This is a genomic window from Symplocastrum torsivum (genome assembly GCF_059505465.1).
This window is the reverse complement of record NZ_JCACKQ010000053.1, coordinates 1-48,420: the sequence shown is the minus strand read 5'-3', so window position 1 is coordinate 48,420 and position 48,420 is coordinate 1. Positions and strand designations below refer to the sequence as shown.

At 45.7% G+C, this 48,420-nt stretch carries 48 protein-coding genes; 28 read left to right on the top strand and 20 right to left on the bottom strand.

Annotated features, from left to right (window positions below; all coding sequences use genetic code 11):
• Window positions 1-117: 117 nt before the first annotated feature.
• The 4 genes from AC5JL3_RS17530 to AC5JL3_RS17515 form a co-directional block, all read right to left on the bottom strand.
• Window positions 118-1,332, bottom strand: a complete 1,215-nt coding sequence (locus AC5JL3_RS17530) for a hybrid sensor histidine kinase/response regulator (protein WP_496075703.1) — start codon at window positions 1,330-1,332, stop codon at window positions 118-120.
• 110 nt (window positions 1,333-1,442) lie between these two features.
• Window positions 1,443-3,629: a PAS domain S-box protein gene (locus AC5JL3_RS17525; protein ID WP_496075702.1), complete on the bottom strand. Its 2,187-nt coding sequence runs from the start codon at window positions 3,627-3,629 to the stop codon at window positions 1,443-1,445.
• A gap of 2 nt (window positions 3,630-3,631) precedes the next feature.
• Window positions 3,632-6,472, bottom strand: a complete 2,841-nt coding sequence (locus tag AC5JL3_RS17520) for an ATP-binding protein (protein ID WP_496075701.1) — start codon at window positions 6,470-6,472, stop codon at window positions 3,632-3,634.
• A 101-nt stretch (window positions 6,473-6,573) separates the two neighbouring features.
• Entirely contained in the window at window positions 6,574-6,753 is a 180-nt protein-coding gene (locus tag AC5JL3_RS17515; RefSeq protein ID WP_496075700.1) for a hypothetical protein, read from the bottom strand.
• Between the two features lie 1,472 nt (window positions 6,754-8,225).
• Between AC5JL3_RS17515 and AC5JL3_RS17510 the strand changes: the two genes are divergently transcribed.
• Both AC5JL3_RS17510 and AC5JL3_RS17505 read left to right on the top strand, forming a co-directional pair.
• Window positions 8,226-9,680: a recombinase family protein gene (locus tag AC5JL3_RS17510; RefSeq protein ID WP_496075699.1), complete on the top strand. Its 1,455-nt coding sequence runs from the start codon at window positions 8,226-8,228 to the stop codon at window positions 9,678-9,680.
• A gap of 46 nt (window positions 9,681-9,726) precedes the next feature.
• On the top strand, window positions 9,727-11,115 hold the full coding sequence (locus tag AC5JL3_RS17505) for a hypothetical protein (protein WP_496075698.1): 1,389 nt from the start codon (window positions 9,727-9,729) through the stop codon (window positions 11,113-11,115).
• A gap of 458 nt (window positions 11,116-11,573) precedes the next feature.
• Here the strand turns inward: AC5JL3_RS17505 and AC5JL3_RS17500 are convergent, their stop codons facing one another.
• Together AC5JL3_RS17500 and AC5JL3_RS17495 are read right to left on the bottom strand one after the other, a co-directional pair.
• Window positions 11,574-13,433, bottom strand: a complete 1,860-nt coding sequence (locus AC5JL3_RS17500; protein WP_496075697.1) for a hypothetical protein — start codon at window positions 13,431-13,433, stop codon at window positions 11,574-11,576.
• Window positions 13,434-13,722: 289 nt separating this feature from the next.
• Window positions 13,723-13,941 carry a RepB family protein gene (locus AC5JL3_RS17495; protein WP_496075696.1) on the bottom strand — a complete coding sequence of 73 codons (219 nt, stop codon included), beginning with the start codon at window positions 13,939-13,941 and terminating at the stop codon, window positions 13,723-13,725.
• Between the two features lie 232 nt (window positions 13,942-14,173).
• Between AC5JL3_RS17495 and AC5JL3_RS17490 the strand changes: the two genes are divergently transcribed.
• The 9 genes from AC5JL3_RS17490 to AC5JL3_RS17450 all read left to right on the top strand — a co-directional run bounded on the left by AC5JL3_RS17490 (window position 14,174) and on the right by AC5JL3_RS17450 (window position 19,774).
• Entirely contained in the window at window positions 14,174-15,229 is a 1,056-nt protein-coding gene (locus AC5JL3_RS17490; protein ID WP_496075695.1) for a ParM/StbA family protein, read from the top strand.
• On the top strand, window positions 15,222-15,491 hold the full coding sequence (locus tag AC5JL3_RS17485; protein ID WP_496075694.1) for a hypothetical protein: 270 nt from the start codon (window positions 15,222-15,224) through the stop codon (window positions 15,489-15,491). Before AC5JL3_RS17490 ends, AC5JL3_RS17485 begins: the two co-directional genes overlap by 8 nt.
• A gap of 13 nt (window positions 15,492-15,504) precedes the next feature.
• Entirely contained in the window at window positions 15,505-15,699 is a 195-nt protein-coding gene (locus tag AC5JL3_RS17480) for a hypothetical protein (protein WP_496075693.1), read from the top strand.
• Window positions 15,700-15,724: 25 nt separating this feature from the next.
• A complete protein-coding gene (locus tag AC5JL3_RS17475; RefSeq protein WP_496075692.1) occupies window positions 15,725-15,949 on the top strand; it encodes a hypothetical protein in 225 nt (74 codons plus the stop codon).
• Window positions 15,949-16,239, top strand: coding sequence for a hypothetical protein (locus AC5JL3_RS17470; RefSeq protein ID WP_496075691.1), 291 nt, complete (start codon window positions 15,949-15,951; stop codon window positions 16,237-16,239). Before AC5JL3_RS17475 ends, AC5JL3_RS17470 begins: the two co-directional genes overlap by 1 nt.
• A gap of 14 nt (window positions 16,240-16,253) precedes the next feature.
• Entirely contained in the window at window positions 16,254-16,655 is a 402-nt protein-coding gene (locus tag AC5JL3_RS17465) for a hypothetical protein (RefSeq protein ID WP_496075690.1), read from the top strand.
• Window positions 16,656-16,700: 45 nt separating this feature from the next.
• Window positions 16,701-17,066, top strand: a complete 366-nt coding sequence (locus tag AC5JL3_RS17460) for a hypothetical protein (RefSeq protein WP_496075689.1) — start codon at window positions 16,701-16,703, stop codon at window positions 17,064-17,066.
• On the top strand, window positions 17,066-17,785 hold the full coding sequence (locus AC5JL3_RS17455; protein WP_496075688.1) for a hypothetical protein: 720 nt from the start codon (window positions 17,066-17,068) through the stop codon (window positions 17,783-17,785). The genes AC5JL3_RS17460 and AC5JL3_RS17455 overlap by 1 nt, the downstream gene beginning before the upstream one ends.
• 72 nt (window positions 17,786-17,857) lie before the next feature.
• A complete protein-coding gene (locus AC5JL3_RS17450) occupies window positions 17,858-19,774 on the top strand; it encodes a hypothetical protein (RefSeq protein WP_496075687.1) in 1,917 nt (638 codons plus the stop codon).
• A gap of 58 nt (window positions 19,775-19,832) precedes the next feature.
• On the opposite strand, the gene AC5JL3_RS17445 is transcribed toward AC5JL3_RS17450, so the two are convergent.
• The 3 genes from AC5JL3_RS17445 to AC5JL3_RS17435 form a co-directional block, all read right to left on the bottom strand.
• Window positions 19,833-20,201, bottom strand: coding sequence for a hypothetical protein (locus AC5JL3_RS17445; RefSeq protein ID WP_496075686.1), 369 nt, complete (start codon window positions 20,199-20,201; stop codon window positions 19,833-19,835).
• A gap of 216 nt (window positions 20,202-20,417) precedes the next feature.
• Window positions 20,418-21,839, bottom strand: a complete 1,422-nt coding sequence (locus tag AC5JL3_RS17440) for a sugar porter family MFS transporter (protein WP_496075685.1) — start codon at window positions 21,837-21,839, stop codon at window positions 20,418-20,420.
• Between the two features lie 147 nt (window positions 21,840-21,986).
• On the bottom strand, window positions 21,987-22,304 hold the full coding sequence (locus tag AC5JL3_RS17435; protein ID WP_496075684.1) for a hypothetical protein: 318 nt from the start codon (window positions 22,302-22,304) through the stop codon (window positions 21,987-21,989).
• A gap of 386 nt (window positions 22,305-22,690) precedes the next feature.
• On the opposite strand from AC5JL3_RS17435, the gene AC5JL3_RS17430 reads away from it, so the two are divergent.
• From AC5JL3_RS17430 to AC5JL3_RS17415, 4 genes are all read left to right on the top strand, one after another.
• Entirely contained in the window at window positions 22,691-23,494 is an 804-nt protein-coding gene (locus AC5JL3_RS17430; RefSeq protein WP_496075683.1) for an alpha/beta fold hydrolase, read from the top strand.
• Window positions 23,495-23,505: 11 nt separating this feature from the next.
• Window positions 23,506-23,745: an element excision factor XisI family protein gene (locus tag AC5JL3_RS17425; RefSeq protein ID WP_496075706.1), complete on the top strand. Its 240-nt coding sequence runs from the start codon at window positions 23,506-23,508 to the stop codon at window positions 23,743-23,745.
• Window positions 23,746-24,368: 623 nt separating this feature from the next.
• Window positions 24,369-24,695: a hypothetical protein gene (locus tag AC5JL3_RS17420; protein WP_496075682.1), complete on the top strand. Its 327-nt coding sequence runs from the start codon at window positions 24,369-24,371 to the stop codon at window positions 24,693-24,695.
• Window positions 24,696-25,297: 602 nt separating this feature from the next.
• Window positions 25,298-25,666 carry a response regulator gene (locus AC5JL3_RS17415; RefSeq protein WP_496075681.1) on the top strand — a complete coding sequence of 123 codons (369 nt, stop codon included), beginning with the start codon at window positions 25,298-25,300 and terminating at the stop codon, window positions 25,664-25,666.
• Between the two features lie 75 nt (window positions 25,667-25,741).
• Here AC5JL3_RS17415 and AC5JL3_RS17410 read toward each other — a convergent pair whose 3' ends face one another.
• Together AC5JL3_RS17410 and AC5JL3_RS17405 are read right to left on the bottom strand one after the other, a co-directional pair.
• Window positions 25,742-26,101: a hypothetical protein gene (locus AC5JL3_RS17410; protein ID WP_496075680.1), complete on the bottom strand. Its 360-nt coding sequence runs from the start codon at window positions 26,099-26,101 to the stop codon at window positions 25,742-25,744.
• A 111-nt stretch (window positions 26,102-26,212) separates the two neighbouring features.
• Window positions 26,213-26,416 carry a hypothetical protein gene (locus tag AC5JL3_RS17405; protein ID WP_496075679.1) on the bottom strand — a complete coding sequence of 68 codons (204 nt, stop codon included), beginning with the start codon at window positions 26,414-26,416 and terminating at the stop codon, window positions 26,213-26,215.
• A 288-nt stretch (window positions 26,417-26,704) separates the two neighbouring features.
• Here AC5JL3_RS17405 and AC5JL3_RS17400 point away from each other — a divergent pair, with 288 nt between their 5' ends.
• The 3 genes from AC5JL3_RS17400 (at window position 26,705) to AC5JL3_RS17390 (ending at window position 29,184) form a co-directional block, all read left to right on the top strand.
• Window positions 26,705-27,058: a hypothetical protein gene (locus AC5JL3_RS17400; protein WP_496075678.1), complete on the top strand. Its 354-nt coding sequence runs from the start codon at window positions 26,705-26,707 to the stop codon at window positions 27,056-27,058.
• A gap of 99 nt (window positions 27,059-27,157) precedes the next feature.
• Window positions 27,158-27,604 (top strand): response regulator, encoded by a 447-nt coding sequence (locus AC5JL3_RS17395; RefSeq protein ID WP_496075677.1) that lies wholly within the window; start codon window positions 27,158-27,160, stop codon window positions 27,602-27,604.
• A gap of 815 nt (window positions 27,605-28,419) precedes the next feature.
• A complete protein-coding gene (locus tag AC5JL3_RS17390; protein ID WP_496075676.1) occupies window positions 28,420-29,184 on the top strand; it encodes a hypothetical protein in 765 nt (254 codons plus the stop codon).
• A 95-nt stretch (window positions 29,185-29,279) separates the two neighbouring features.
• Here the strand turns inward: AC5JL3_RS17390 and AC5JL3_RS17385 are convergent, their stop codons facing one another.
• From AC5JL3_RS17385 to AC5JL3_RS17365, 5 genes are all read right to left on the bottom strand, one after another.
• Window positions 29,280-32,735 (bottom strand): PAS domain-containing protein, encoded by a 3,456-nt coding sequence (locus tag AC5JL3_RS17385; RefSeq protein WP_496075675.1) that lies wholly within the window; start codon window positions 32,733-32,735, stop codon window positions 29,280-29,282.
• A gap of 43 nt (window positions 32,736-32,778) precedes the next feature.
• Window positions 32,779-33,045: a DNA cytosine methyltransferase gene (locus AC5JL3_RS17380; protein ID WP_496075674.1), complete on the bottom strand. Its 267-nt coding sequence runs from the start codon at window positions 33,043-33,045 to the stop codon at window positions 32,779-32,781.
• A gap of 96 nt (window positions 33,046-33,141) precedes the next feature.
• On the bottom strand, window positions 33,142-33,690 hold the full coding sequence (locus tag AC5JL3_RS17375) for a tyrosine-type recombinase/integrase (RefSeq protein ID WP_496075705.1): 549 nt from the start codon (window positions 33,688-33,690) through the stop codon (window positions 33,142-33,144).
• 263 nt (window positions 33,691-33,953) lie between these two features.
• A complete protein-coding gene (locus AC5JL3_RS17370; protein WP_496075673.1) occupies window positions 33,954-34,187 on the bottom strand; it encodes a hypothetical protein in 234 nt (77 codons plus the stop codon).
• A 1-nt stretch (window position 34,188) separates the two neighbouring features.
• On the bottom strand, window positions 34,189-34,830 hold the full coding sequence (locus AC5JL3_RS17365) for a nucleotide-binding protein (protein ID WP_496075672.1): 642 nt from the start codon (window positions 34,828-34,830) through the stop codon (window positions 34,189-34,191).
• 116 nt (window positions 34,831-34,946) lie between these two features.
• On the opposite strand from AC5JL3_RS17365, the gene AC5JL3_RS17360 reads away from it, so the two are divergent.
• On the top strand, window positions 34,947-35,075 hold the full coding sequence (locus AC5JL3_RS17360; protein ID WP_496075671.1) for a hypothetical protein: 129 nt from the start codon (window positions 34,947-34,949) through the stop codon (window positions 35,073-35,075).
• Window positions 35,076-35,333: 258 nt separating this feature from the next.
• Window positions 35,334-35,717 carry a hypothetical protein gene (locus AC5JL3_RS17355; protein ID WP_496075670.1) on the top strand — a complete coding sequence of 128 codons (384 nt, stop codon included), beginning with the start codon at window positions 35,334-35,336 and terminating at the stop codon, window positions 35,715-35,717.
• Window positions 35,718-36,023: 306 nt separating this feature from the next.
• Here the strand turns inward: AC5JL3_RS17355 and AC5JL3_RS17350 are convergent, their stop codons facing one another.
• On the bottom strand, window positions 36,024-36,269 hold the full coding sequence (locus AC5JL3_RS17350; RefSeq protein ID WP_496075669.1) for a hypothetical protein: 246 nt from the start codon (window positions 36,267-36,269) through the stop codon (window positions 36,024-36,026).
• 343 nt (window positions 36,270-36,612) lie between these two features.
• Between AC5JL3_RS17350 and AC5JL3_RS17345 the strand changes: the two genes are divergently transcribed.
• The 5 genes from AC5JL3_RS17345 (at window position 36,613) to AC5JL3_RS17325 (ending at window position 39,805) form a co-directional block, all read left to right on the top strand.
• Entirely contained in the window at window positions 36,613-37,032 is a 420-nt protein-coding gene (locus AC5JL3_RS17345) for a hypothetical protein (RefSeq protein ID WP_496075668.1), read from the top strand.
• A gap of 232 nt (window positions 37,033-37,264) precedes the next feature.
• Window positions 37,265-37,327 (top strand): excalibur calcium-binding domain-containing protein, encoded by a 63-nt coding sequence (locus AC5JL3_RS17340; protein ID WP_496075704.1) that lies wholly within the window; start codon window positions 37,265-37,267, stop codon window positions 37,325-37,327.
• Between the two features lie 450 nt (window positions 37,328-37,777).
• Complete coding sequence (locus tag AC5JL3_RS17335; protein WP_496075667.1) at window positions 37,778-38,404, top strand: hypothetical protein; 627 nt, start codon at window positions 37,778-37,780, stop codon at window positions 38,402-38,404.
• Window positions 38,405-38,631: 227 nt separating this feature from the next.
• A complete protein-coding gene (locus tag AC5JL3_RS17330; protein ID WP_496075666.1) occupies window positions 38,632-39,225 on the top strand; it encodes a hypothetical protein in 594 nt (197 codons plus the stop codon).
• A 172-nt stretch (window positions 39,226-39,397) separates the two neighbouring features.
• Window positions 39,398-39,805 (top strand): hypothetical protein, encoded by a 408-nt coding sequence (locus AC5JL3_RS17325; protein ID WP_496075665.1) that lies wholly within the window; start codon window positions 39,398-39,400, stop codon window positions 39,803-39,805.
• A gap of 31 nt (window positions 39,806-39,836) precedes the next feature.
• Here AC5JL3_RS17325 and AC5JL3_RS17320 read toward each other — a convergent pair whose 3' ends face one another.
• The gene (locus tag AC5JL3_RS17320) at window positions 39,837-40,079 is read right to left on the bottom strand and encodes a hypothetical protein (RefSeq protein WP_496075664.1); all 243 of its coding nucleotides are present in this window, start codon (window positions 40,077-40,079) and stop codon (window positions 39,837-39,839) included.
• Window positions 40,061-40,894 carry an endonuclease/exonuclease/phosphatase family protein gene (locus AC5JL3_RS17315; RefSeq protein WP_496075663.1) on the bottom strand — a complete coding sequence of 278 codons (834 nt, stop codon included), beginning with the start codon at window positions 40,892-40,894 and terminating at the stop codon, window positions 40,061-40,063. Before AC5JL3_RS17315 ends, AC5JL3_RS17320 begins: the two co-directional genes overlap by 19 nt.
• A 531-nt stretch (window positions 40,895-41,425) precedes the next feature.
• On the opposite strand from AC5JL3_RS17315, the gene AC5JL3_RS17310 reads away from it, so the two are divergent.
• The 3 genes from AC5JL3_RS17310 (at window position 41,426) to AC5JL3_RS17300 (ending at window position 46,250) form a co-directional block, all read left to right on the top strand.
• Window positions 41,426-42,919 carry a tetratricopeptide repeat protein gene (locus AC5JL3_RS17310; protein WP_496075662.1) on the top strand — a complete coding sequence of 498 codons (1,494 nt, stop codon included), beginning with the start codon at window positions 41,426-41,428 and terminating at the stop codon, window positions 42,917-42,919.
• Window positions 42,920-43,244: 325 nt separating this feature from the next.
• Window positions 43,245-44,072 carry a sulfotransferase family protein gene (locus AC5JL3_RS17305; protein ID WP_496075661.1) on the top strand — a complete coding sequence of 276 codons (828 nt, stop codon included), beginning with the start codon at window positions 43,245-43,247 and terminating at the stop codon, window positions 44,070-44,072.
• 420 nt (window positions 44,073-44,492) lie between these two features.
• A complete protein-coding gene (locus AC5JL3_RS17300) occupies window positions 44,493-46,250 on the top strand; it encodes a calcium-binding protein (RefSeq protein ID WP_496075660.1) in 1,758 nt (585 codons plus the stop codon).
• Window positions 46,251-46,481: 231 nt separating this feature from the next.
• On the opposite strand, the gene AC5JL3_RS17295 is transcribed toward AC5JL3_RS17300, so the two are convergent.
• Complete coding sequence (locus AC5JL3_RS17295) at window positions 46,482-48,140, bottom strand: tetratricopeptide repeat protein (RefSeq protein WP_496075659.1); 1,659 nt, start codon at window positions 48,138-48,140, stop codon at window positions 46,482-46,484.
• Between the last annotated feature and the right edge of the window lie 280 nt (window positions 48,141-48,420).

Below are 48,420 nucleotides of genomic sequence, written 5' to 3'. Positions count from 1 at the left end.
AGGTTTATGGCACAGCCTAACAATTTGACAATGACTAATTAAATGACTAGGTGACTAGTTAGTGTTACTGAAGTCACTAATCTCATACGTCAAAAAACCCGGTTTTTCTTATGGCAGTTAATCTGACTCTTTTTCATCAGATTGGCTTGGGTGATTTAAGGGAATTGCAACGCTAAAGGTTGTTCCCACCCCAATCTCACTGTTCACGGCAATCTGACCCCCGTGTAAATCCACAGCTTTTTTGACAATGGTTAACCCTAATCCCGTCCCAGAGATTTTGCCAACATTTTTCCCTCGATGGAATGATTCAAACAGTCGTTGTTGGTCTTCTGGAGAAATCCCAATTCCCTCATCTTTAATGTGGAAGATTGCCAATTCATCCTGACAAACTAAGTTAAACTTGACGGTGCTACCTTCTGGTGAATACTTAATTGCATTTGAGAGCAAATTCGTCAGAATTTGCCGCAGCAAGTTTTTATCCAGGCAAGCCAAAGTCAATTGAGTTTGGCTGGAAAATATAATTGTAGGCTGGGCACTATTAACCCGTTTTATTTCTTCCACTAAATCCTCACAGAATTCTTCAACATCTAACGATTCAGGGTTGAATTCTAGTTTCCCCGCTTCTGCCTGCCCAAGACTCAGCACATCATTTAACAGTGCAGTCATCCGTCGAGCCGATTCTTGAATTTGGCAAAGGTACTCCTGTTTTTTCTCTTCAGATAATTGTTGACTGAAATCTCTCATGAATTCAGCAAAACCTAAGATTGCCGTTAGGGGATTGCGAAACTCGTGAGACACCATAGAGACAAAGTAGGATTTGAGTTGGTTGAGTTCTTGTTCCTTAGAGAGTGATTGACGAACTTCGGCTTCTGCCATCTCGCGCCGATGAACTTCCTGTTGCAGGAGAGCATTTTGCTCGCTTAATTGCTGAGTCAACCTACGGATATGCAATTGATGCTCGACACGAGCCAAAACCTCTGGCGCTTGAAAAGGTTTGGTGATGTAGTCCACCCCACCTACTTCAAACGCTTTTACTTTATCAAACACTTCATTCAAGGCACTAATGAAGATAATCGGAATGTTCTTAGTTAAAGACGAAGCTTTCAATTTACAACAGACTTCATAGCCGTTAACTTCTGGCATCATGATGTCCAACAAAATCAGGTCAGGTGGAGATGACTGGATAGACATGAGAGCCATTGTTCCATCCTGTGCCATCCGGACTTTATAGCCTTGCTCCGATAACAATTGGGCTAAAAGTTGCAAATTAGCTGGAGTATCATCAACAATTAAAATACTCTCTTTTGATGGGGTATATGGCTCTTGAATCATATTTAATTGGGTTGTGGTTGGATTAGCCTAATAGTTGCTTAAAGTGTTTTTGAAGAAGGTATAACGTTTACTGTGAAGTTGCCCTTGAATCAAGAGAGTACTCTATCCAGTTAAGACTGAGTTCTTTGCCTGATGGGAATCTCAATAAGAAACTTTGCCCCTTGCCCAGGCGCAGAGGTGCATTGCAGCTTTCCACCGTGCTTTTCGACGATGATTTGATAGCTAATGGATAATCCCAACCCTGTCCCCTTCCCCACTTCTTTAGTTGTAAAAAAGGGGTCAAACAGTCGTGCCAACACAGATTCAGTCATCCCCCTTCCATTATCTTGAATACTGATTTTTACCCAATTACTGTCCTTAACTTCTGTGTGGATTGTAATAGTAGGAATGGGGTTTTCAATCCCTTCTGTTGAATCATTTTGGTCGGGATGACGCAGGGCATCAATCGCATTACTCAAGATGTTCATAAACACCTGATTTAGCTGCCCAGCATAACATTCGGCTAAAGGCAGGGAACCGTATTCCTTAATAATAGAAATAGCTGGATGCTCGGGTCTTTCTTTCAAGCGATCGCGCAAAATCAATAAAGTGCTATCGATGCCCTCATGAATATTGACGGGTTTCATTTGCGCGTCATCAAGTCGGGAGAAATTCCGCAATGTCAGCACAATCTCATAAATGCGCTCAGTTCCCATCTTCATCGAGGACAAAATTTTGGGCAAATCCTCTATTAAAAAATCCAGGTCAATCTCTTCTATCTTGTCTTGGATTTCAGAAGAACTGTGGACATAGCCCTGCTGATAAAGGCTGATTAAAGCGAGTAAATCCTGTGTGTAGTTATCTACATGGCTGAGGTTGGCTCCGATGAAGTTAACAGGGTTGTTGATTTCGTGAGCGACGCTGGCAATCAGTTGTCCGAGGCTGGACATTTTTTCGGTATGAAACAGCTTGAGTTGGGTGAGTTTGCGCTCAGTGATGTCGCGTGCAAAACCGAAATTGTATTCCTTACCCTCAAACTCTAAAAAGTTTACATTGACTTCAGTGGGTGTTATCGTTCCATCCTTGCTCTTGTGGCGAGACTCAAAGGTCAGGCTGCCGTGTTCTTTAAGTTCCTGCCAGTGAGCTTGCCAAATATCAGCTTGATAGTCTGGATCGATATCGTGTACGCTCAGAGACAGCAATTCTTCTTCCGAATAGCCTAACAAGTGGCAAGCTGCCTTATTAACACCTAAGATTTTGGCATCTGAGTCAATCCAAAAAATCGAATCGGATGCCTGTTGTACAGAAAATTGTGTTAGTTGAAGCATTGACTCCACCTGTTTGCGGGCGGTGATGTCGAATCGGATGGCTAAATATTGGAACAGTTTGCCTTGGTCATCCAGAAACGGAACAATAACAGTATTAACCCAGTAATACGTTCCATCCTTGGCTCGGTTTTTGACTTCTCCTTCCCAAACTTTACCAGCCATAATTGTTACCCAAAGGTCTTTAAAGAATTCTTGGGAATGATATCCAGAATTAATAAGGCGATGAGTTTGCCCAATTAGTTCTTCTCTTGAATATTGAGAAAGTTGGCAAAAATTATCGTTCACATAAGTAATGATTCCCGACGCATCAGTAATGGCTACAATCGCTGCTGCATCTAAAGCAAATTTGAGGTCTGATAAGTCTTTGAGGGATTTTCTAAGTTCTGATTCTGCTTGTTCTCGCTCAGCGATTTCAGTGTGTAGGGATTGGTTAATTTTAGTTAATTCGGCTGTCCGTTCCTGAACTTTAATTTCTAGAGACTCAAGCGTAGAGCGCAGCAACTCTTCGACCTGCTGGCGCTCCTGGATTTCGTCTTTCAGTGCCAGGTTTGCCGTCTCCAGTTGTGCATTTCGCTCGCTTAGTTGCTGAGAAAGCCTACGGATGTGTAACTGATGTTTGACACGAGCCAAAACCTCTTGCACTTGAAAAGGTTTAGTGATGTAGTCCACCCCGCCTACTTCAAACGCTTTTACCTTATCAAACACTTCATTCAAAGCACTAATGAAGATAATCGGAATATCCTTAGTTGAAGACGAAGCTTTCAATTGAGAGCAGACTTCATAGCCGTTAACTTCCGGCATCATGATGTCCAACAAAATCAGGTCAGGTGGAGATGACTGGATAGACATGAGAGCCATTGTTCCATCCTGTGCCATCCGGACTTTATAGCCTTGCTCCGATAACAATTGGGCTAAAAGTTGCAAATTAGCTGGAGTATCATCAACAATTAAAATACTCTCTTTTGATGGGGTATATGGCTCTTGGCTCATCTCTAATTCATTTTGGGTTGGATTAGGGTTAGTAGTTGCTTAAACTCAAACTTTTTAGCTAAAGAAGCTAGAGCGTTGGCTAAAGCGTCATTTTGAGAGCGGATTTGTTCAATTTCGGCAAGTATTAAATCTAAATCGCCCTCAATTGCGGCTTTTTGTAAGGATGCCAACAAATCGGCAGGTAATGCCGCTATCGCCTCTGGAGTCAGAGCTTGGGTTGGGGCTGACTTGGGTTCTATTGGGGGTTCATCGTAAACGTAGCGCACTCCGATATGTTTGTGCAGGGCATCAAAAATGTCTGCCTCTCGAAAAGGCTTGTGGATAAAGTCGTCACAACCGACAGAAAAGACAACAGTTCGTGCTTCCTCGAAGTTACTGGCGCTCAGGGCAACAATTGCTGTAGCTTGACCTTGGGTTGTGGCTTTAATTCGTTGGGTTGCCTCGTAGCCATCCATCACTGGCATCCGCATATCCATAAAGATTAAGTGCGGTTCCCAACTCGACCAAAGTTCAATCGCTTCAATGCCGTTGGTTGCTTCTTTGATTTCAAAGCCAAGGGGATTGAGCAGTTTGAGCAGCAGTTTGCGGTTATCCCATCTATCGTCCACAATCAGGAGGCGATAGCTGGGTTGATTGGGTTGTAGAGCAATGACTCGGCGCGTCGGTGGCTTGGATTTTATGGCGGTAGCATCCGCTACGCCGAGCTGAATATCAAACTTGAAGATGGTACCACGCCCCAGTGTGCTGCTGACCGTTATTTCGCCGCCCATCAGTTTGACGAACTGCCGACTAATAATTAGCCCTAAGCCAGTGCCTTGCTGTGATTCAGAACCCGTTTGGGTTTGCACAAAGGCTTGAAAAAGTTTATCTAACTCATCAGGGGCAATGCCGGGACCCGTGTCTTCAATTTCAAAGTAAAGTGTCAGTTGTCCTCGCTCGCTTGTCGGTTGTTGTGCTTGTGACGACACAGTACTGACTCCATTGAGCTTATGACTAGCCACCCGCAACGAGACACCGCCTTCAATCGTAAACTTAATCGCGTTAGAAAGCAGGTTGATCAAGACTTGACGCAATTTGACTTCATCGGCACGCACGTATTGGGGAACGTCATCACAGCGATCGCAAATCAAGTGCAATCCCTTCTCCTGCGCCTTAAGTTGGAACATATCTTCCAAGTCGTCAAGTAGGCGAATTAAGTCGAATGCCGTTTCGTTGAGGGTAGTGCGTCCTGCCTCAATTTTGGCTAAATCTAAGACTTGGTTGATTAAGGTAAGCAGGTGTTCCCCACTGCGTGTGATCAGGCTGAGATTCTCTTGTTGTTCGGGACTCAGGTTAGTATCACGATTCATCAATTGGGAAAAGCCCAGAATCGCGTTGAGGGGGGTACGCAGTTCGTGGCTCATATTCGCCAAGAAGATGCTTTTGGCTTGGTTGGCTGCTTCGGCGGCAACTTTCGCCTGTTGTAGGGCAACCTCTGCAAGTTTGCGATCGCTAATGTCCTGCACGGTGCCAAACAGCTTAACCACTTGCCCCTGTTCATTGAACACAGCCCGTCCCCTGCCCAAGGTATACCGCAGGGAGCGATCCGGTCGAAAAATCCGAATTTCCTGCTCGTAGGCTCTGCCTTGAGTGATGGCTAGTTCAGCGTTACGCTGGAACACTTCTAAGTCGTCTGGATGGATTATCTCTAAATGCTGCTCGTAGGTTAGTGCGGGTTGGGTGGGGTCAAGTCCGAAAATTCGGAAGGTTTCATCAGACCAATTCACCTCCTGAGTAAGGACATCAAACGACCAATTTCCCAAATTGGCGAGGTGTTGGGCTTCGACAAGGGCGTGTTCGCTCTCCTTCAAGGCTTCTGTGCGTTGAGCTACCCGGTTTTCTAGTTCCTGATTGGCTTGCCGCAACGCCTCTTCAGCCTGTTTGCGGTCAGTGACATCAATACCAATCCCCCAAGATGCCCAGCCGGGAATCGGAAACTCCTCTGAGAGATTCGACCAAGCGATTGTTTTGATACTGCCATCTTTACAGGTAAGGTCCCATTCCCAATTGCGGTAGCGATTGCCCTGCTCTGCCCATTGGGCTATCATCTGCTGACGATAGGTAGCATTGGGATACACTAATTCCATCGCTTTCGGGTTGCCAATAATCTCCACTGCCGAATATCCTGTTACCCGCGAGCATTCTTGATTCCAGATAATTACGTTTCCTTCAATATCGAGGGCATCCAGCATCACGGGCATATTCTGCAACACGAGACGCAGACGCTCTTCACTCCTGCGTAGGGCCGACTCGGCCCGGAAGCGCTCGCTAATTTCCGCTTGCAGGGAGGAGTTGGTTAAAGCTAAGGAGGCAGTTCGTTGTGCGACTCTCGATTCTAGCTGTTCATTCACTCGTTGTAGCGATTCCTCGGCTTTCTTTCGCTCACTGATTTCGTTTTTTAGTGAAAGGGCTGTCGCCTCCAGTTGTGCCGGGCTTGGGAGAGCTAGTGCTAAAGGAATCAATGGTGCTAGTAGCACCGCTGTCGCAACAGAGGCAAAGGCAGTAATCGCTTTAATGAACCCAGATAGCCAGTAGGTAGGGTGCCAGAGTGTCCATACTTCCATCAGATGAGTCGTGCCACAGGCAACTATGAACGTGCCAAACAACAGAAAAATCCAGTCAAAGGGCACGTCTCGCCTAGAGCGGACGAAATAGACCAGCATCAATGGAATTGAATAATAGGCTAGTGCAATCAGAGAATCACTTACGACATGGAGCCAAACTAACCCTGGCTTCCACAGATAGCAGTGTCCGTGAGGAATGAACCCGACTGCACTTAAAAGGGTTTGAAAAATTTCTGGCATGAGGTCAAAGCAAGACAAGCATCTTTTATCTTGTCTAACTCATTCAGGCGATGCTCTCGTGGAGTTGTGGCACAGATACTTGCATTAATTCTCAAACAATCCTAAAAAAGCTGTGCAGCCTTCCGTGTCTCTTCTAGCCACTCCAATCGAATTGATTCTGAGGAGCAAGCTTGATACCACAAGCTTTTTGACTTGGTGACATCCGCTTCAGTGACACTGCGCTGGAACAGCAGTTTGATGCGGTGAAGCCATTCTTCATTAAGTGTTTTGGTGTCAGGCATCGGCGGTTGACCAAATTCATTACTCACACTTAAGTATATTAACGCATCTAACTTTAGATAGGTATCCTCACAAGTTTTGAAACTTTAAAGTGATTCAGCCAAAAAAACTAGCCATAAGGCAGAGGGCAAGTGCCTGTTCACACTTCATCAAGTCTTCATGAATAGGGGGTGACACCCCTCGTGCCTAAAGGTAATAATTAGGTTAGTAGATGCACCCTGATGATTTAGAGAGCCGCACAACGTGACTCTCTTATTTTTTTGGCGTTCGCGGTTCTGATTTATCAAACGCGAGCGGTGAGAGAGTACAATCTTCTCCTTCAAGATTCCATCCAAGCCTGAACTTAATTTGGTGTGACAGTTTCGAGGTGATCGCCAAATACTGTCACAGTTCAGCCAAGCTTATCAATCGCACACCAATTTACGGTGTGTAATACCGATAAGCCTCAGTCACGGAAGTAGAAACTAAGCTGTAATGACGCTATATCGTCCTTTGAGCTAATTCCTAAAATTTATGAAAGAGAGAACGTAAAAAATTGGCTTTTATTGAGAACGACCCCTAGTTGTTGCGAGTGATTGATAAGTCGATAAGCTGACTATCACCGATTAGAACACAATCTTCTTTACGTTACTTTGATACAAAACAAAACCGGCAGGTTCTTCTGGTGTTCTCTTGGCTTCTACCTGAAAAGTTAAGTAAGTTGGTGCAGCTAATGTTTAGGCTGAGATAAGCATCCTTTGTTGAACCACCATTTCGTTCAGCGCGTTGGGCGTGTGTCCCGATGGAAGAACTGGTCAATGAGTACAAGACGTGACATCTGTTTGAACAGCAGATACCCTAGCACTGCCAAGATGTGAGATTAATCAAAGGTTAGGAATAGTCGGTTCTCCAACCTTGAGTAACTGCTCTTTATCAAATACTTGTCTAACCACAATTTTTTAATAATAAGTCTTACTATTTAGAGAAAATAGAGTTAATATTCTAAGAAACTAATTCAAAAATTAAGTATTAGTTGACACAAAAATGTAGCCCTAACTATAGCAAGTAGTTAGGGCTATATTTTTGCTTTGTTACAGAAGACTTTCCTAAAACATTGCTATAAATATGACTGAATGAATTTTTCATTCTCTCAATAAGCGCATCTTAGTTAGAGAATTTTTCAAATATTTTGAAACCGATTATCAATCTGTATTTATTTGGGAAGAATTTTACCTAGCCTTCAGGCTCTCTGGCAATTTGCTTACCACCCAGCTCATAGGAAGCGGCAGATGAGGCTGTGTTAAGTCGTTGATTAGCTGATTTGCACTAACTTTTCGTAAGACTTATCAACCTGTAGCCTTTGTAAATCAATAGTTTTAAGTTGTAGAGCTATTTTTCCTACTTCTTATACTTTACTAATGTTTGTGGGAACCTGAGTTCAGTCAAGGTTCCACAAAAATATTTACAATAATATCAGTATTGAGGAAATAGAATTATGAAACCTATCATTGGATATGTTCGTGTCTCAACGGAAGAACAGGCAGAAACTCAGGCTTTAGACCAGCAAAAACACCGCCTCTTAAAGGCTGGAGCTGAAAGGCTCTATTGTGACATTGAATCAGGTCGTAACTTAGACAGAGAGCAACTGGAAAAAGTTCTAGACTTAGTTATTCGACGGGAAGTATCAGCCGTTTATGCTACCCGTTGGGATCGAATATCTCGGAATGCTCAACTTTACGAAGAAATCAAAAAAATCTTTCGAGATTCTGGAGTCAAACTCCAGTTACTCGACCAAGGAGAAGTTGACCTAACAACAGCGTCTGGAGAATTGAACTCAGACCTACAAGTTCTTTTTGCCGTTCATGAAAGTCGAATGTTGCGAGAGCGGATTAACAAAGGCTTTGAATACCGCAGGAGTCGAGAAGTCGCTTGGATAAGACCTCCTTGGGGCTGCATTATTGTTGATGAGAAATATGAGCTTGACCATTTACCTCTTCTCTACTGTTTACTCATTCATCGACCCAATAACTATCTCGCTCTTGCTGATGAACCTGATGATTCCGAGCAACTCATTTGGCTAAGTCGAGCGAAAATAGCCCGTGAATTTTTCGATTATTTTCTGCAAGTGAGAAAGCCGACTAAGCTTCTAAGGTATCTTCAGGACAACTATGACTTGCAAAAAAATCAGGACTTAACCTTCCCGGCATTAAAGAACTTCCCAACTTCCCGGAGAGGAATCCAACAGTGGCTACAAAACCCAGTCTTTCAGGGTCATACTGCCTATCAAAAGTTCAAAAAAAATGGAGGTGTTAAAACTCCTGATGAATGGGATATTCGCAGGAATACTCATCCAGATCATTGCCTCATAAGTGAAGAAGAGGCTAAGGAAATCCAAGCGATTCTTGCTGCTAATAGGAAACAGTTTGGACAACTCGATGCCACTTTTTTCTTAACTGGACATATTTTCTGTCAGACGTGTAAATCCAAGTGTGGATTAAAACGGGCGGGAGGGGGCCACGCCTATTATGGCTGTCAGCATTCCGCAACAGTTTGCCGTAACAGAAAATGCGTCAGGATTATCAAGATTGAGGAAGCCATTATTAACAAATTAGTCCAACGAGTTCGGGAAATTCATCAACTTCCCCAAGAGGCGATGAAATCCTCAAAATTAGTTGAACTCGAAAGGCAATACGAAGCTCTTGACCAAATTCCTGGCTCTGATTTTAATCCGGTACTGAAAGATGCCAAGACAAAACTTTTTAAAGAAATTGAAATAGAGCGGAGTCAGACTGATAATATCGCCACTCAAATGCTCTGTCATCCTTCCGCTAAAAAAATCAATTTTTGGTACAGCTTAACCCAAGAGGAGAGAGAAATATTCTACAACCAGCTTTTGGAGAGAGTCGTCCTTTTAGATGGAGAGGTAACTGAGGTTCTGTTGAAGGTTTAAGAAAGATGCTCAGGCATAAATCTATTAGTAATTGAGGTGAAAGCTCATGTCCAAATTAACTCTCTTGCGTTTTAATAAAGCGGCTCTTCGATTTGAGGAGGCTGAAGCCCAAGTTCGACAAGCCTGGAATCCCGCTTGTAATTGTCCCTCCCCTGGTGAGCGAATTGAGTGTGCCAATTGTCCCTACTATAAGCATTTAGGAAAACTCACTCAGCAAAAGCTTCATTCCTCACCCGAAAAGGTCTTTGCTGAGATTCCACCACCCTCTCCCTCTGACCCCTATTCTCTAGAGGTCAAGGAACAATGTTGGGAGATGTATCGGCAGGGTTACTCAGTTGAACAAATTCAAAGGCTGGTTGGAGTTCCCAGCCGCCGCACCCTCAGAGGCTGGTTGCGAGAAGTCGGACTGTCTTCTCGTTCGGCTGAATATCCTGAGCACATCAAACAACGGTGTCTGGAAATGTATGCTCAGCGATGCAGCCCTCGCGAAATTGAGAATGAAACGGGAGTGCCAGGGGACACCGTCACAGATTGGGCTATGCAAGCTGGGATATCGAGAAAGCGTAAATACTCTGATGAAACTCAACAGAATTGTTTCAATCTTTATTTAGAAGGTCATACTTCCGATGAAATTCATAAACTGACTGGGATTCCCACGATCACGATCAGAACCTGGCTTTGGAAAGCCGGTATCAGCCGAGGTCAAAAACGTTTTTCAAAAGCCGAAAAAAAGACTTGTCAAGCACTATATGAACAAGGTCAGTCACCCAGAGAAATTGAAACCCTTACTTCTATCCCTAGAGCCACCATCGGGTCGTGGGTGAGAAAAGAAGCTTGGACTAGAGGGAATCCGTCTCAGGTTCCTCCTGCTTACGAGTCGCCTTCTTTGTCGAACGAAGTTGCTCAAAAGTCCTCTCCAAGAAAGCCAGACGGGTATTGGAAAAACTTTGAGAATCTGGAGCAGGAAATTTTAGAACTCAACGTTTTGAGGGGTCAAATCGGTGTCATGCCAAAAGCTGTTGAACTCAAGCAGTTGGGGCGGGGTGACTTGATGAAAGCCATCTCAATGCATCACGGTGGCTACCAGTCGGTTGCTGAACGGATGGGGTTGGATTACGTTAAAAAACGGCATCGTTATTGGTACGACTTGGCTAATGTTGAAGCCGAACTTAAAGCTTTCATTGAGCAACAGGGTACTCCTGGTGTCATGCCCACTAAAAGGGAACTGGAAGAAGCCGGGAAAGGGTCTCTTGCTAACGCCCTTGGACTACATGGTGGAGTGCTAGAAGTTGCTAATCGATTGAATTTAGAGCTGTCCTATGATCGGAAACCACAAGGTCACTGGGACAATCCTGACAATCTTCGGCGTGAAATCGAGCCGGTGGCTCTTCAACTGGAGATTCCAGGACTCCTACCCACTGATGAACAACTCTAGCCAGCTCAATGCAGCGATTTGAGCTGTGCCATTGCCAGGAATGGTGGATGGTCATCCAGTGTAACGCTCCTGATGCGATCGCTTCTCTCATTGGTCAAAACTAGTTTGTGCCAAACTAATCCCCACAACGAGGCTCAAACCAATTTATGCACTTGGTGCATAAATTGGTCAAAATCGATTTCCGCCAAACTAATCCCTGCAAGGAGGCTGAAACGAAAAGTGCATTTAGTGCATTGATGCACACAAGCTTAGTTAGCGTTTCAACACCTTTTCCCCCATCCAACTTATGCGATCGCTTTTTGATGAGGCAGGTCGTCTTTGAGTGATTAGGCGACTTAGGCTAAAAGTCCGATAGCTAACCATCCTCACTTCAGTGTCTAGCCGTTAGACACCAAATCAAGAAATTAAGAGGGTGGTAGGGTAGCCTTAGTCAGGAAATTTGGGTATGTTGACTGAGGCTAAAATCCCCACAGCTCTCCGAATTCATCAAAGTAAAATCCCCATTGCGGATTCCCCTCAATTAGTCGCTGGATTTTCTTAGCGGTCACGGCACGAGTTTCGGCATTAGTTAGAAGCGAGCGCAGATGTTCCAGGGAGGGTATCTCTTCTCCCGCTGGCAGAACCAGGTTTAATTCCTCGTCCATGACGTACCATTCTGGATTCGCTTCAATCACACGTCGAGCCAACGATGCCGCCAACTTGCCACCGTCAAGTTGCTGCTGTAGGTCAGACAATGGCAGCGGCGGTGCGGTTGGTTCGTCCGTTGATTCTGGCTGTGGTTCTGTAACGGCAGGTTCACTGGCTAATTCCTTAGCAGGCTCCAGGTCATCAACATCGGCATCGGCCGTGGTAACTGGTTCGGATTCTGTGACCGCAGATTCAGTGACCAATTCCTTCGCTGGCTCTAGCTCGGCTGTAGCAGAGTTCAGCTTGGCAGATTCCGCTAGACCTGGCACTTGCAATTGGATACAGCCAGCTTGCAAAGATGCCATCGCACTTGCTGCCTCCTCCAAACTTACCTTGCGGTCGGGCAGGAGTTCTGGCGGTACATAAGCGCTGGAGACACCGAGCTGCTTCTGCTTTTCCCAATCCTCAGCACATCGGTTGATGGTGCGCTTGAAGGATTCCCACTGCGCTCGCGCCAAATTAACATTCTTGAGTTGCTGGTATGAGGAAGCGATCGCTTCCTCATCGGTCATCCCCGTCTTTTTGCTTCTGGTCTTCAGATAGGTCACAAACTGCTCAAACGGTTGTCCTGGTGCAACCTCCCACTCCTGCTGTTCACAGCGACCTAACAACTCACTGCGACGATATTCATTGAGGTACTCACATGGTTCGCCAGCATTGATGCCCTTCACAATGGCACTAGCCCAACCGACTGGTGAAAGTACCTCTCCCTTCGTCTTCCCTAGTATCAAGAGTGCTTGGTAAAAGTCCTCACGCTCTGCCTGGGACTGAAAGCCAGAAGTGCGCTCTGCACGGCTGTGTAGCGCTTCGCTATCGCCTTTCAGCTTAGGTAGTGGCTTTACATCGGTTTGAACCACTTCAACACACGTTGCTGTATTTACAGCAGTTTGTGATACTTCGTCACATTTCAACACAGGCACAGCGGAAAATTGTTCTTCACTCTTAACTTCTTGTTCTTGCAATATCTCTGGTGTGTCATCGAACGAAGTGGTTGAACCCTGTTCTACTTCATCTTCAGCTTCCCAAGGGTCTTCCAGCTCTGGCACAGAGTTTATTTCTTCTCGCTCTTGTTTGAGAGAGCAGGAATCTGTGCAGGAATCAGAGGAAGGAATCTGTGTATGTGTTTCAACAGTGAAACGTGAGGTTTTAGAATTGATACTTGGTGTCCCACTATTGATCCCCGACGTTTCAGGCTTATCAACTGGGGAGTTTTTGCGAGTTTTAGCCTTTTTGGGAGAATAGAGTTTCTCCAGGGCTTCTTCAACGCGATCGACATGGAGCAGATATTGATGAGTCTTGTCCTGCCCATTGCGTCGGTTCTCTTGGCGAGCGTTTTTCCGAATAGAGAGGAAGCCCAGCTTCTCCAATAAGTCAAGTGCAGCTCTTATGACGTGGAGGGTGTAAGCTCCCATCAGGTCTTCCCGGATATCTCTGAGCGGCTGGTAAACCCAGCGGGTCGGGTACCTTAATTCTTTCCATTCGTGCCAGTGCTTGAGATAGCTAATCATCGCTACGGCACAGCACCTAACTTGTGTGCGTGAATTTAATGCCAGTTTGTCTAATAAATCTTTGTGTTCCCTTCTTAGTAAGGAAATTGGGCTACGTGGTTTTTCGGCTAGGGATGCGGTCATGACTTCCTCATTGGCGATCCAGAGGAAGAGTGATAGACTTGAAGCAACAGTACTTCTGTCTGTGACTCCCCTCTGGGGTGGTTATGTAGCCAGCGCTCAACACTCCGCAAAAAGTAATAGAGCGCTGGCTAAATTTTTGTGTCTACGTGTCTAACGGTTAGACACGTTCTTCTTCTACAGGGGCGATCGCTACTTAAACTATTGTTCGCACCTGAATTGGCTCGTAACTGTGAAGAGTTACAAAGCGTTTGGCTCTTTTAGGATGCCCAAACTCGTAACCTCAACAGTATCACGGAGAATTCCCTTCTTTACCTCCTTTCTTCCCCCTGCTTTTGCCCCCGGTATTACCAGAGGCGGGGGAGCGTTCTTTTACATAGCTCTCAATAAATTCGGTCAATACATCGCTCATGTTTTTCCCTTCTTTGGCGCAGACGGACTTGAAATCATTTCGGAGCGATTCAGGTACAAACGCTCTTAGCGCCACTATTTTTTCTTTTTCTTCAGTCATTAACGTTATGACAGTTTGAGTCATAACGCCAATTGTCTCACTTAAGTCTTTTTATGCCGACTGACAGTGTTGACAGTACTGACAGTATAGCCTAAGCTGACAGACATAGACGCAAAAGGAACAGGGGTAAGCGCAAAACGCAATCAAGCGGATACCAGTATTAAAGGGTTGCAAGCCCTGCCTAAAGCGCCTTCAATGCCAGCAAACACAAGGCATCTAGCCATTTTGAACCATGAAAACTGAAGAACACTTGGAGACGCTTAACGGATACATCTATCCATCTCCCAACGTACAGAGCTATCCGCAGATGTCCCAGTTACGTCCATGTGTAGCCTTTGATGGTGGGAATCGTTTCATCAAGTGGGTTGACCCTGAGAATGAAGTCCGAATGATTCCTAGCTGCGTTAAGGAAGTTACTGAGACACAGTGGAAGCGCATCAAACCAGACCCTCAAACAGTTCTGATTGAGGTTGATGACAAGCGTTACGTCATTGGGCGACAGGCACAGGAACTTGACGGTGAACCCGTCTTTCAGCACAACAAGTGCGAATTAGCTGAAATCATTGCCCTAGTTGGTATTGAGCCTAATCCAGGATTCGATTACGTCCACATTGCCAAATTTGCGATCGCACTTCCGAGCGACACAAACGACTCTGATGTTGAAGCACTTCGTAGGCTGGAAAACTACCCAAACGCACGGGAATTCAAGCGCAATGGGAAGCACATCTGCTACACGATTGCTATTGTTGAACCCCTCAATGAGACTGAACCAGCATTTCTCTATGCCCAACAGCAGGGAATGTTTGCATTTCCTGACAATCCTAATGCCGTCTGGGACATTGGTGGAGGAACCTCAATTGCCAGAATCTACTTACCCTCTGAAACGATGGTTCAGGATGCAGAAATCATCCTGCCAGGAACTAAGGAACTAGCACAGCAGGTGGCGACCGAAGTGCAAGCGACATTGGGACTGAACTATTCACCAGCGCTGGCAGACATCATGGATGCGATCGCTCGTGGTGATTGTCTCTATGGCACAGCCAAACTCGATTTTTCTGCAATCTACCAAGACGTGTGTGAAAAGTGGGTTGAATCCGCCCGTGCCGAAATCCGCTCAAAGTGGGCTAAGTATCTCCCCAATCTGGGTGAAGTCTTGATAGTTGGTGGTTCCGCGAACCTAGCCGCACCGATCTGTGAGGCATCTGGTGATTGTTTTTGGATTGCGCCTGAACCTCAACTTTTCAACATCATTGCAATGGCTCACATATCAGGAGGATTCAATGGCTAATCAAACTCGAATTGTGCTGGATGCTGACGATAGACCTAAGGCAGAAAGAATCCTTGAGGCGACGGGAATCAAAACATTCAGCCAATTATTTTCTATCTTCCTCATCAACTATGGCGACCACTTGGTTAGCGCTCTGAAGGCAACCCCGGTTGCTCCACCACCACCTGTAGCCATGCCTGCATTAGTGCAAACAAAACAGATTCATTCTATTGAAGCACCTCGCCGAGCCGTACAGCGGCAACCAGGTATTAGCAGTTTCTAAAGGAGACTTAACAATGCTTAACTTCTTGAGAAAGCTCAGGGAACGATGGTCGGTCGAACAAGCCTGCCGCCAAACCCTTGAGATTTACAAGACCGGGACTGCTGAAGAACGCCAGCAGATTGAGGATTTGCTCTGGGAAGTCGGGAGGCAGAAGGGCAATATGGGCGAGGCAGAGGCAGTCGTCAAATCGCTCAGACAAACACTTTAAGTAGCTCAAATCAAAGGAAGTAAAAGTGACTGAAGAAACCTCATTGACCTTACAAATCCTGCTCGGTGTTGACGAATCCACAATCCAAGAGTGGTTTGAAATTGTCAAGCAAGCTTATCCCCAGATGGAAGGTGAATTTTACCCCCGTTTTCTTGGCATGGCTATGGGAGCAATAAAGAGTGCTTTTGAAGCTAGCTACCCAATAGAGAAGTGGATTGCAGAAACTCGTCAAATGAACGGAGTGGATTGATGATTGCACCAGAAGATTGGACACAAAGACTCAAAGAGAATCCACCTGACCCACTAGAAGCCATCCGGCAGGAATATGAAGGGTTTCTCTCGCAATTGGAGGGATTAGCAGTAGAAGCAATCGCTACTAACGACTGGACTAACTTCTATGCCCATCTTGTGAACTTCCAGAATGAGCATGACCTTCATGGTGAAGCGCTAATTGCTATTGGAGCAGAAGCCAGCGGTGACGAATTGGACACTCCCACCACTGGCTCTCTCCCAAACGACCGAACAGTAAACCAATCGTAAGGATTAATTAAATCATGACTCACCCAATTGGCTATCACACAGGCTACGACCCAAAAACTCAATCTCCTGAAGTCCTGCACAACCTTCAAGAACGCTTTGGTTCTCAGTTACAGCAAATGACCTACGAACAAAAGATTGTCTTCCGGGCAGCATTAGCCGACTACATTGCGAACAAGCCAGTCCACCAACCTAGTCCTCATCCCGAAGAAATCACCCTTATTGATTGCTGTATTGAATCGGCTGGTGTGGATTGGAACATTTGGGACGAAGACCCCGAATTAGTTGAGTACATCCAAGCTTGTAGCCAACTTTCTGAGGGCAACATTGAGGGCTTGATTGAAGCTCTGACTGCACAGATTGGAGGCAAAGTCTACGCCTCAAGAACCCACACAGATCATTGGGAAGTTAGTCTCTAGCCCTAGAGAAATGCCCCTAGCCGTAACTAGGGGCATAGAAGAACTATGCAAACCAACACATTTCGACTGGTGACTACTGGCAGCATTATCGGCTTAATCGGCACAGCTCTAATTACCACTTCCAAGGCGACATTTGACCACGCTAGTTGGTGGCATACAGAACAGGAAAAGACTGAAGCCGAGAATGCAAAGGCGATCGCTGATGCCTACCAAGAAAACCAGATTGCCCACTTTAACCAGCTAATTGTTTCTAACTACACCCTCAACAACACTCCACCTCATCTTGATTGGCAACATACCGTCAACAAGAGTGAAAAAACTGTTGTTTACGACCGCTACAGGAAGTGTATCGGGTACGCCTACCAAGGGGAATTCTACTTCACGCTTTACTACAAAGGAGTTTGCGACTAATGGCACTTGGCTCTAAATCTTCAACAAACGGACATCGCAGCACTACTACTCAATCACCTGGAAGTGATGCGGCATCAGGTATCAGTCGGGTACTGGTCTTGATTCTGACCGTTCCAGCTCGTCTGATTAACTGGCTAACGACTCCACCAGGAAACGCGATCATGATTGGCTTAGGAGTCCTGTACTTTGGGTCAGTCAGTGCTGAGGGTTACTGGCAAGCAATGAACGCAAATAACCCCGCCTTTGTCCCTAAGCCTTTTGTAAGTGACGGAGCCGACCTAAGGTACATTTTTACGGCTATAATCGCCCCTTCATTCTGGATGGCTGCGGTAGTGAGTCTGATTGTGCAGGGCATTCAGGCTTTTGTACTGCGTGAAATCGACATTGCTAAGGCGAAAGCTGAGTATGAGGCGATTAAGGACTACCGAGTACCTGACCCAGAAGAAGGGCAGCTTGATTTAGCAGAGTATCGGAGGAAGCGCCTAAAGGCAGTGGGGATGCGTACTGTTAGAACTCGTGGCGCATTGATTGCCCTGACCTATGCGATTGATGCTGGTATCGCCTTTTGGAACTACCCCGTGATTGGGCAGAGTACAGGCGAGATGGTGATTAATCTGGTCTGGATTCTCGCCAGCATCTTTGGAACGGAAGCAATGATTAACCTGTTCTTCAATGCGATCGCACCGATTAAGCCACAAGTTGAAGTCCTCCCGAACTAATTGGCACTGACCACAAAGATTAACCCCTGGCGTGTACGCTCAGGGGTTTTCTCATCAAAAGGAGTTTTTCTTATGCACAACATTAATTCATTCTCTGAACTCCTGGCACAAGGGCAGATTACGGAAGCCTTGCAACTGCGACTCGAAGCGATCGAGGCATCAGCACGGCACTACAGACAGGATTTAGAAGCAGCAAAAGTTTCATCAGCCGCCTTGGGTGTTGTCGGGCTTCTGCTGTCAGCTAATCCCTTGGTAGCTGTTATCGCTGGCTGTGGTCTGGCTGGCTATGGGTGGACGGTCTTAAGAGACTACCAGAACACTAAGCGCCTGTGCTTACTCCCACTGGTCAGGAAGGGGGCAGGGGAATTACTCACGGGCATTGGGCTGGCAGCAACCAACGACCATCCGGAAGCCGATGACCCACTGCTTGGTGTGATTGGCTATGTAGAGCCGGAACTAGCACACGAATATGAGCTTGTGATGGTCGCAGAAGCCCAGTTGACAGGTTACTTAGCGCAGTTACCAGGTGAGTCAAGACTGAATGCTTTCAGGCACATTCTCAGGCATACACGGCTAAGGAATAGCCTCAAGCTTCCACCACTGCAAGATGTCGCGTTAGCGATCGCGTCTGGGACTGTCCCCAGTTCATCTCAATCTTTACCACCACAGCCGGGACCACTAGCGGAGGAAGTACCAACCATTGAAGTGAAAGCAACACCAGTAGAGGAAAAGCCGAGCGCACCTCAGACTGTTGAAGCCGCCGTGGTGGAAGTGGAACCGCAACAACCCAGCCAAAAAACGCCTATCACCGTTGTACTGTTTGATTTCTCACGCTTTCGCACTGAGCCTGATAAATTTGCTCATCTGCGGGTCATTGGTGGCACAGGTATTGGGAAAACTACCTTCGTTGATTGGCTGTTGGATATTTTAGGAGGTTCCCGCTTTGTTATTACCCCTAAGAAAAAGTCTTGGCACTGGGTCGGTCTGCAAGTTTATGGACTGTGGTTTGACTATGAAACTATTCGAGCTAAGTTGCAATGGATTCATGCAGAGATGTATCGCCGTTACCCTTTGATGGAACAGGGAGAAACCTTTGAAATAACCAATTTTGTAGTAGATGAATGGCGGCTCATCAATACCAATCTCAAGGCAATCAAAGAACGTGACCCAGAAACTAAACAGACTATCGAAGTGGCCCCTTCCGCTAAAACAATGATGAAAGATATCATCACCGTTGCCCGCGAGTCGATGTTACGTCTAATTGCCTTAGCACAAGGAGAAAATGTTGCTTCTTGGGGATTCGAGGGGGAGTCAGATTTAGAGGAATGTTTTACTGATGTTCGTTTAGGAGAATTCGCCATTGATTACGCTAAGTCTCTTCGCAATCAATGCCGAAAAGATGGGGAAGATTACGAATACTGGACAGCCGTTTTGAACGAACTAGAGTGGCAACAGTCACGCCGTACTAGTAAAGGTAAATCAATTCCGTGTTGCATGGTAGGAAAGTCTCCCGCACGAATCCCAGACTTAACAGATTGGCAGCGTAATTTAAGGGATATTAATTCAGAAGAGAAACTGCAAGACAATCTATCAATAACTGAGGCTTCCACTGAGCCTTCCCCTCAAGATACCCTTCCCGACCGGAAGCTTCCGGTCGAAAAAGCGGAAGGAAGCCGGAAGCCTGATGGAATCTCACTGGAAACCCTTTCTACTCGGTTAGCGTCAGCTCTAGACCCGGAAGCTTCCGATACCCTTCCACCCCTATTTGAGGGCTTAGACCGAGACGGGAAGCTTCTGATGCTCCGGCTGTTGCTTACAAAAAGATTGGGTAAAGAAAAGACGATTTTACTAGCATGGGGTGAAAAATCAGGTGGAAGAAATCATACTCGTTATCGCTATGCTTCTGACCTATTAGATGCAATGACTCAGGATTTAGAAGGACGGGGATTTAGTGAAGAAAACAATTGGAGAATAGGAGAAGAACAATGATTTTTATTGAGTGGTGTTGTTCAACGTGAGCGCTCGCAGCCGTTAGGGACTTGCAATACTATAGACCTGAAGAGTTCTTCATCGTAGAAAGAGCGGCATTAATGCGGTCAGTGTAAACACGGTATTGATAGGTGCGAATTTGCCCATTGCGCCCGTTGTCCGCCCTCAGGTTTTGGCGGCGCTCCAAGAACCCCAAGCGGATTAGCAGATCGATTGCCTGCCGGATAGCGTGGAGGCTGTATTCTCTATTTAAATCCTCGCGAATTTGGGTGTAGGTTCGACAAACCCACTCGTTTTTGTTGAAGGGAGTTTGGCAATTTTGCCAGTAGTGGACAATGTTAATGATTTTGGCACCACAACAGCAGACTCGTGGTTTTGTGCCTTTGGCTAGGTACTCTATTAGCTCTTTGTGTTCGTGGATGAACATACTAGTGCAGCGTGGCAGAAATAACTATAGCAATCCTAAATGATTCGTGAGTAATCACTATGGCTGGATATAGCCAGCATAAGGCGGAAGTAGTTCGTTTCTCACAAATGAAATAGGATTGCTATATCCAGTTGAATAGGGTTAAAAAGCTTAGTGTACAAGCTTTATTGCCTGGGAGCCTCCTGCATAACAGCCTCCTTGTACTGAGCCAATTGCTTACATTTCTTCGAGTTCCTTGCCTTTGGTTTCTCTCACCAAAAATGCAACGAAAAAGATTGAAATTGCTGCCGCGATGGTATAAATACCGTAGGCAGCACCTAGCCCGAAGGTTTTGAGTAGGGGAGGAAATGTAGTGGAGACCAGAAAATTGGCAATCCACTGTATTCCAGCAGCGACTGAAAGTGCAGCGGCTCGAATTTTGTTATTAAACATTTCTCCCAACAGCACCCAAACGATCGGTCCCCAAGAGAAACCGAAGAAAACTACATAAAGGTTAGCTGCCACAAGAGCAATGATTCCCGATAAACCAGGCAGACTGGGGGTGCCTGTAGCGGGGTCGATCGCCGCATTTCCAAAAACAACCGCTAACGTTCCTAGAGTTACGGTCATCCCGATTGAGCCTAACAGCAGCAGAGGTTTGCGACCAAACTTGTCTACAGTAGCGATCGCAATAAACGTTGTCACGATATTGACCACGCTGGTGATTACCGTAATCAACAGGGAATTGCGTTCTGAAAATCCGACGGCTCTCCACAAAACACTGCTGTAGTAGAAGATAACGTTGATGCCAACGAATTGCTGAAGGATGGATAGAGCCATTCCGATCCAAACAATCGGCAGCAGCCCACCCCGTCGGCTCAGCAGGTCAGAAAATTGAGGTTTGCGCTCGGTGAGAACGGTCTGCCGAATGTCCTCGACTTTGGACTCTACGTCACCGCCCCCAACCTTGGCAAGAACATTAGCGGCTTCGCGATGTCGTCCCTGAGCAACCAAATAGCGGGGCGATTCCGGAATCATCAAAGCGGCTACCCCATAGAGTACAGCTGCTGGGATTTCCGACCAAAACATCCAGCGCCAAGCCGTGGCTCCAAACCAAAACGGTCCCTCAGCTGTCCCCCCTGCACCTAGAGCAATGAAGTAGTTGCATAGCAGTGCCACGAAAATACCCACGACGATCGCTAATTGCTGGAGAGAGCCGAGTCTTCCCCGCAAGTGAGCGGGAGCCACCTCCGCAATATAAGCTGGTGCAATCACGCTAGCCATCCCAACTGCAATTCCACCCAAGGCACGCCAGAACATGAAGTCCCAAATCCCAAACGGAAGACCGGAACCAATAGCACTCAGCGTGAACATGACTGAAGCAACGATCATGGTCTTGGTGCGTCCGAGCCGATCGGCGATCGGTCCCGCAATGAAGGCACCCAGCGCCGAACCGAGCAACGCAGAGGACACGGCAAAGCCTGTCATTGCACTACTAATGTTGAATGTGTTTTGCAGTGCTGCAACAGCGCCGTTGATCACAGCCGTATCAAAACCAAACAAAAAGCCACCAAGCGCAGCAGCACCAGCAATTAAAATTACATAAGATGTATTCGGTTTAGCAAAAACATCTGGATTCTTCGGTAAAGATGATTTCATAATGCAGCCCTTACAGTCCTGATTTGTGCGGGCGGTTTAATATTAATTGACGTGCAATGGCGAGATGCAGAGCAGGCAACACAAGTACCTAAGAGCAGACTGTTCGAGCTGCCCTGTAAGATTAGGTTATGATTGCACCGATGCACATCAATAACTTACCTGCATCAGCCATAATGACCATCGCAAGGCAAGCTTATCTAAGCCTTGACATAACTTCGCAATGTTATGCCGTCTGAAAACCGCTGTAGTAGTAGTATGAGAACCTAGGTAATCGAGGGACATCAGGCATAGGGAATAGAACACCGGATAGTAGCACCATGCCCCATCCAGTACTAAAATTAATCTGACTCGTGCATTAATTTTTTTGACCCCATACAGCGCGATCGAATCTGAGGCAATGCGCTTGTAAATTTGGGAATCGTTTATTAGGCTTTTTCCCTTAATTGAATAAACCAAATCAATCATTTTTTGCTCACCCGCTCAACTGAGTGGGTTTTTTCGTGCCTATTAGCCAGAGTTATCAATCACAGGTTAATTCACGGTGTCAAATACCGATAATCTACGAAGTTGGAAGTAGCAGAATGACTGTAATCACGCTATCACGCTATATCGTTGATTGGGCTAATTCCTAAAAATTATGTAATAGAGAAGGGGAAAAGTTACCTCTTATTGAGAATGCTCCCTAGGTTGTTGCGAGTGATTGATAAGTTGAGAGGCTGACTTATCACCGATTAGAACACAATACTTTTTACGCTATATTTCTGCAAAATACGACGAGGGTTGGCATCATGAGTTACTCGTTCCTTGAACAAAGATAGTAATGTTCAGCAAGGATTTTAGGAGAGCTAGCTGTGTCAGTAATTCAGGTCAACGGAATTGATTTGTACTACAACATTCAAGGTTCCAGTGAAAACGAGTTATTACTGTTAATAGCAGGGTTTGACAGTGACAGTTCAACCTGGGCTGCAATGATGAGATCGCTAGTGAAGCAGTATCAGGTGCTTCGCTTCGACAACCGAGGAATTGGGCAAACTGAAGCGCCAAACAGTCCTTATAGCATCAAACAAATGGCGGCTGATGCAGCCGCGCTGTTGGATTACTTGAGTATTCCTCAAGTCCATGTGGCAGGTCATTCGATGGGTGGACAGATTGCTCAAGAACTGGCTTTGGCACATCCCGAAAAAATCCATTGTTTGATACTTCTCTCATCTTGGGCAAGGGGAGATGAAAGGTTTAATTCACTCATCAAATTGTTTGGCGACTTGACACAGAATTTAGAGGGAATACTTTATCAGAGAGTTCTCTTGCCCTGGCTGTTTACCGAGGCGTTTTACTCGACTCCAGGGGCAATGGAACAACTGATCAACTTGATTGAGAATCAACCATTTGAGCCAACACCTCATGGACTATATCACCAAAGCCGAGCTATTCTTGGCAGTGATACCAGTGATCGCCTTGCAAATATTCATTGCCCTACACTCGTTATGGTTGGGAAAGAAGACCTTCTTACTCCGGTCAGACTTTCCGAGCAACTAGCTCAAGGTATTCCCAAGGCTGAACTAGCTATCCTCGATCAGGGTGGTCACGCCTTGGTGGTAGAGTCGGCGGATACTGTAGCGAAGGTTATGCTTGATTTTCTGGCGAAGCACAGGTAACGCACTCTACCATCCACACAAGAATAACGCGGTCTAACGGAAGATACGCCCAGTTCAAACCTTCTCACGGCGATATTCGACTCGATACGGTATTTGACGATACGCAAAACCGCTATGCACTAATGCAAGTGGGTTGGGATAGAGGACGACGGGTTAGAGGAAATTTGATTTATGTAACTCTGAGTGAGAGCAAGGTTTGGGTGGAATATGACGGGATGGAACAGGGAATCCGGGACTTAGACAAAAACTGAGGCAAAAATGGATTCAAACCTAGACATAGAAGGGTTTTTAGCTCAAATGAGCATAAATCTAGCATTTACAAGGGTTTCAGACATTTTTAAGGCATCGACCTCTTTCTCTTGCTGCGAGACATTTTCAGCCCCTAAAGGGGCTAGAAAATGTCTAAGTCCCACTAAGTATTTCTGCCTGTCCATTGCGATTATTCTTCATTTAGTTGCTGAATTGTTAAAAGAGCAACATTAAAATAACGATATTCCGTTGTTCTGGCAATAGCCTCTCTCTAGAAGTCCTTTTAAGGAGTCTTGTTGAGAATTAGAATCAATAACCAGGTAGTAAATCATACTTTTTACGTCACTTCAGTATGAAATAAAAAGTACACCACAGATTGGTGTGAGGTGAGAGAGGTTATGCAGAACTGAACTGAAAATGTTTAACCTTGCCTTGATTGATAGCGGCTCTTGTTGGGCAAGTGCGATCGCCTTGAGCCTGGAAGGTCTGCTACGATAACTTTTTAAGATACCTATCTACGGATTGCTATTTGAGCATGTTCTCTAACTGCTAACTATAGGAACACTGACTTTAGCAACAAGCTTTTAGCTCCAAATCAAGCTTGACTACACCAGAGACATTCGTTATGAAGTGCTATCAGTTCTTTCTTTATGCCTGGAATGTACCTATCTGTCAAGGGAAATTTTGCTCTGAGGCTCAGGTCAAAAAAGCCGCCCAACAGTTAACCTCTTCAGTGAAATATCAAGTTGAATATAAAGAGGTTTTCCAGCTTTCCCCTCATCTACCTATATTTTCCTCTAATATCCTTAAGCCTCTTGATTTTCCACTACTAGTTTTGGTAGCTGGTCTTTTAGGACTTCTACTCGGAACCATGCTTCTCCCGGTTTTCTTGCCTAATCAAGCGAATCAAGTTATGGAGCGCTTATTTCCTTCTCAAGTTCTGTCCAAGTAAAGAGTATCTGCATAAATGAGTTTTGATGAGCGAAGTAGTGATTGAGATCACACCTAAGATGTAATTAGTGACAACTATTCTTGAAACATCTTCATTCAAACGATATACGCGAAAATTAGGCGCATTTAGTAGATTTGCAGAGGGATAAATAACTACTGCAACCATGACAGAGAAGCGGATAGACAAAAATCCGTATGATCTGGAGAAAATTCGAGATTTAATGAACAGAGTTCACCAATTAACTGTTGATGTTGAAACAAAAACAAAAAGTCGAAGAGTTGAGTTTAAGTTAAGTTTTACAACAAGAAAATCCAGATAATAAAATATTTTGATTTTCAATGTTTAAACCGGCGGGAAATAGAAGCAACTCTTTACCCTTAAGCGAGGCTTTACGGGAAAGCCTTAGTGCTTCACTGTAGCTAAAACATGTAAGAGGAATCCAGTGAGCGCTGTGATAGCAGACAACAATATTCACAGGTTCATCTCCCTCTAGGGGGAGTGGAAGCTGCCAGATCGAATTCATAAGTAGTAACTCTCACACCCTATCTCCATATAATTTTTACCTTTATCTATATACTGCTAACTACCTTTAGAAGTAAATTTTGAAAGGAATTCCCTTTTCGCTCTCTCTTGGAAATTTAAACCGCTTAGAGGAAGTGCTGCCCTACTTAAATCGTCAAGGGCAGTATGCTAAAGCCGTCGCACCTAACCTAATCTTGCTTGACCTTCATCTTCCTGGTCTTGACGGTCTGGAGATTCTTTCTCTGATTAAAAATGATCAGTGGCTCAAAATTATCCCGGTTATTGTTCTGACTGGTAGTGAGGCTGATGCTAAAACCGCCGAAGTTTATCACTTAGGTGCAAGTTGTTATGTTCAAAAGCCTACAGGGATAAAGGAGTTTGCTCACTTGGTGAACCTCATCGAAGAGTTTTGGTTAAAGGCTGTGAAACTTCCTCGATTAGATAATTGAGTGCTGACAAGTCGGCATTAACTAAAAACACACTCACAATTCTCGAAAGATATGAGGCGAGCGCTCTGTCTTTTGCTAAATGTTTTGAACCGCAACAGATTGAGGGTAATTAACCTGTGTTTTGTCTAGTTGTGTCAGATGTGATTGTTGTAATTTATCTCTAAACGACTTGACCTCAGTGACTTTTATCATTTGTCCTGGCTTGTCAATAGGTTCTATAGCAAAACTCTCCCACCAATCCGCTTGAATGCATTTCAGCACTACTTCTAGCTCGGAGAGGTCGCAGGTATTGATGTATTCGTACCTGCTAGGGCTAATCCCGTAAACGTTAATCGACTGATGCCACTGAAACTCGTTCAGGATGCACCTAATATCTTCTTCTGGCACTTCTGTTACTTCTACTAATCGCAGTAATCCTGTAGTTTGACTGACCAAAGTTTTGAGCTAGCTCCCCCATAAGTTAGGGGTTTATCGTTTGCCTTATCCCCCCTTCGGCAGCTGAGATGTCAGTTGTCGGGAATGGAGCAAGTAAGTGTAACGACTCGCTCAGGCGCTTGCAATCAGATAATCATCAGCCAGACCCAATAAGTCATTGACTTTAACTGGTACTGACTCCTGCTGGAAAAGAGGAAGCACATCTAGATTACTGAAATCATTAGGGTTGATGCCAGGAGGAAAGATATAGAACTGTTGCCCTAATTGCTGTCCCTTCCGGTGAAGCGCGAGCGCCTCAGCTAAAACATAAGACATGATCGGAACCCATCTGCCGCTATAAAAGTAGACCACGACTCGCTGCGAAGCGTACTCTTCTAGTGGGAGTGGGAGACTCCAAGGTGATATCACGCCAGACTGACCTTTTTACTTAAAGTATGTCAGTTTTTATTTTTGAACGATTTTGTGATTTAAGTCACTGCTCAAAAGTGGTATTTCTTACTAAAGGTTCCTTTTAGATGTTCTTAAGCTGCTTGCTTTGGGGAATCCTGAGCTTGGCAACAAGGTTTATCGCCTTTCTTACAGTTCTCTACTACAGGAATCGCTGTGAAATTTTATCGGTTTGTTGTTCGTACCTGGAATGTAACTGTTGGTCAAGGAAAATTTCGCTCGGAAGCTCAGGTCAGAAGAGTTGCCCAACAGCTAACCTCTTCTCTGGGAGATCAGGTTGAGTTTGAGGAGATTTCCGAGCTTGCCCCTAATTTGCCCGTATTTCCCTCTAATTCTTTAAAAAGTTTTAACATCTTTATATTTATTCTCGGAGCAAGCCTTTTAGGACTTTTACTCGGAATTATACTTTTCCAAGTTTTCATGCCTAATCAAGCGAATCAAGCTATGGAGCGGTTATTTCCTTCTCAAGTTCTGCCCAAGTCAAGTGGTATCGGCATAAATGAGTTTTGATGTGAAAATCTCCTTAAAATCAGTCGATTTTCTTGCCTTTTCTCGTTCTTTATACTTAGGGTGTAGATTTAACTGATTTCTCGCTCAGGCTATTTAAAAGTGAACATTCAACCGCCATCCCTGGAAGTTTTGTTAGTCGAAGATGACCCAGGTGATGTCGAGCTAACTCTGGCAGCACTAGAACGCTCAAGATTGAAGATCAATCTTTATGTCATCAATGAGGGAGAGGAAGTGCTGCCCTACTTAAATCGTCAAGGACAGTATGCTAAAGCCGTTGCTCCTAACCTAATCTTGCTTGACCTGAACCTTCCTGGTCTTTCGGGGCTAGAGATTCTTTCTCTCATCAAAAATAATCAGCGGCTCAAAATTATCCCGGTTATTGTTCTTGCTAACAGTGAGGCTGATGCTGAAGTAACCGAAAGTTACAACTTAGGTGCAAGTTGTTATGTTCAAAAGCCGACTGGGATTGAAGAGTTCAATACATTGGTGAAGCTCATTGACAGCTTTTGGTTAAATGCCGTGAAACTTCCTCGATTAGATAATTGAGTGCTGACAAGTCGGCATTAACTAGAAACGCATTCACAATCCTCGAAAGATAGGAGGCGAGCACTCTGTCTTTTGCTAAAGTTGTGAACCGCAACAACTTGACGGTAATTAACCCGTGTTTTGTCTAGTTGTGTCAAATGTGATTAAGGCATCAACAGGGTATTAAAAGAGCAGGGAATTTACGAAGGTCTCATGCCTACAACGTCCCAAAAAGATAGAAAGCCGGGGTTTTAGTGACATAGATTTAGTGACGAGTTGTTGGTACAGAGTTAGAGGCTGTAGTGCCGTTTTTTAATAAGGTGCGAAATCATACCAGAAACGGGTCGTTTTTTGGGAGTGTACGAGCTGTCGATTAACCGTAATTTCCCCAGTGGGGAGAGACGCAAAACCGAGTCGGTTACAGGATTTTGCTGTTTTCAAGGATGGTCAAAACTGATGTTACTCAGATGACCACCCGGCAAGCGTGCCTATAAAGGCTTATCCGCCTAGGCGCTCGCCTAAAACAAGATGTAAGAACCGACTGTGTTAGGGCATACAGCGACTGGGTACCAACGAATGATATCTAAGAGAGGTTTGATTGGTGCGCTCGCGTTTGGGAGTAGGTATATACTCGTTAATTACTCGTTATTGTTAGAAGGATGAAACGTAAACAATAAATTGTTAGACCGCAATCGAAACCGTTAGAAAACTTGGTCGGGAACAGGGTTGTTATGAAGCCTTTGTGTTCACGAACGAAAGCAATCTTGCGGTATAGCCGTTCTACCAATCCACGGGCGGGGAAAGCTCAAGCCCAGATGATGTTGTGATGTTTGAGTATGATGAGTTGTAGAAAGACACTAAATTTCAGAATAACAAATCACTCTTTTCAAGGTTTAGATGAACTCCTTAAGCAGCAGAATATTAAGCCTCTATCACTGAATCCACACCGAACTTTATCTACTAGTTTTTCTGCCTTGGGGAATTTGATTGTTCAAACCACTGATGACCTTCAATTCATCAAGGTATTTAGAGAGACATTGGCAGGCATACTCCAATCTATATTACGCAACTTTCCAGAGAATATTTTTTGGGATTTTGATTGTCTCGTAATCAGTATACTGAGACAGGCTTTGGTTGCTGAAAAGGGAGCTGATTACTTCTTAAAATTCTTCGCTGAGAAAATCGAGTTATTGATGGATTTATTTGGAAATAAATCAGAAATTCGTTTTCGTTATCTTCATGACTTTATCTATGGATTTGACTGGGCAAAGTGGGTGCAAAAGGAACCCAAAGCCCGTAATTTAATTGAACCTTTTAACCCAGCTTTTCTAGATTATTTGCTTAGCCGAGGGCAAGAAATTCTACAACTCATTTGTCTTGGTGATTGCCAATATCATCACCTTTCTGAAAACTTATATCGCAATCCCTTTGATTTTTCTCGCGAACCAAAAGATGAGATACGCCTGTTTACTTATCTGGCTAGAAAAAAAATTATCCCCGTAGCTGCGTGGGACTGGAATGTTTCTCCTGTTTGGAATAAACCCTTCCACCAAATGCGCGAATCTCTATCATTAGAACTGCATCTTGTCAAAACAAATTAGGCGATTAGTGAGGCGGTAGAGCGATCGCATCCCCAAGACAAAGCCCCAGGCGTAACGACCAGCGGCTTCTAATTTGAGTATGTAATCAATTGTGTCTAGTTACTTACCAAAGGAGATGACTTCAACGGTAGCCTGACAGTAAAGGTTGTGCCGACGCCCACCTCGCTTTCCACAGCAATTGTACCCCTGTGTAAGTCCACCGCCTTTTTGACGATTGCCAGTCCTAGTCCCGTCCCTTGAATCGTCCCCACATTGCTAGCACGTTGGAATGACTCGAACAGCTGAGGGAGATATTCCGCTGGAATGCCGATGCCACTATCGGTTATGCAGAAAATTGCTTCCCTTGCCGTGCAAACTAAGTCAAACTGGACAGTACCGCCTTCCAAGGAATACTTAATCGCATTGGAGAGTAAGTTGGTGAGGATGTGAGCCAAGAGTTTTTCGTCGATTTGGGCATCCGTACACTCACCAGAGCTAGTAAAGGTTAGAGCGTATTGCTCAGTGGTACTTTGCTGCTGGTTGTTGTAAACAGCTTGCATCGCTTCAACCAAGTCGCGGCACCAAGGTACTAAATCCATTGGTTGCGGTTCAAACTTGAGTTTTCCTGCCTCGGCTTGACCGATGAGCAGCACCTCATCCAACAAATGAGTCATCCGGTCTACAGCACTTTCAATGCGTCGATAATGAGTTTGTTTTTTCTCGTCAGACAATTTGTTGTTGTAGCGTTCGAGGAGTTCAGTCGATGAGCGAATCGTGGTCAAGGGTGTGCGAAACTCGTGGGAAACTAAAGAAAGAAAGCTATTTCGCAATTCACTAAGTTCTCTTTCCCGATGCAGCGCCGCGAGGATGTCGGCTTCTGCCTGCCGCCGAGACGTGATGTCTTCGACAGTTCCCACATGACCGATGAGTTCGCCTTGTGCGGAAAACATTGGTGAAGAACGAACGTGAATCCAACGCACTATTCCTTCTTGGGTTTGAATGCGGAACTCCTTCGAGTATTCTCGACCGTCACGGGCGTAGAGTGACCACTCGGCAAAGACGCGAGCGCGCTCCTCTGGGTGAAGGCATTGTAACCATCCTTCTCCCAGAGTCTCCTCTAGAGTGCAGCTGCAAATCTCTTGATAGCGTGGGTTAGTGTACAGACAGCGACCCGCAAGATCGGTTTCAAAGATGCCGACAGGCGAACAGGCACTCAAAGAGCGGAAGCGTTCTTCGCTCGTTCGCAGTACCTCCTGTGCCATCTGGCGTTGAGTAATGTCTCTGTCAATGCCACGATACCCTCGAAAATTGCCAGCCTTGTCAAAGACAGGAACACCACTGGTTTCGAGGACAACGAGGCGTAAATCTTTGTGTATGTTGGTGTTTTCCAGATCGGTGAAGGGCTGCCGTGAGGCGATTAGGTGGCTATAGATATTGGCAACCCGCTGCGCTTCTTCCGGTGGCATGAAGTCGAAGGGGGTTTTGCCTAGAACGGCTTCGATTTCATAACCTAAAATGTCTCGAACTTGTGGACTGACATAGGTATAAACGGCATTCTCATCGACTTGCCAGATCCAATCGCTAGTGGTTTCAACGAGCTGGCGAAATCGCTCCTCACTCTCCCGCAGCGCTTCCTCTGCCATCTTGCGCCGAGTAATATCTTTGGAGGTGATGGCGATTCCGTCAGCCAGAGGAACGACTTGATGGTGCAGCCAAGAGGCGGTGATTTCTGGCGATGAAAAGGGAAACTCTTCCTCTAACACTTCTTGAGTTTCAACGACATGGACGTACTTCTCAAAAAACCCCTCGGCGCGATTGATCGGGAGAAGTTCGCACAGTCTCTTGCCTATAACCTCCTCCTTGCGCCTCGAAATCATCTTTTCGGCATTCGAGTTGAGTTCGACAAAGGCAAAGTCCACGATTTGTCCCCCTTCGTCTCGGACACTCTGGAAGATGAAGAAGGCATCGAGACTGCCCTCAATAGCGGCTCGGAATCGCGCTTCACTTTGCCGCTGTGCTTCCTCGGCTTGCTTGCGATCGGTAACGTCCTTCGCCATGCTAATGACTAAACGCTTGCCATTGCCTAGCTTACCCAAGGGCGCGGAACTGAAATCCCAAATTTTTGTCTCACCGTACCGCGTCTTGATGGTAAACTCTCCCTCCCACACCCTAGTATCTAGGTCGTAGAGTCGGTCGATTCCCGCCTTCACCAATTCCCTTCTTTCCTCATAGCCTCTCGCGATCCAATCCGCAGTAGTGGGAATGTCGCTGTGGATGTATCCCGTCTCCTCAGTCCAAGCTTGGTTGATTTGGATAACTTCGCCATCTTCGGCATGAATCATAATTGGGAATGGTGCGTGGACGAGCGCACGGCGGAAGCGTTCTTCACTTCGCTGCAGTTCCTCCTCAGCCAACTTGCGCTCGGTAATTTCCGCCTCAAGCAAGCGATTCGTCTGGCTTAAGGCAGCTGTACGTTCTTGAACCCGAAGTTCTAACTCCTGATTTGCCTGTCTTAGAGCCGCTTCTGCAAGCTTGAGTTGAGTAATATCTGATGTAACGCCGACAATGCCAATCAATACCCCGTCGTGGTCAAAAATCGGTGCATCACTTACCATCGCCGGGAAGGTAGTACCGTCTCGACGCTGTGCGAGAAATTCACCCGACCAGCTTTCACCCCTCTGCAAGCAGGACAAAATTTCAGCCGCTAGCGATTTTGACACCTCACCCGGAGTGACTTCTAGAATATTTCGCCCGATAACTTCTGCACTCTGCCAACCATAGAGGGTTTCAGCAAAGCGGTTCCAATAAGTAATGCTTCCATTCAAATCTGTAGTGATAATCGCCTGTTCAACCACATCGAGGAGTCGTGCCTGAAAGCGGATTTGTTCCTCTGCTCGTTTGCGCTCTGTGATATCTGTGGAAATACCACAGATAGCGTTGGGAATGCCTTTGGCATCGAACAGAGGAAACTTGACGCTAATGTAGGTGCTGAGTCCATGCTTCCAAGGCACCACTTCCTCCCGTACCAGGGGAGTAAGGGTATCGAGTACTTTTTGGTCGTTAGCTCGTAATTCCTCAGCAACTACCAAGGGTAATATCTCGTAATCCGTCTTGCCGATTAGCTGCTCTTGGCTGAAGCCCGAAAGCTTTTCGGCTTCTGGATTAATCAGCAGGTATTGACCTTGCAGGTCTTTGAGGTAGATAGAGACTGGGGAGTGAGCGAGAATCGCCTGGAGCCGCGCTTCGCTTTCTCTGAGTGCCGCTTCTGCAAGCTTAATCTCTGTGATGTCCCGTCCTTCAGGAATCAGCCGCACCACCTGTGCCGTCTCGGCAAGTTTTTGTTCGGTAAGGCACTGCGTGCTATTGAGAGTACTGGTTGCTAGCTGCCAATGATCGCTTACTCCCCGCAGCTCGGATTGTAATTCGCTCAAAGCCATGCTAACTTCAGCAAGGGTTGTCGCCGTCCATTCCGGCAGGTAGGCTTGAGGAAGCGCTTCACTACAATCAGCCTGCATTTCGCTAACGCGCTCTCTAAGCGCTTGGAGCCTCAAAAGCAAGTTGTCCAAATTCATACCGATTCTCCTGGTTAAGGCTTGGCAGCGCTAGGCTTGAATCTCAATTTGAGCGGGTAGTCTGGCTTATAAATGTAAGACTTGCTCCATCAACGCCGTCGCTAAAAGGCGTGTCGTCATCCCATTCTTTAAATTGCCCTACGTTTTCAATGTCTGACAAATCAGTTTGAAAGATAGGGTGAGCAAAGTTAGCTGCATAGACATCACAAGATTCTTTCCAGTTGTCAAAAGCTCCTACAACTTCAACGCCAGCATTTTGAAATCCTAATGAAAGACCACCACATCCAGCAAATAAGTCGATCGCTTTCATAGTTAATCAAAAATGTCTGGTGAATCTCTCCTCTGGGTCGTCAAGCCCTGCAAGTTGTGGATCGTTAATGAGTTCAAAAAGACCACTAACCATTGTTTAAAACCCAATAACTGAAACAGCTTTTCGTCTTTGGTCTGGCGACACTTCCAAGTAGCGCTGTAAGGTTCCCAGGTCATTGTGACCCGATATTTCCTGAATGTGGCGCAGTGGTATCCCAGCGCTGGACATCTGGGTGAGAGCTGTACGGCGAAACGAGTGGGTGCTAACGCCAACTAGACCAATGCGTTCGCAAGCCTTTTTCAGAATCTTGTCTGCCATAAAGCGAGTCATCGGCTGACCTGGACGACCACCTGGAAACAGAAAACCTGGCTTAACTGGGTAGGCTTGCAACAGTCGGGCTAACCCTGGTTGGATATCCACCACACGGGTTTTAAGCTTCCCTTTTGTGGTACTCTTCCTGAGAGTTAAGGTTTCACCTTTGATGTCCGTGGTTTGGAGGGCTAACACCTCACTGACCCGACAACCTGCAAACAAACAGATGCCAAATATCGCTCTATCCCGTGGGGTTACTAATCCCTCGGTAAACAGTTGTCTCAACTCCTCCTGGGTCAGGACTTTTCCTTGTCCGTTGCCGTTGACCTTCATCACCCTTGACAATACTCGCTTCTAACAGATTACACGTTATCTGTGTTTCGTGGAATATCGGCTAGAATACTTGATTTGACGTGGCTTGCTAAGCACCAAAATTTGGGGTTAAGAGCGGCTTATCAACTGTCACACACCCCGAAAACGCTTCAAACCCTGATGATTCCGTTCAATTCATCAGTTCAGCTTATAACTATTGATTAGACAGAATAAGCCTGCCTCTGATAACGAAAGAACGAATTAACGAAAGAACGAAAGCTAGATTAGCCATGATGTTCTGTCCAGAATTTAAACACCCGCTGCAATAGTTCGACTTGCGTGCAGCCATAAGTCGCGGCGGCGATTTTGAAGTCCTTCTTAAACTCGGCAGGCACCTTGAAATTTAGATTGACGATTTCCCCTGGGTCAGGTTTATCGAGGTTTTCCTTTGTTTGATTGAGGCTAGGAGGTTCGCCTTTGCTGGGCTTACGTGGTGGTGGCGGGGGTTGGGTTGCCATACTAAATCTCTTGTTTACTCAACTTGTTGATGATGCCCTGTGCGACTTCTTCGGCTCGTTGTCTCAAGGTTGGGAAGGTGACTTCAGAAACGGCGCGACCGCTATCGCTTGCTTGTCGATAGGCGGTTTTTTCTGGGATTGAGCCAGCGACGGTGCTATAGCCTGCTTTATGAATGTAGGAACGGGCTTCTTCGATTTCGTTGTCCCTGTCTCCAACCCGGCAAAGGGCAAAGGTGATTTTGGACTCTGGAATATGAGCCTTGACTAGCTCGTGTGCCAACAAGACGGATGGCTTTAAGTCATCAAGGGATAAACCTGTGGGAAGGACAAGCAGCTCGCTGTTGCGTGCAATTTCTAATGTTCCTTGCATCGAATGCGGTACGCCGTCTAAAACCATCAGGTCATATACATCAGCGTGTTTGAGTGCTTGGGTAATAGTACGGAATGGTTCGACAGCAATTTCCGGCTGGAGGAGATTTTGTTCTCGGCGTTGCTTCCAGTCGGTGCTTGTTCCTTGGGAAATGTCAAGGTCTGCAATCTTAACATCCCAGCCAGCCGCCGCGTATTCACGGGCGATCAGACGGGCGAGGGTGCTTTTGCCAACCCCTCCTTTCTGGGAAATGACACCCACTAATACGGTCATCTTGCTTTCGCCAAATCGTTCTATAGCGAATTAGTTCTATCGTCTTTTCGTTATTGGGTCAAGGACGATTTCGTTAAAGCAAGAAATCTTGATTTAACGATTTCGTTAAATCGTCCTTGAGTTCAAATCACGGACAGGTTCCAATTCCGAAAAGAAGGAGTGTCCCGGCATTTGAAACGATGATTCGTCGCACAGCGGGATTTCCCAAGGCATCGCTGGCGGGTGTCCCGATACGGAATTTATAGGTATCCCGGTTTCAGCGACCCCCAAGACTCCGCACAGCCTGATGGGGTTACTCTTGAACCTGGAGCTGAGGCGTAAAAGCGGCGATCGCATCCTGGGGAACGTGGTTAGGCTTAAAAGTTTTAAGTAACGTTTTGTTGCTGCTCATTGGGATGCACTCAGGAACAATCCATCAATCTCTTAAATCTTCAGAACCAAGGCTTTAGACAATAAAGTCGCCCTCAGATATTTGTTTATCCTTGTAACTCCAAGAGAAATCAATGCTCCAACTTAGGAAAATCCTGGCTGGCTTGCTAATTGCTTACGGCACAGGGGTCATCCTCTGGACGGCTCATAACTTTACTCAAGCCTTGATTACTGAACACATTCGAGTTGATTTGTCGATTTACAGTTTTGCTTTAGTAATCTTGTTGTTTTTCTTTGGCGCATCATCCGTGGCGATTGGTGTGTGGTATCAACGCCATTACAATTGGGCGGGGCGAATTGTGATGGCAGTAGCCGCCGCGATAACTATCGCCGTGGTCTATGCTTCTACTGTGGTCTATCCAAGCACAAGCAGTTTCATCGCCAGTCTCACTTTCTTAGCTCTGTGGGGTGTGCCACCTCTTGCTATAGGAACGTACTTGCTCAAACCTGTCAGATGAGAAAGATGTCAGGTTGCTCATTGCCTCGCCATCTGTTGCGGTTAGTTTGGCTCCTTGTTATCTAGCACTTCAAAAGCGCTCGCACCTAATCTGTCGCCTGAGCGTGTAAGAGTTCATTTGTCGTGTCTAACTTTTGCTGAATTTAGGCACTACAGGAAGTGGCAAGGCAGTTATTGATTGTAGGGATGTCCATGTGGAAGAGGATTGACTTGGAACTTTTCAAGGGTGCGATCGCCTACTTGAGGAAACGAGTACAGGTGTTTCTCTATGTACATGAGTTGGCTTCAACACCTATTATGGCAACCACTAGCAACCGCCAATTCTTCCACGGAACTTTGCCTGTGATTGAGGCAAGGTAGCTGGATCTACTCCTCCCATCTCAATACCTAACCAACTGTCACGGTTACTACGGGGTATGTCTTGATTATTGGTAGGGACAGGAACAGAATAATCAACTTGAGCTGGAGAAAGCTTCTGCCGAGTGAGTATGTCATTAACCGTAATACTCTTGAGAGATTCTGGGTCAACCGTATGAAACTGTTCCGAGTCCATATATTTATTAAGACAACTCTAGTTCTATTGTACTTCTCCACCCACTAACAGCTTTTCATGAAGTCTGCTTCCTAAGAGGGTAGGTGCTTGAGCTTTAAAGAAATTCTCAGACTTAAGCTTTGAAGTTATGCAGATAGTTATAAAAATTCATTTAGGAGATGGGCAAGCGATTGCGTGAAGTCTGCAACCCTTGGCTAAAAATCAACTGAGGTTCAGAGCCAGCCTCAGTAAAGCAACAACACAAAGGCGATTGAAAGAGTTTGCCGTAACTTCATATTTGGTGTTACTTTTATTCCTTTAAAAGAATTACCTTAAGTAAATAAATGAGTAAAAGTAACGTGCCATGCTTTTTCGATTGGCTCGACGTTTCTCGATTACGAGTACGAAATTCTTCCTGTTTCTAACAGGAGCCAGTGCAATCTTCATATATCTCGTTTCACCTTTGAGAGATCCAGCCTACCAGCCTATGGGAGCTAATGGCGGTTCGCGGCTCTGGTGGCTAGAGGGTGTGCCGGAGGATCTTTGGACGCTAGCAGCTTTCATTCTTGCAGGACTGCTTGCTATCAATTTCACGTTAAAACTCTGGCAGTGGTACAAATCACTTCCTTGGATAGCTCATCGGCGGCGGAGTATACCGAGGAAGACAGGACAGTTGAGGGATTTTCTGTTTGGCATAATGCATTTTGTAATTGGCATTTGGATGTGGTTGCTACTGTTTTATGGGTTCTTTAGTTTCCTACTAGACCAGTGGTTAATTGATTAGTGCAAGCAAGAAACGTTGTCTGGCTATTTTGAGTTGATGGTGTGCTAATCACATTTAGTCTTTGGGTCTAAGTCGAGATACCTCCTTGTCACGATGTACCCACTCATCCGATTGGAGCGAGGAGCGGTTTAGATTTCATAAAACAGCTTGTTGCTGAGTTCAGTATTCCAAAAGTTGATAGACCTCCCCCACATGACTTAGATTGTGGTGATATATCCCAGCGAAACTTAGAGTGGTAGCCCCTGACCCACATAAGTTTGACGGGGATAAAGACGGTATTGGGTGTGAAGAATGAAAAAACTCATGGATAATATGTACCTCAATGTCGCGATCGCAACTATCGAGGGCTGGCAGTCAGCAGAGACCTCGGAGGGTACCAAAACCTAACTGGAAGAGATCGTTTTCAAGTGTTCCATAGTATGTGTCATTGAGCGTCATTGTTACTTTCCCTGATTGTTGAGTAGAGCTTCTTAGCTGCTTGGATTAAAGATGTCAGCTCCAACTACAAGAGTCATGTAGATAGTTACGGAATATTTCAAGCGAGCGGGTAACGCTAGCAGATTTGTTGAGTTACTACAAGCCCACAAAGAAAAACGATTGCTTAACCCATCTGAGCTACTTTGATTTTTAATTAGGACGTAATAGGTCTAATTTCTGGACTACTCTTTTCAGGATTTTTATTTATAACACTTGTAGCTGATTGCAGGATAAATCTCTTAGGCTCTCCAATCAAAAGTAATTACCTATGAACGTGAATAACGATGAGACTAATGAAAATGCTAGTCAATCCCGTATTTCTGGTTGTGGCACCCGTCTAGCTTTAGTATTGATAGTTTTGTATTGTTTTGTTACAATTTATTCTACTATTTTTGCAATTTGGAGTTTTTTTCTAGGAATTAATGCTGGATTTCAAGGGAGGGATACTCTATTTTGTAATCGAATTGAGCTTTCTAAAGTTGATTGTAAAGTAGTAAGAAATAGCTTCCTGAGAGAACAAAATGAAATAATTCAGGATGTACAAAAAGCTGAGGTTAGGATAACTAAAGTAAGGGGACAAGGGAAACTTAAAACGTATCGCTATAATTATCAAATCTTCCTTGTTACTAAGAGTGGTCTTTATACTTTATTCTATCCTGAAGATTATTTTGAACCTCAAAATACGGCAATATTCAAATCTGAAGTATCCTACATCAATAACTTCATTAACAATCCTGATGAAAATTCTATAAAAATTGAAGAAAGAGAATATGCTTTGTCTTCTATTAAGAGGGGCATCTTTTTATTATTTATAGGGTGGCTTCCGTGGATGATATTTTTTGTTTATTTCTATATTGTGCTAATTACATTAAAACCAACAGGTAGAAAGAGTTGAGATTCATAAGCCTCCAGTTGAGGCATAAAGTTGTACCTCACAAGGTTGTAGTACCTAAGCTTTACTCAAATTAGGCACTATGTGGCTGTGGATTGTTTGGGTCGTTCATGTGGGAGCGAAAGTGGTAGCGGATTGAGCTACTAGGACAGTGAGCAAACTGAGCTAAACCGGACAAAATTGATTTCTAGACAACGCAACATGTGTATGAATCTAGCTACAGAACGCTAATGTCTCAAAATCAACCACTTAAACGGGTCAACCTGACTATTTGTAGTCTTGTCTTACTCTCAGCCTGTCAGACATCCTCCAACGCGGGTAGTACTATTGAAAGCTATCTAAAAGCCGTAGACCGTGGTAACACTCAAGAACAACAAGACCTCAGATGTGTTACGGAAACTTCTTTTCCAGGTAAAGCGATGCTAGGTGAGATGAGGAAATGGAAAATCCTAAGTCAAAAACAAAAAGTTCATAAGGATGACCCTAATGCTCAATACGTTGAAGTTTCAGCACGGATAGAGTCAATGCCTAGTAAAGGTTTTCCAGTTACCCATACATGGATATTTGAAGTGTGGAAACCTGATGAGCTTCATGAGCATCAAAAGCGATATATAGCAAAAACCAATCAATTGATGGTGGATACGAGAAAAACTACAAACGAAATAAAATCCGCCAAGGGAGAGGCAATTGATCCCTCTCCCTCTTCTTTGCGTCCGCCAAAGCGAAGCGAAATGAGTTCTAGACCTTATTGTCTTGGCGGATTTGAAATACCAAAGGGTTATACTAGTCCGTTCCCCGATTCAGTGCCACTGGAAGAGAAATAAAGCAACGCATCGAATCAGGCTCTAGAGAATAGGGTGATTCAATTAGCTGAAAATCCGCCGTTTTTAGCCGCATCAGATTGTGGATAAGATTTGGGGAATTAGGCTTTTTCAAGTCTTTCGAGTACAGATTACATAAACCACTTGTAAAGATGATGCTCAAAGGAGTCGATCAATGTCGAGACAGCAGTCGCTGAATTCTTGGAGAGGATATCTAGCCGCCAGTCTAGGAGGTGCGACAGGTGCCGTCGTACTAACGGCAATATGTTTATTGTTAGCTTATGTCTATGTACGAACCCAAAACAACGGGGGACTTGAGGGACTTGTGGTACTCCTATTGTCTTCGTATGCTGGGTTTGGGATTGGAGAAGTGCTTGGTTGTTGGCTAGCTTTACGTTGGGGAGGTTATGCCAGTGCTTCACGAACAACAAACCTTCTAGCCGGACTGACCTTTTTTGCTGTCCTCGTCTTTTTTTCCAACATCCCTATGGCTTTTACCAAGGGAATAAACGCGGCGTTCTGGCTGCTAGTTGGCTTGACGGCTATAACTTTACCCTTGTTGGCACGATTTTTGGCTCGGTAAGTCTGAAACTTGTGATCGCAATCACTACCACCTACTCGGGACGTTTAATTGCCCAGTTAACCTCCCGTCCTGAACGTTCAGTACACTTGGTAAAAATAAATCCCCAGCGGTTCAATTCATCGTGCTTTACAACGCTTGCGGGTTCTAAACCAATCAGCATTGCTAAATCAGAAGTACTCAACAGCCATCCTCGATCAGATGCCTGATCATCGCACTTAATCTGTTCCTTTACCCTCTGTTCTAGGAACACTTTGACTACTGTGTCCAACTGCATTCCACAGGGTAATGATCAGAGATGTTATCCAAATCGCTCTGGGTTAACACCTGAGCCCTGGGATTAAGAAGGGATAACTGATAATTGGCAAAGATAAAGTCTATTCTCACAGGTGGAAGGGGTGCTTTTCCCTTATCAGGTATATTTGTCGGAGCAGAAACAGTATATCTATCCCGGCTTTCTTTACACAGGTCAATTAGACCAATGTCAAGTAGACGCTGCATTGGGCGATAATCTATTGACCATTTACCAAGGACTTCGAGCGTGCCGTCTTTAATTGACTCAATGGTCTCATGACCGCTCATGAAATGTAGACGTAAATCGAGCTTCTGGAACAATGCTCGTCTGAGTTCATCTGTATGAAATTCAGCATCTAACGGAGATACTATGTTCATATCCCCCATCACGATAAGTGGTTCGGAAATCTTCTGAATTATTTCAATAAGTTCAGAAATCTCATCATTCCGAGCCGCCGCACTCTTATGAGTTAAATGAACGATGAGATAGTGAATACTGCATATCTTGACATGTAAAATCCCATGAAAAAACTTTTCCTTAGGGGTGGGGTATGCCTCAATCGGGTATTTTGAAAGCACTCCAACAAAGTTAGCTCTAGGCATCTGGCAGAATTCTGCATGAGTGTAATCACCCCATAGCTTGCCATTCTCTTGGAAATGCTTCAAGTTAAACTCTTCGACTTCCATAAGTCCAACTACATCATATGAATGCTGCTTAAGCCATGTATCGAGTTGCTCAGCTCTTGGAGGCGGACACCCATTGAAAATGTTGTAGGTAAGAATATTGAATTGTGTCATAGGTGCTTCTTCCGCCTTGACTAGAGTTAGCTATCGATTTTCCCTGGTATTCCAAAAAACTTTCACCTACTCAATCAATACAGTTCACTATGTAACTATATGACGCATAAAATAGTAATTTACTACTCGTTTATTGCTAGCTATTATCAAGAAGACTCCTTAAAAGGGCTTCTAGAGAGAGGCTATTGCCAGAACAACGGAATATCGTTAATTTGAGGTTGCTAATTTAACATTTCATCAAGCGCTGTACTTCTCAAAATTTTAGAAAAGAATCAAGATTTGATGAAGTGATGCAGGAATTGGTGACTCTCTTAGAAAGCAATGCCATTAATAAAAGTAGATTCTTTTGCTACAGAAGCAAAAAAATTATAGCCAGAAGTTCTGAAGCGCTCTTTTGCACCCAAGGTTCTTTTCACTTCTTTGCCTTTGTTATATGCATTTCTAGACTTGTATGACTTTCACAATTCGTCAGTTGGCAAGGAACGTTAATCCTGTCGAGAAATATTAAGCATTCTTCTTAAAGTGAATACTATGCGACCCCGAAACGTCCTCCTGGCAGTTTTCAGCCTCTGTACTCTCGTTGGTATCGCCTCAATTCATCCAAAATCCCCATCCTCAGCACAGGTAGATGTTAAGCAAGCCGAGACGCAACCCGCCTGTCAATCCTTTCGAGGGGATATTTCCTCTGAGAGCGAGCGCAACATCCTGATGAAAGAGCGACCGTTGATTAGCATAGCTTGGTATTTGGCGGCGGTAGGACAGTATGACCAAGCCCTAGAGTTGGTGGATAGGATAACGTACTGCGGTTTCAAAGATCTGGTGTTGTCTGGCATAGGCAGCAGTATGGCTAAGGAAGGACAAATTGAGCGAGCCTTGCAGCTAACTAATACAATTCGAGATCACGATGAGAAAGTCATTGTGTTGGGTAGTGTAGCGGAGAAGTTGGTGAGGACAGGAAAACATGACCAAGCCATGAAGCTGTTTAACAATACCGTCACTGATGACCTTAATAAATTACGGGTTTTAACCAAAATAGTTCCCAGTCTGGTTGAAGCCGGACAAATAGATCGTGCCTTACAAGCGGCAAATACCATCAAGCTTGATGCTAATAAAGCGATTGTATTAAGTCACATTGCTAGTACCTTGGCTAAGGCGAGTAAGTACGAGCAAGCCTTGGAAATAGCCAATACCATAGCCAATACCGATGAGACGCAAGGTTACAAACACGAGGCATTTGCTAACATCGCTGTTGAGTTGGCTTCATCCGGACAAATCGACCGTGCCTTGCAACTGGTAAATCCGCTTGATAGCCACCATAACGCTAGTGCATTAGGTAAGATCGCTGTTCAATTCGCTTCATCAGGACAGTTTGACCAAGCCTTGCAGCTAGTCAATACTATTCAGAGTGACCTAACTCAAGCCATGGTCTTGACTATTTTGGCAGAAAGTTTGACTGAGGTGAGCCAATTAGAGCAAGTCTTGCAGATAGCAAAGACGATTGAAGTTGGCTCTATGGAACAACAGTCTATGTTGTCACGGATTGCCATCCTTTTTGCTTTATCCAGACAACCTGAACAGGCTTTGCAGTTAGCTTCTACTATCAAGCGTGATGACGAGAAAGCTCTCGTATTGCATAGCATCGTCAGGAGCTTGGCTAAAGCTGGGCAATATGAACAAGCCAAAGAGGTGGCTTCTACCATCAAGGATGACTATCTCAAAGCTACGGCATTCGTTTATCTAGCTGTTGGGTTGGCTGAGACGGGAAAAGTTGCAGATGCCGTGCAAGTCGTTTCTGCCATTGAGCAGCGCGATGCCACACCCGCTATCTGGTTTTCTCAAACAGTGATGGTGTTGACTGAAGCTAAACAATATAACCCAGCCTTACAGATGGCGAACGCTGTCACGGGTGAGAATGAAAAAGCTTGGGTATTGGCTCAGCTAGCCAATAATTTGGTAGAAGCGGGACAAACGGAATTAGCTTCTCAAGCGATCGCTCCAGCTATGGAGATTGTCGAAGCTTACTAGATCACGTTAATCACCCGGTGGGCGTAAGTCGTAACGTCAGGTTTGGGCATCGGCTGCATCTTGTAGCGATATGACTTATAAGGCGATACTTTCCTAGGAAGCGATAGTTTCGACCAGCTTATTGATGACTTGCAACAAGATCGGGGTCGTTCTCAATAAGAGCCAATTTTTGACCTTCTATGTCTCGTATTTTTCGGGAAGTAGCCGAAAAAACGCTATACCGTCATTACAGCCATTCTTCTACTTCCAATACCGCACTCTTATCGGTATTAGGTAGGGTGAAATCCGTCACAATTGATAAGTTTACCTTGATCACAACAGTTCAATGCTCAATAAACAGGTTATCTACGTCACGGGGCTACCTCGTGCCGGGTCAACCCTGTTATGTCAACTTCTAGACCACCATCCAGAGATTGACCATTCCGGTCATAGTTCCCCCTTGTGCCAAACGCTCAACGGTTTGCGCTACCATCTGAGCGACCAACAGTTTTTACTGGCACAACTCGACGTAGACTTTGACCACACCTATCAGCGTTTGGTAAATGCCTTTCGGGGTTTTATCAATGGTTGGTTTGCACAAACCGCTCAAACCTGGGTGGTGGATAAAAATCGGGGTTGGTTGCATCATCTCGAAACCGTGAATTTACTCGACCCCAACTTTCGGATGCTCGTTTGCGTGCGGGAACTCGGACAGATTTATGGTTCGATTGAAACCCAACACCAAAAAACGCTCCTGCTGGATTTTCCCGACCATTTAGCAGAACTCTCGCGCTGGGAACGAGCCGAAAAACTCTTCGATAAGACAGGGGTAATCGGAGGTCCGCTGAGTTCGATTGAAGCGTTGCAAGATATTGATACCCGCTTACAGCAACACCTGTACTACGTGGTGTTTGAACATCTAGTCAGTGAACCTGTTGCTGTTATGCAGAGCATTTATCAGTGGTTAGGGTTACCGAAAGCTAAGTTTGACCCGCAAAACTTACAAACCAAACCCCACGAAAGCGATAGTTACTATCGTTTCAAATATCCCCACAAAACTAAACAACAGATTCGCTCCCCCAGCCATCACTTGATTCCTGCCCGCATTCAAGGGAGCCTAGAGCAAAGATTTGCTTGGTTCTACAACACCTTTTACCCGAACCAACCCAGCTAAACTTATGTTGCCTCTAGTAACAACGACGTTACATTCAAGTCGCTCTCTGTCAGGAGTTACGCAACTGGCACAACGTGAAGGCACAAGTCGTACAAATGCACTCTTAAACAGCCACAAGTGAGCGCCGAGCCAATAGTTAGATTAATAACAGTAATTAACTTTTTATCAAATAAAATACGCACTTGTGTCAGACTATTTAATTCAACAATTGAAACGACCGAATAATTTCAGGCGTTTTGTCTAGTTTTTTGCTAAAAGGTGCGGCGTAGCAGCGCCCGTGCTTGTGATAGTTGCGTAAGTCCTGTGCGGTTTTGCTATTCCAATTTATTCAAAAGCTCACTGCTTTCTACTAGCAACTTGAACTCAATCAAGGCAATTGTTTTTCAACAAATAATCGTCAACTTAACGGGAGATGGGTGAATGGCAGCTTTTAACGATATCGATACTTTTGCCGAACTGCAAGAGGCGCTAACTATCTCGAAAAACAATGGTCAAGAAGATACGCTCAATCTCACAGGCAATATCACCCTAGAAAGTAACCTGCCTTTAATTGAAGAAGATATTGGCTTAACGATTAATGGGGGTGGCTATCAAGTCAGTGGGAATGATGTCAATCGCCTTTTCTTTGTCAGAAGGGGCAGCGTTGTCTTCGATAACCTCACGTTCGCTAACGGTCGGGCAAGAGGAGGAGATGGAAGTGGTGGCGGTGCTGGCATGGGCGGTGCTTTGTTTATTTACGACGGCAGCGTTACGGTTAGCAATGCCACTTTCAGCAATAACCAAGCGATTGGTGGCAATGGCGGCTACGACAGCCGAGGTGGGGGTATGGGGTTGGGCTTTAGCAATCCAAACCCCGAAACTCCCGGAGGACTTGGAACTAACGGCGGTAACGGTGGTAACGGCAGCGACGGCGGCTTCGGCGGCTTCGGCGGTAACGGCGGCAACGGCGGCCAAGGCGGTAACGGCGGTAACGGCGGTAACGGCGGTAACGGCGGTAACGGCGGCTACGGCGGTCGAGGCGGCTTCGGCGGCAACGGCGGCTTCGGCGGCTACGGCGGTAACGGCGGCCGAGGCGGTAACGGCTTCAGCGACGGCGGCAACGGCGGCAACGGCGGCCGAGGCGGCTTCGGCGGCGGCGGCGGCCGAGGCGGCGACGGCGGCGACTTCGGCGGCGGCAGCACCTATGGCGGCGACGGTCGTGACGGCGGCGACGGCGGCTTCGGCGGCGGCGGCGGTCGAGGCGGCTTCGGCGGCCGAGCCAGCAACTACGGCGGCTACAGCGGCAACGGCGGCCGAGGCGGCTTCGGCGGCGGCGATGGCGGCGAAGGTGGCTTCGGCTTCGGCGGCGGCGGCGAAGGCTTCGGCGGCGAAGGCGGTGCAGGCATGGGCGGTGCCATCTTTGTTCGCAGTGGTTCTCTGACCTTAAACACCGTGACGTTTAACAACAACCAAGCAACTGGTGGAACGGGACAAAGCTCAAACTCAACCACTGATGACGCTCAAGGGTTAGGAGGAGCAATTTTTGTTCTGAACACTACTACGAACTCCGGCAATAATCAAGGGATGCCGACTGACTTACCCATCGTTACCGCGTCTAGTACCACCTTTGACGGTAACAATGCAGCGAATGCTACTGGCAATACTGGCTCTAATGGAGTTGGCGAAGGTCAAAACAATGATGATGTCTTCGGGACAATTGCTTTAGGTGCGCCTCTCATCGGAACTCCAGGTGACGATATCCTCACAGGTGGTGCAGATAACGACAAGTTATCTGGCAAGCAAGGGAATGACACTCTTGTTGGTAATGCTGGCGATGATATTCTGATTGGCGGCATCGGTAACGACATCCTCACGGGTGGCGCTGGAGCTGACCGTTTCTTCCGCTGGCGCAGCACAACAGGAATGGACACTATTACCGATTTCCAGGTGGGCGAGGATACCCTCCGTGTCTCGGCTAGTGGTTTCGGCGGCGGACTGCTTCAAGGAGCGGTGCTTGCCGCCGCTCAGTTTACAGTCGGTTTGGCTGCCAGCGATAGCAGTACTCGCTTCATCTACGCTCAGAGTACGGGTGCTTTATTCTTTGATGCTGATGGCACGGGTTCGTTATCGCAAATCCAAATTGCTCAGCTATCCACTGGATTAGCGATAACGAATACGGATATCTTCGTCTTTGCCTAAATCTACTCCTTGTCGCCTTCCCGCAACTTCCCCACAGATGACCGCTTTCCAACCTCGATACGAGCTAGAGCTAAAACTGGTGGCATAACTGTATTTATGTGTTGAGTGTTGGAAACGGGGCAATCTGTGAACGCACCGGGCTTCATCGGTCAAGCCTGATAATCGCCAAATTGCCCCCGTTTAAGTCTTCCACTTCCTGTGGAAGCCTGAGCTATTGCTTGATGTTGCTCATTAGCGTTTTGGTGCCATTGAATTAGCAACTTGAAGCGCTTCCTCTAGAATGTACGAGGCTTTATCTTTATTTGAGTCGTTTGAGTCGCCGAATAGGGAATTGAAGCGACTAGTAAGCACCCGAAGGATTTGTTGAATCGGCTCAATCTTGTCGGGTTCTTTTGCCACATATTGTTCAACGCTCGCCGTCAGGGCTTGAGCTTTGTAACTTTTGTCTGTTATAGATTGAGCTACCTGAAGCGCTTGCTCCAAATTTCCCTGTTTGGCAAACCCAGGGGCGATTGCCGATAATCTCCAGTCCTTTTGGTATATAGCATCAGGTTGGGTTTCGATGGACTGAGCAATCGCCAACGCACGCTCAGGCTGCCCTGCCTCAAGGTAAGCGACTGCCACATCCGATAGCAAGTCAGAAAGATTGTTTTGTTGGACAATCTCAAGCGCTAGGTCGTACTGTCCGCTCTGTAGATAATGTCTGACAATCCCTCCAAAGGTGACGTTCGGGCTTCCCATCGATTTTGCCAGTTTTAGCGCTTGCTCAGAGTATCCGGCTTTGGCATAAGCAAGCGAAATTCCACGGAATGCCTGCTCCCGATAATTAACATTTTTGAGGGAGCGGGCAATTTGCTGCGCCATCTCAAAGTTTCCGATTTCTGCGTAACCTTCAGCTACCCTAGCTATTGCAAGACTTTTGGTTTGAGGTTCCTCAATTGCCTGCGCCGAGGAGCGAGCTTCGACTAACATCTCGACAGCCAAGTTGTTCTGTTCTAATGCGGCATACTGGAGTGCTGTTTCAACTAGGTTGAGCGTTTTTTGAAGGGGAAAGAGCTTGGACTCAAGTGTCCGTATCTTTGGTAAGGATTGAGCGAGAAGCTCTTTGGCTCGATCTTGTTGTCCAACTTCGGCAAATTGAGAAGCAATGCCTAACATCCCAGATAGTTTCATGGCGGCGGCATTGTCTCTCGATTGTGCCTCATTGATGGCTAATGTACTCTTAAGTGCAAGCTCTAATACTTGAGGCACAAGTTGGGTTTGCCCAGCTTGAATAAGATGAGAGGCAATTCCCCTCAAAGTCAGGGTTCTATATTCGGCATTGTCAAGGCGTTGTGCTATTTCGAGCGCTTGGTTCAAGACATTACTTGCCTGCTCATCCAATCCGGCTTTGGCATAATGCCCCGCCACCTCGGCCATTTTTATAGGAGTGAACACAGGATTGTTTACTCCTGTCATGATTTCAACAGCTAAGTCGTAGTACCCAGCTTCTGCGTATTCAGACGCTCGGTTTAGTAGAGACTCTTCCGGAGAAGTTGCACTCATGTGACAACCTGTTGCTGTTTGGGTACGGGCAATCTGGATGGCTTGTGCCAGAAGTTTCTTCCCTAAAGCTTCCTGTCCAGCCAGAATATAGCCTCCAGCTACTTTCACTGTTGGGGTGCCTTTGAAGCACTCATTGGTACTCGCTTGGGCTAAGGGCAGGGCTTGGTCTAAAATCTTCACAGCCTGCTCAGATTGTCCTAGCGCCCTATACTGAACGGCAATGTCAGCCAAGAGGCTAGCTTTTTCGGAGTAGGTTTCTTCTGCCAGAACTTGACCACCTGGAAAGAACGTAGCAATTAGTGTAGTGATCGCTAAAATCTTGAACGGGATTATTCTTCGAGCCATGTTTTTTCCACCTCAACTTTTTGTGTCTGACTCCCCCCATCAAGGGGGAGGGGTAGCCTTGAACCTCTAAAGTCAAAGACACAAATGTTTAGCAATTTGTGTCTGGCAACGGCAATCACGAGTTTTTCTTGACTTAATAGCAAATAATTCAAGAAAAGGAACAATAAGGGCGAGAGACGGCATTTCTTTTAGCAATATTCCTTAAACGGAGCTACTTTCTCATTGAATGGAAACCCTAGACTTGCTTCGCTCTGGAGAGTTAGCCGGGAGCAAACGACTC

What these genes read in the sequence shown, in the direction of transcription:
- AC5JL3_RS17520 (WP_496075701.1), bottom strand. Translation starts at nt 6,472, where the DNA reads ATGCCAGAAATTTTTCAAACCCTTTTAAGTGCAGTCGGGTTCATTCCT.
- AC5JL3_RS17460 (WP_496075689.1), top strand. Translation starts at nt 16,701, where the DNA reads ATGCAAACCAACACATTTCGACTGGTGACTACTGGCAGCATTATCGGC.
- AC5JL3_RS17390 (WP_496075676.1), top strand. Translation starts at nt 28,420, where the DNA reads ATGATGAGTTGTAGAAAGACACTAAATTTCAGAATAACAAATCACTCT.
- AC5JL3_RS17375 (WP_496075705.1), bottom strand. Translation starts at nt 33,690, where the DNA reads ATGAAGGTCAACGGCAACGGACAAGGAAAAGTCCTGACCCAGGAGGAG.
- AC5JL3_RS17405 (WP_496075679.1), bottom strand. Translation starts at nt 26,416, where the DNA reads ATGTCTTATGTTTTAGCTGAGGCGCTCGCGCTTCACCGGAAGGGACAG.
- AC5JL3_RS17515 (WP_496075700.1), bottom strand. Translation starts at nt 6,753, where the DNA reads ATGCCTGACACCAAAACACTTAATGAAGAATGGCTTCACCGCATCAAA.
- AC5JL3_RS17495 (WP_496075696.1), bottom strand. Translation starts at nt 13,941, where the DNA reads ATGACTGAAGAAAAAGAAAAAATAGTGGCGCTAAGAGCGTTTGTACCT.
- AC5JL3_RS17480 (WP_496075693.1), top strand. Translation starts at nt 15,505, where the DNA reads ATGCTTAACTTCTTGAGAAAGCTCAGGGAACGATGGTCGGTCGAACAA.
- AC5JL3_RS17435 (WP_496075684.1), bottom strand. Translation starts at nt 22,304, where the DNA reads ATGATTGATTTGGTTTATTCAATTAAGGGAAAAAGCCTAATAAACGAT.
- AC5JL3_RS17510 (WP_496075699.1), top strand. Translation starts at nt 8,226, where the DNA reads ATGAAACCTATCATTGGATATGTTCGTGTCTCAACGGAAGAACAGGCA.
- AC5JL3_RS17380 (WP_496075674.1), bottom strand. Translation starts at nt 33,045, where the DNA reads ATGAAAGCGATCGACTTATTTGCTGGATGTGGTGGTCTTTCATTAGGA.
- AC5JL3_RS17345 (WP_496075668.1), top strand. Translation starts at nt 36,613, where the DNA reads ATGCTTTTTCGATTGGCTCGACGTTTCTCGATTACGAGTACGAAATTC.
- AC5JL3_RS17505 (WP_496075698.1), top strand. Translation starts at nt 9,727, where the DNA reads ATGTCCAAATTAACTCTCTTGCGTTTTAATAAAGCGGCTCTTCGATTT.
- AC5JL3_RS17355 (WP_496075670.1), top strand. Translation starts at nt 35,334, where the DNA reads ATGCTCCAACTTAGGAAAATCCTGGCTGGCTTGCTAATTGCTTACGGC.
- AC5JL3_RS17320 (WP_496075664.1), bottom strand. Translation starts at nt 40,079, where the DNA reads ATGCAGTTGGACACAGTAGTCAAAGTGTTCCTAGAACAGAGGGTAAAG.
- AC5JL3_RS17370 (WP_496075673.1), bottom strand. Translation starts at nt 34,187, where the DNA reads ATGGCAACCCAACCCCCGCCACCACCACGTAAGCCCAGCAAAGGCGAA.
- AC5JL3_RS17440 (WP_496075685.1), bottom strand. Translation starts at nt 21,839, where the DNA reads ATGAAATCATCTTTACCGAAGAATCCAGATGTTTTTGCTAAACCGAAT.
- AC5JL3_RS17335 (WP_496075667.1), top strand. Translation starts at nt 37,778, where the DNA reads ATGAACGTGAATAACGATGAGACTAATGAAAATGCTAGTCAATCCCGT.
- AC5JL3_RS17530 (WP_496075703.1), bottom strand. Translation starts at nt 1,332, where the DNA reads ATGATTCAAGAGCCATATACCCCATCAAAAGAGAGTATTTTAATTGTT.
- AC5JL3_RS17350 (WP_496075669.1), bottom strand. Translation starts at nt 36,269, where the DNA reads ATGGACTCGGAACAGTTTCATACGGTTGACCCAGAATCTCTCAAGAGT.
- AC5JL3_RS17305 (WP_496075661.1), top strand. Translation starts at nt 43,245, where the DNA reads ATGCTCAATAAACAGGTTATCTACGTCACGGGGCTACCTCGTGCCGGG.
- AC5JL3_RS17300 (WP_496075660.1), top strand. Translation starts at nt 44,493, where the DNA reads ATGGCAGCTTTTAACGATATCGATACTTTTGCCGAACTGCAAGAGGCG.
- AC5JL3_RS17310 (WP_496075662.1), top strand. Translation starts at nt 41,426, where the DNA reads ATGCGACCCCGAAACGTCCTCCTGGCAGTTTTCAGCCTCTGTACTCTC.
- AC5JL3_RS17455 (WP_496075688.1), top strand. Translation starts at nt 17,066, where the DNA reads ATGGCACTTGGCTCTAAATCTTCAACAAACGGACATCGCAGCACTACT.
- AC5JL3_RS17500 (WP_496075697.1), bottom strand. Translation starts at nt 13,433, where the DNA reads ATGACCGCATCCCTAGCCGAAAAACCACGTAGCCCAATTTCCTTACTA.
- AC5JL3_RS17315 (WP_496075663.1), bottom strand. Translation starts at nt 40,894, where the DNA reads ATGACACAATTCAATATTCTTACCTACAACATTTTCAATGGGTGTCCG.
- AC5JL3_RS17365 (WP_496075672.1), bottom strand. Translation starts at nt 34,830, where the DNA reads ATGACCGTATTAGTGGGTGTCATTTCCCAGAAAGGAGGGGTTGGCAAA.
- AC5JL3_RS17525 (WP_496075702.1), bottom strand. Translation starts at nt 3,629, where the DNA reads ATGAGCCAAGAGCCATATACCCCATCAAAAGAGAGTATTTTAATTGTT.
- AC5JL3_RS17490 (WP_496075695.1), top strand. Translation starts at nt 14,174, where the DNA reads ATGAAAACTGAAGAACACTTGGAGACGCTTAACGGATACATCTATCCA.
- AC5JL3_RS17450 (WP_496075687.1), top strand. Translation starts at nt 17,858, where the DNA reads ATGCACAACATTAATTCATTCTCTGAACTCCTGGCACAAGGGCAGATT.
- AC5JL3_RS17485 (WP_496075694.1), top strand. Translation starts at nt 15,222, where the DNA reads ATGGCTAATCAAACTCGAATTGTGCTGGATGCTGACGATAGACCTAAG.
- AC5JL3_RS17330 (WP_496075666.1), top strand. Translation starts at nt 38,632, where the DNA reads ATGTCTCAAAATCAACCACTTAAACGGGTCAACCTGACTATTTGTAGT.
- AC5JL3_RS17445 (WP_496075686.1), bottom strand. Translation starts at nt 20,201, where the DNA reads ATGTTCATCCACGAACACAAAGAGCTAATAGAGTACCTAGCCAAAGGC.
- AC5JL3_RS17295 (WP_496075659.1), bottom strand. Translation starts at nt 48,140, where the DNA reads ATGGCTCGAAGAATAATCCCGTTCAAGATTTTAGCGATCACTACACTA.
- AC5JL3_RS17325 (WP_496075665.1), top strand. Translation starts at nt 39,398, where the DNA reads ATGTCGAGACAGCAGTCGCTGAATTCTTGGAGAGGATATCTAGCCGCC.
- AC5JL3_RS17465 (WP_496075690.1), top strand. Translation starts at nt 16,254, where the DNA reads ATGACTCACCCAATTGGCTATCACACAGGCTACGACCCAAAAACTCAA.
- AC5JL3_RS17420 (WP_496075682.1), top strand. Translation starts at nt 24,369, where the DNA reads ATGAAGTGCTATCAGTTCTTTCTTTATGCCTGGAATGTACCTATCTGT.
- AC5JL3_RS17470 (WP_496075691.1), top strand. Translation starts at nt 15,949, where the DNA reads ATGATTGCACCAGAAGATTGGACACAAAGACTCAAAGAGAATCCACCT.
- AC5JL3_RS17385 (WP_496075675.1), bottom strand. Translation starts at nt 32,735, where the DNA reads ATGAATTTGGACAACTTGCTTTTGAGGCTCCAAGCGCTTAGAGAGCGC.